At 61.7% G+C, this 57339-nt stretch carries 51 protein-coding genes (1 of these 51 only partly in view); 44 read left to right on the forward strand and 7 right to left on the reverse strand.

Annotated elements, in window-relative coordinates; translation table 11 throughout:
• Positions 1–178: 178 nt before the first annotated feature.
• Positions 179–1951 (reverse strand): sensor domain-containing diguanylate cyclase, encoded by a 1773-nt coding sequence (locus V6M61_RS02575; protein WP_332774996.1) that lies wholly within the window; start codon positions 1949–1951, stop codon positions 179–181.
• Positions 1952–2351: 400 nt separating this feature from the next.
• Between V6M61_RS02575 and V6M61_RS02580 the strand changes: the two genes are divergently transcribed.
• The 5 genes from V6M61_RS02580 to V6M61_RS02600 all read left to right on the forward strand — a co-directional run bounded on the left by V6M61_RS02580 (position 2352) and on the right by V6M61_RS02600 (position 10092).
• The gene (locus tag V6M61_RS02580; protein WP_332774997.1) at positions 2352–3638 is read left to right on the forward strand and encodes a class I SAM-dependent rRNA methyltransferase; all 1287 of its coding nucleotides are present in this window, start codon (positions 2352–2354) and stop codon (positions 3636–3638) included.
• A 250-nt stretch (positions 3639–3888) separates the two neighbouring features.
• The gene (locus tag V6M61_RS02585; protein ID WP_332774998.1) at positions 3889–4938 is read left to right on the forward strand and encodes a CobW family GTP-binding protein; all 1050 of its coding nucleotides are present in this window, start codon (positions 3889–3891) and stop codon (positions 4936–4938) included.
• Between the two features lie 346 nt (positions 4939–5284).
• Positions 5285–6340, forward strand: a complete 1056-nt coding sequence (gene dksA, locus V6M61_RS02590; RefSeq protein WP_332774999.1) for an RNA polymerase-binding protein DksA — start codon at positions 5285–5287, stop codon at positions 6338–6340.
• Positions 6341–6372: 32 nt separating this feature from the next.
• Entirely contained in the window at positions 6373–8247 is a 1875-nt protein-coding gene (locus tag V6M61_RS02595; RefSeq protein WP_332775000.1) for an STAS domain-containing protein, read from the forward strand.
• A 312-nt stretch (positions 8248–8559) separates the two neighbouring features.
• Positions 8560–10092 carry a Fic family protein gene (locus V6M61_RS02600; protein WP_332775001.1) on the forward strand — a complete coding sequence of 511 codons (1533 nt, stop codon included), beginning with the start codon at positions 8560–8562 and terminating at the stop codon, positions 10090–10092.
• A 455-nt stretch (positions 10093–10547) separates the two neighbouring features.
• Here V6M61_RS02600 and metK read toward each other — a convergent pair whose 3' ends face one another.
• Positions 10548–11729 carry a methionine adenosyltransferase gene (gene metK / locus V6M61_RS02605; protein ID WP_332775002.1) on the reverse strand — a complete coding sequence of 394 codons (1182 nt, stop codon included), beginning with the start codon at positions 11727–11729 and terminating at the stop codon, positions 10548–10550.
• A 172-nt stretch (positions 11730–11901) separates the two neighbouring features.
• Between metK and V6M61_RS02610 the strand changes: the two genes are divergently transcribed.
• Both V6M61_RS02610 and V6M61_RS02615 read left to right on the forward strand, forming a co-directional pair.
• The gene (locus V6M61_RS02610; RefSeq protein WP_332775003.1) at positions 11902–12750 is read left to right on the forward strand and encodes a lysophospholipid acyltransferase family protein; all 849 of its coding nucleotides are present in this window, start codon (positions 11902–11904) and stop codon (positions 12748–12750) included.
• A 14-nt stretch (positions 12751–12764) separates the two neighbouring features.
• Complete coding sequence (locus V6M61_RS02615; protein ID WP_332775219.1) at positions 12765–13643, forward strand: lysophospholipid acyltransferase family protein; 879 nt, start codon at positions 12765–12767, stop codon at positions 13641–13643.
• A 126-nt stretch (positions 13644–13769) separates the two neighbouring features.
• On the opposite strand, the gene yihA is transcribed toward V6M61_RS02615, so the two are convergent.
• A complete protein-coding gene (gene yihA, locus V6M61_RS02620) occupies positions 13770–14501 on the reverse strand; it encodes a ribosome biogenesis GTP-binding protein YihA/YsxC (protein WP_332775004.1) in 732 nt (243 codons plus the stop codon).
• A gap of 169 nt (positions 14502–14670) precedes the next feature.
• Between yihA and V6M61_RS02625 the strand changes: the two genes are divergently transcribed.
• From V6M61_RS02625 to V6M61_RS02645, 5 genes are all read left to right on the forward strand, one after another.
• Positions 14671–15306, forward strand: a complete 636-nt coding sequence (locus V6M61_RS02625) for a c-type cytochrome (RefSeq protein ID WP_332775005.1) — start codon at positions 14671–14673, stop codon at positions 15304–15306.
• A gap of 160 nt (positions 15307–15466) precedes the next feature.
• Positions 15467–17737, forward strand: a complete 2271-nt coding sequence (locus V6M61_RS02630) for a cytochrome c biogenesis protein ResB (RefSeq protein ID WP_332775006.1) — start codon at positions 15467–15469, stop codon at positions 17735–17737.
• 11 nt (positions 17738–17748) lie between these two features.
• Entirely contained in the window at positions 17749–19116 is a 1368-nt protein-coding gene (gene ccsB / locus V6M61_RS02635; RefSeq protein WP_442957722.1) for a c-type cytochrome biogenesis protein CcsB, read from the forward strand.
• Between the two features lie 83 nt (positions 19117–19199).
• Positions 19200–20198, forward strand: coding sequence for a protein-methionine-sulfoxide reductase catalytic subunit MsrP (gene msrP / locus V6M61_RS02640; RefSeq protein ID WP_332775008.1), 999 nt, complete (start codon positions 19200–19202; stop codon positions 20196–20198).
• 92 nt (positions 20199–20290) lie between these two features.
• The gene (locus V6M61_RS02645; protein WP_332775220.1) at positions 20291–20932 is read left to right on the forward strand and encodes a sulfite oxidase heme-binding subunit YedZ; all 642 of its coding nucleotides are present in this window, start codon (positions 20291–20293) and stop codon (positions 20930–20932) included.
• Between the two features lie 23 nt (positions 20933–20955).
• Here the strand turns inward: V6M61_RS02645 and lysA are convergent, their stop codons facing one another.
• Together lysA and V6M61_RS02655 are read right to left on the reverse strand one after the other, a co-directional pair.
• Positions 20956–22242: a diaminopimelate decarboxylase gene (gene lysA / locus V6M61_RS02650; RefSeq protein ID WP_332775009.1), complete on the reverse strand. Its 1287-nt coding sequence runs from the start codon at positions 22240–22242 to the stop codon at positions 20956–20958.
• Between the two features lie 171 nt (positions 22243–22413).
• Positions 22414–22635 (reverse strand): lipoprotein, encoded by a 222-nt coding sequence (locus V6M61_RS02655; protein WP_332775010.1) that lies wholly within the window; start codon positions 22633–22635, stop codon positions 22414–22416.
• 12 nt (positions 22636–22647) lie between these two features.
• Here V6M61_RS02655 and cyaY point away from each other — a divergent pair, with 12 nt between their 5' ends.
• The gene (gene cyaY / locus V6M61_RS02660; protein ID WP_332775011.1) at positions 22648–22983 is read left to right on the forward strand and encodes an iron donor protein CyaY; all 336 of its coding nucleotides are present in this window, start codon (positions 22648–22650) and stop codon (positions 22981–22983) included.
• A 48-nt stretch (positions 22984–23031) separates the two neighbouring features.
• On the opposite strand, the gene V6M61_RS02665 is transcribed toward cyaY, so the two are convergent.
• Positions 23032–25464, reverse strand: coding sequence for a penicillin-binding protein 1A (locus V6M61_RS02665; protein WP_332775012.1), 2433 nt, complete (start codon positions 25462–25464; stop codon positions 23032–23034).
• A 268-nt stretch (positions 25465–25732) separates the two neighbouring features.
• Between V6M61_RS02665 and V6M61_RS02670 the strand changes: the two genes are divergently transcribed.
• The 8 genes from V6M61_RS02670 (at position 25733) to V6M61_RS02705 (ending at position 34086) form a co-directional block, all read left to right on the forward strand.
• On the forward strand, positions 25733–26812 hold the full coding sequence (locus tag V6M61_RS02670; protein ID WP_332775013.1) for a pilus assembly protein PilM: 1080 nt from the start codon (positions 25733–25735) through the stop codon (positions 26810–26812).
• Complete coding sequence (locus tag V6M61_RS02675) at positions 26809–27471, forward strand: PilN domain-containing protein (RefSeq protein ID WP_332775014.1); 663 nt, start codon at positions 26809–26811, stop codon at positions 27469–27471. The genes V6M61_RS02670 and V6M61_RS02675 overlap by 4 nt, the downstream gene beginning before the upstream one ends.
• 19 nt (positions 27472–27490) lie before the next feature.
• A complete protein-coding gene (locus tag V6M61_RS02680; RefSeq protein ID WP_332775015.1) occupies positions 27491–28165 on the forward strand; it encodes a type 4a pilus biogenesis protein PilO in 675 nt (224 codons plus the stop codon).
• An 11-nt stretch (positions 28166–28176) separates the two neighbouring features.
• On the forward strand, positions 28177–28725 hold the full coding sequence (locus V6M61_RS02685) for a pilus assembly protein PilP (RefSeq protein ID WP_332775221.1): 549 nt from the start codon (positions 28177–28179) through the stop codon (positions 28723–28725).
• Entirely contained in the window at positions 28722–30869 is a 2148-nt protein-coding gene (pilQ, locus tag V6M61_RS02690; protein WP_332775016.1) for a type IV pilus secretin PilQ, read from the forward strand. The genes V6M61_RS02685 and pilQ overlap by 4 nt, the downstream gene beginning before the upstream one ends.
• A gap of 170 nt (positions 30870–31039) precedes the next feature.
• Entirely contained in the window at positions 31040–31582 is a 543-nt protein-coding gene (locus V6M61_RS02695) for a shikimate kinase (RefSeq protein ID WP_332775017.1), read from the forward strand.
• A gap of 77 nt (positions 31583–31659) precedes the next feature.
• Positions 31660–32775, forward strand: coding sequence for a 3-dehydroquinate synthase (aroB, locus tag V6M61_RS02700; RefSeq protein ID WP_332775018.1), 1116 nt, complete (start codon positions 31660–31662; stop codon positions 32773–32775).
• A 99-nt stretch (positions 32776–32874) separates the two neighbouring features.
• Entirely contained in the window at positions 32875–34086 is a 1212-nt protein-coding gene (locus tag V6M61_RS02705) for a deoxyguanosinetriphosphate triphosphohydrolase (RefSeq protein WP_332775019.1), read from the forward strand.
• Positions 34087–34128: 42 nt separating this feature from the next.
• On the opposite strand, the gene V6M61_RS02710 is transcribed toward V6M61_RS02705, so the two are convergent.
• Complete coding sequence (locus V6M61_RS02710; RefSeq protein ID WP_332775020.1) at positions 34129–34353, reverse strand: hypothetical protein; 225 nt, start codon at positions 34351–34353, stop codon at positions 34129–34131.
• A gap of 11 nt (positions 34354–34364) precedes the next feature.
• Between V6M61_RS02710 and V6M61_RS02715 the strand changes: the two genes are divergently transcribed.
• The 23 genes from V6M61_RS02715 to hisB form a co-directional block, all read left to right on the forward strand.
• Positions 34365–35513 (forward strand): ABC transporter substrate-binding protein, encoded by a 1149-nt coding sequence (locus V6M61_RS02715; protein ID WP_332775021.1) that lies wholly within the window; start codon positions 34365–34367, stop codon positions 35511–35513.
• A gap of 247 nt (positions 35514–35760) precedes the next feature.
• Positions 35761–36939 (forward strand): HlyD family type I secretion periplasmic adaptor subunit, encoded by a 1179-nt coding sequence (locus V6M61_RS02720; RefSeq protein WP_332775022.1) that lies wholly within the window; start codon positions 35761–35763, stop codon positions 36937–36939.
• A 92-nt stretch (positions 36940–37031) separates the two neighbouring features.
• Positions 37032–37544: a hypothetical protein gene (locus V6M61_RS02725; RefSeq protein WP_332775023.1), complete on the forward strand. Its 513-nt coding sequence runs from the start codon at positions 37032–37034 to the stop codon at positions 37542–37544.
• Positions 37544–37702 carry a hypothetical protein gene (locus tag V6M61_RS02730; RefSeq protein ID WP_332775024.1) on the forward strand — a complete coding sequence of 53 codons (159 nt, stop codon included), beginning with the start codon at positions 37544–37546 and terminating at the stop codon, positions 37700–37702. The genes V6M61_RS02725 and V6M61_RS02730 overlap by 1 nt, the downstream gene beginning before the upstream one ends.
• Before the next feature lie 47 nt (positions 37703–37749).
• Positions 37750–38448: an REP-associated tyrosine transposase gene (locus tag V6M61_RS02735; RefSeq protein ID WP_332775025.1), complete on the forward strand. Its 699-nt coding sequence runs from the start codon at positions 37750–37752 to the stop codon at positions 38446–38448.
• A gap of 240 nt (positions 38449–38688) precedes the next feature.
• On the forward strand, positions 38689–43485 hold the full coding sequence (locus V6M61_RS02740) for a glutamate synthase-related protein (RefSeq protein WP_332775026.1): 4797 nt from the start codon (positions 38689–38691) through the stop codon (positions 43483–43485).
• A 24-nt stretch (positions 43486–43509) separates the two neighbouring features.
• The gene (locus V6M61_RS02745) at positions 43510–44976 is read left to right on the forward strand and encodes a glutamate synthase subunit beta (RefSeq protein ID WP_332775027.1); all 1467 of its coding nucleotides are present in this window, start codon (positions 43510–43512) and stop codon (positions 44974–44976) included.
• A 688-nt stretch (positions 44977–45664) separates the two neighbouring features.
• Positions 45665–46519: an ABC transporter ATP-binding protein gene (locus V6M61_RS02750; protein ID WP_332775028.1), complete on the forward strand. Its 855-nt coding sequence runs from the start codon at positions 45665–45667 to the stop codon at positions 46517–46519.
• Positions 46516–47310: a lipid asymmetry maintenance ABC transporter permease subunit MlaE gene (gene mlaE, locus V6M61_RS02755; protein WP_332775029.1), complete on the forward strand. Its 795-nt coding sequence runs from the start codon at positions 46516–46518 to the stop codon at positions 47308–47310. The genes V6M61_RS02750 and mlaE overlap by 4 nt, the downstream gene beginning before the upstream one ends.
• Before the next feature lie 110 nt (positions 47311–47420).
• The gene (gene mlaD / locus V6M61_RS02760; RefSeq protein ID WP_332775030.1) at positions 47421–47930 is read left to right on the forward strand and encodes an outer membrane lipid asymmetry maintenance protein MlaD; all 510 of its coding nucleotides are present in this window, start codon (positions 47421–47423) and stop codon (positions 47928–47930) included.
• On the forward strand, positions 47927–48739 hold the full coding sequence (locus tag V6M61_RS02765; RefSeq protein WP_332775031.1) for an MlaA family lipoprotein: 813 nt from the start codon (positions 47927–47929) through the stop codon (positions 48737–48739). The genes mlaD and V6M61_RS02765 overlap by 4 nt, the downstream gene beginning before the upstream one ends.
• A 94-nt stretch (positions 48740–48833) precedes the next feature.
• Positions 48834–49466: an MlaC/ttg2D family ABC transporter substrate-binding protein gene (locus V6M61_RS02770; RefSeq protein WP_332775032.1), complete on the forward strand. Its 633-nt coding sequence runs from the start codon at positions 48834–48836 to the stop codon at positions 49464–49466.
• A gap of 4 nt (positions 49467–49470) precedes the next feature.
• A complete protein-coding gene (locus V6M61_RS02775) occupies positions 49471–49743 on the forward strand; it encodes an STAS domain-containing protein (protein WP_332775033.1) in 273 nt (90 codons plus the stop codon).
• Between the two features lie 124 nt (positions 49744–49867).
• A complete protein-coding gene (locus V6M61_RS02780) occupies positions 49868–50827 on the forward strand; it encodes an ABC transporter ATP-binding protein (RefSeq protein ID WP_332775034.1) in 960 nt (319 codons plus the stop codon).
• A gap of 115 nt (positions 50828–50942) precedes the next feature.
• The gene (locus tag V6M61_RS02785; protein WP_332775035.1) at positions 50943–51698 is read left to right on the forward strand and encodes an ABC transporter permease; all 756 of its coding nucleotides are present in this window, start codon (positions 50943–50945) and stop codon (positions 51696–51698) included.
• An 18-nt stretch (positions 51699–51716) separates the two neighbouring features.
• Complete coding sequence (locus V6M61_RS02790; RefSeq protein ID WP_332775036.1) at positions 51717–51962, forward strand: BolA family protein; 246 nt, start codon at positions 51717–51719, stop codon at positions 51960–51962.
• Positions 51963–51967: 5 nt separating this feature from the next.
• The gene (gene murA / locus V6M61_RS02795; RefSeq protein ID WP_332775037.1) at positions 51968–53254 is read left to right on the forward strand and encodes a UDP-N-acetylglucosamine 1-carboxyvinyltransferase; all 1287 of its coding nucleotides are present in this window, start codon (positions 51968–51970) and stop codon (positions 53252–53254) included.
• Positions 53255–53336: 82 nt separating this feature from the next.
• Positions 53337–53975 carry an ATP phosphoribosyltransferase gene (gene hisG, locus V6M61_RS02800; RefSeq protein WP_332775038.1) on the forward strand — a complete coding sequence of 213 codons (639 nt, stop codon included), beginning with the start codon at positions 53337–53339 and terminating at the stop codon, positions 53973–53975.
• A gap of 42 nt (positions 53976–54017) precedes the next feature.
• Complete coding sequence (hisD, locus tag V6M61_RS02805; protein WP_332775039.1) at positions 54018–55334, forward strand: histidinol dehydrogenase; 1317 nt, start codon at positions 54018–54020, stop codon at positions 55332–55334.
• Between the two features lie 56 nt (positions 55335–55390).
• Positions 55391–55624, forward strand: a complete 234-nt coding sequence (locus V6M61_RS02810; protein WP_332775040.1) for a CopG family transcriptional regulator — start codon at positions 55391–55393, stop codon at positions 55622–55624.
• Positions 55621–56079, forward strand: a complete 459-nt coding sequence (locus V6M61_RS02815; RefSeq protein WP_332775041.1) for a PIN domain-containing protein — start codon at positions 55621–55623, stop codon at positions 56077–56079. The genes V6M61_RS02810 and V6M61_RS02815 overlap by 4 nt, the downstream gene beginning before the upstream one ends.
• Complete coding sequence (gene hisC, locus V6M61_RS02820; RefSeq protein WP_332775042.1) at positions 56076–57209, forward strand: histidinol-phosphate transaminase; 1134 nt, start codon at positions 56076–56078, stop codon at positions 57207–57209. Before V6M61_RS02815 ends, hisC begins: the two co-directional genes overlap by 4 nt.
• On the forward strand, positions 57206–57339 hold the 5' portion of the coding sequence (gene hisB, locus V6M61_RS02825) for an imidazoleglycerol-phosphate dehydratase HisB (protein ID WP_332775043.1). It continues 493 nt past the right edge of the window; the window shows 134 of its 627 coding nt (coding positions 1–134); the start codon lies at positions 57206–57208; the stop codon falls past the right edge of the window. The genes hisC and hisB overlap by 4 nt, the downstream gene beginning before the upstream one ends.

Genomic DNA, 57339 nt, shown 5'->3' on the forward strand with positions numbered 1-57339 from the left:
GTTCACCTTTGGGGTGACAACGCTACGCACCCGATTGAGCCGCCCTGGCGCGTGCTGGCGGCGTTGCTCCTCCTTGCAGGCATCAGCCTGCTGCCTCGTCACGCCTTGCCAGCCCACCCCATGCCGACCCACTCGGGCGCGTCCAACTGCGGTTTCTAGGTTAAAGGCAAGCCCTGACTCAGTGACTCAACCTGGTCCTGGCGCGCCGGGGCAGTGCTGTCACCTCTCCCAGCATGAACACCGCGCGCCGGCTTTCGGCGGGCGCTGAGGCCAGGCGCTCTTCGAGTTTGGCCAGGATGCCGGCTGCCAGGGTGCCGTGCTGGGGCACCAGCGCGCAAGCCACGCGCACCTGGGCCACGCAGTCGACATGCAGGCCCTTGTAGGGCATGAGGCAGCGCGCCACAATGCGCGGGCCCAGGGTGGCGGCATCCTCGGTGGAGAACGGGCCTTCGATCAGCATGCCAAAACGGCGCTCTGACAGACGCGCCGCGCTGTCGATTTCGCGCGCCGTGGAGAGCAGCCGCGCGGCCACCCGCAAGGGCAGGTCATCGGCGGCCTTGCGCCCGAAATCCCGGTGAATGCTTTCGGTGTTGACGATGTCGATGACCATCACGGCGCTCTGGTGCTTGAGCCGCCCGGAGCGGGCAATCATGCGGCTCAGGCGTTCGGTGAACACCTGTCCGTTGATCAGGCCCGTGGCCGGGTCGACCCGGTCCAGCCCCTGGAGGCGGCGTGTGTTTTCGCGGCGGTGCTGGCTGCGCAGCATCAAGATCACCAAAATGAGGGGCAGCTCCAGCGCCACCCCCAGCTGCAGGCCGTGCTGCGTCAGAAAGCTGATCGGCACCAGTGCGGCATTGCGCGCCAGGATGTAAGCCGATGCGGCCATGACGGGCAAAAACCCGGCCAGCAGCCACGGCGCAAAGCGGTCGCCCCGGCGCCAGGCCCAGACCATGACATAAAGCCCGAGCACCTGGGCCAGCAAAATATAAGCCAGGGTCAGCGTCGAGCGCTGTCCCGGTGACACGACGCTCAGGAGGGCGGCCAGCGCGAGGCCGAACACCGCCACGCCCGCCATCGTGCGGTGCAGGCGCATCGAGCGCTCCGGCAGGGAGACCGCCGCAGCAATGAACAGCAGGGTGACCGCCAGTTCCAGCGTCGGCAGCACCGACGTCGACATGTCGTTCCACCAGGGCGCGTCGGGCCATAAATGCAGTCCGGCAATGCCCGTGACGGTGGCCTGCGTCATGGCCATCAAGCTCACGCAGAGGGCGTAAAAACCGTAGGCCGGGTCGCGCAGGGACAGCGCGCTGAGCGCGGACAGCAGCATGGCCAAACCGGCCAGGCCAAAGAAGATGCCCAGGATCAGCGAGACGCGCTGCTCGCTGCGGCTCAGATGGCTTTCGCTGACGAAATCGAGCGGAGCGCTGAAAGAGTGGCCGTTTTCCAGCCGCAGCAGGTAATGGGTGGGCACTTCGGCCGATACCGCGATGGGCAGCAGGGGGTGGCGGTGCGGTACGGGCCAGCCGCGCACGGGCACCAGGTCGCCGGCATGCTGCCCGTTCCACCGGCCGGCGCTGTCCAGGGTGTAGAGCGAGGCCCGGTTGATGGAGGGGTAGGGCACCTCCAGGTACCAGCGCTCGGCATCGGGAGCGGGCGGCACGGTAAAGCGGATCCACAAGGCCTGGCCGGTGCCCAGCGGGTAAATGGCCTCGGCCTGCGTGGGCTGCCACGTCAGGCCCGCAGCGGTGGTGATCTGTTCGGGGGTGAACCGGCCGCTGCTGTCAATCCAGTAGTCGGCCCAGTCCTTGAGGGCCACCGGTTGGGCGCGGGTGTCCAGGTCCAGCACCGCGCGTGCCGAGGCGGCAGGACTGATCAGTCCCAGCAGCAGTGCTGCCCATAAGGCCGGCAGCAGGGCAGCCCATGCCGCCTGCCAGGAAGCGGTGGCTTTCATTTCAACTTTCAATTTAATCGAGTCCCTGTATTCACTGAGCACATGCCAACAAATGCTTAAAAAGTACTAATTTATGGGCCGAACCATCAAGTACACCACAAATCAGCCGGTTTGACGGCCCTGGCCGGGCCGGAGGTTTCAACCTAGAAACCGCAGTTGACCGCTCATTGCCCGCTGGCAGGGCCGCATGAACACACGCTTATTCGCTCACGCACGAGTTCACCTTTGGGGTGACAGCGCTACGCACCCGATTGAGCCGCCCTAGGGTGCGCTGGCGGCGTTGCTCCTCCTTGCGGGCATGAGCCCGCAGCGTCGTCACGCCTTGCCAGCCCACCCCATGACGGCCCACTCGGGCGCGTCCAACTGCAATTTCTAGGTTCAAACCGCGACAATAGCCGGCATGAAATCAATACGACTCAAGGAAGGCAAAGAGCGCTCTTTGCTGCGGCGCCACCCCTGGATTTTTGACGGTGCGATTGCCAAAGGGGGCGGCGATGCCGGCGAAACGGTGCGCGTGGAGAGCCACGATGGTCAGTTTTTGGCCTGGGCGGCGTTCAGCCCCAGCTCCAAAATTCGCGCCCGGGCCTGGAGCTTCAAGGAGTCCGAGCGCATCGATGCTACATTTTTCGAAGCGCGCATCGCCCGTGCCATCAGGGACAGGGACCTGTTTGACATCCAAAGCGATGGCTGGCGGCTGATTCACGGCGAGTCCGACGGCTTGCCCGGCTTGGTGGTGGACCGCTATGCCGACACGCTGGTCGCGCAGTTTTCCAGCTGCGGCGTGGAACGCTGGAAAAGCGTCATCGCACCGGCTTTGCTGGCCCAAACCGGGCTGAAAAAACTCTACGAGCGCTCCGACGCCAGCGTGCGCTCGCTCGAAGGCTTGCCCGAGGCGACGGGATGGTTGAGTGGTGCCCCCACGCTTGTCGCTTCGCGTGCCTCCGGCGTTGCGCTGCCCCTTTCAGCACAAACAGGGGCTAATTTTCCTGGGGGCGGCCCGGCGGAAAATTGCAAGGGGACGGAAATTATCATTACCGAGCACGACTGGAAGTTGAGCCTGGACATTGCCGAAGGCCATAAAACCGGCTTTTACCTGGACCAGCGCGACAGCCGCCGCAAATTTGCCGAGTACGCGCGCCGGCTGAACTTCCAGCGTGTGCTCAACTGTTATTGCTACACGGGCGGCTTCACCGTCGCGGCGCTGGCCGGCGGAGCGGCGCATGTCACGTCGATTGACTCATCCGGCCCGGCCCTCGAACGGGCCAAGGCCAATGTGGCGCTCAACGGCTTTGACGCCGGCCGAACCACGATGCTGGACGCCGACGTCAATGCTTCGCTGCGGCAGTTCCAGAAAGAAGGGCGCAGCTTCGATGCCATCGTGCTGGATCCGCCGAAGTTTGCACCCACTGCGGCCCACGCGGAGCGCGCCGCCCGGGCCTACAAGGACATCAACCGGCTGGCGCTGAGCCTGCTGGAGCCCGGCGGCGTGCTGTTTACCTACTCGTGCTCCGGGGGCATCAGCGCCGACCTGTTCCACAAAATTGTGGCCTCTGCCGGGACGGACGCCGGGGTGGATGCCTTCATCAGCGAGCGCATGGGCGGCGCGCCCGACCACCCCATGACCATCACCTTTCCGGAAGGCGAATACCTCAAGGGGCTGGTGCTGATCAGGAAAGAGGACGCTTAAAGAAGGCGTTCAAGTAGTCGAACCGGGCTCTTTCCCTTGTGGAATGTGCGCTAACAGCTATTAAAAGTATAGCGAAAATCGTGCCGCCACGGGCCCGGCGACCCGTCCGGGTACTTGACACAAGCTGTAAAGTAACTAGTGGCAAAAGTGGTATTGGCGGCGTACCCTAGAGGGTTTACGGGCCGCTAAACTCCCCAGCTTGGTATTTTGTTCCCAGGTACAGTAGTCCCTCCATTTTTAGGCTGACACCATGAGTTTGATTCCCGTCACCATCCTCACCGGCTTTCTCGGTTCCGGTAAAACCACGCTGCTCAAGCGCATCCTGACCGAAGCCCATGGCCAGAAGATTGCCGTGATCGAAAACGAGTTTGGCGAAGAAAACATCGACAACGAGATTCTGGTCAACGACACCCGGGAAAACATCATCCAGATGAACAACGGCTGCATCTGCTGCTCGATTCGCGAAGACCTGCGCGAAACGCTGCAGCTGCTGGGGGCCAAAAAACGCAAGGGCCTGCTCGACTTTGATCGCGTGGTGATCGAAACCACGGGCCTGGCCGACCCGGGTCCGGTGGCGCAGACCTTCTTCATGGATGAAGAGATTGCCGAGCAGTACCTGCTCGACTCGATTTTGACGCTGGTCGATGCCAAGCACGCCAGCGCCCAGCTCAATGACCGCCAGGAAGCGCGCCGCCAAGTCGGTTTTGCCGACCAGATCTTCATCAGCAAGGCCGATCTGGTGGCCGACGACGAGGTCAAGGCGCTGATGCATCGCCTGACGCACATGAATCCGCGCGCACCGCAGAAAGCCGTGCATTTCGGCGAGGTGGCGATTTCGGAGGTGTTTGACCTGCGTGGTTTCAACCTCAATGCCAAGCTCGACATAGACCCCGACTTCCTCAAGGCAGACGACCACGCTGACCACGACCATGAGCATGGCGAGCACTGCAACCATCCGTCACACGCGCATGACGACGACCACGGCCACCATCACCACCATGATGACGATGTCAAAAGCTTTGTGTTCCGCTCCGACCAGCCTTTCAGCCCGGCCAAGCTGGAGGACTTCCTCGGTGCGGTTGTGAATATCTACGGCCCGCGCATGTTGCGCTACAAGGGCGTGCTCAATATGGAGGGTACTGAGCGCAAGGTGATTTTCCAGGGCGTGCACCAGTTGATGGGCAGCGATCTGGGCCCGGCCTGGGGCGCTGACGAGAAGAAAAACAGCAAGATGGTGTTCATCGGCATTGACCTGCCCAAAGATATTTTTGTGCAAGGGCTGGAGCAGTGCCTGGTTTGAGGTAGGCTGTCCGAACATTGCGCACAAAGCGCAGGAGGGCTACATGATTGTCTCGATTCTCCAACGTTTTGGTTTCCGGGTGTCACAGCGCCCCGGTGAGCCGCTACAATCGCGCGCCGACCAAAATACCCGGAAAGCCAAATCGGGAAGCCAGCAGGAAAGCCGGGAAAGCCGGGGAAGCCGGGCAATGGGGCAGGAGGGGCAGAAAAAAAGCAGCGTGACAAAAACAAGCATGAGGGCTGCCTTGAATGCTGCCGCTGCCAGCGTGGCGGCAGACAAACCAGGCAGCCAGGCCGGGAATCAGTCCGAGGTTCATCCACAGGCGGATTCCCAGAGGAGACAAACCATGAAAGCCCAAGCGAAGAAAACCAAGGCACCCGCCAAGGTCGCGGCCAAACCGGCCGCCAAAGCCAAACCTGCTGCCAAGGCAGCCGCCAAAGTGGTCGCCAAAAAGCCGGCCAAGCCTGCTGTCAAGCCAGTAGCCAAACCGGTTGCGAAAAAAGCGGTCAAGGTCGCAGCCAAACCCGCACCGAAGGCCAAACCGGTGGCCAGCACCGTGAAGAAAGCCGCCAAGCCCGCCACCACCAGCAAGAAAGCAGCGCCCGCCAAAGTGGCGGCCAAACCGGTCGCCAAGGCCGCCGCGAAACCTGTGACCAAGCTGGAGGCCCCCAAAGCCACCGCCAAGCCCACGCCTGTGGTGGCCAAGGTGGTGAAAGCCGCCAAAGTCACGCCGCCGGCCATCGCGCCGGCACCCGCCCCGGCTCCCAGGCCCGCGCTCATTGCGCCGCCACCGGTTTCCAGGCCGGGCCGCAGGGGCGCGCTCCGAAGTGCCCTCCAAACGACTCCTCCCGCACCTATGGTGCCTACCCATGCGCCTGACGCAGCCAAAGCCAGCTACACCATAATGACTGAACGTGTGATCGTGCCGCCACCCCATGTGGCCGCCAAAAAAGACCCCAAACTCACCAATAACTGGAAAACCAAAATGGCCGAGCAGTTGACTGACGAAGAAGTCAAGGCGATGCCGGATGCCGAGTACATGAACGAGAAGCAGCTGGCCTTTTTCCGCTTCAAGCTCTCCACGCTCAAACAGGACATCCACAACAGCGCCGGCGAAACCACCGAGCACCTGCGCGAAGACACCGTCGTGGTGCCCGATCCCGCCGATCGGGCCACCATTGAAGAAGAGCATGCGCTGGAGCTGCGCACGCGCGACCGGGAGCGCAAGCTGCTGAAAAAAATCGAGCAGTCGATTGCCCGTATTGACTCCGGTGACTATGGTTACTGCGACGAGACCGGCGAGCCGATTGGCGTGGGCCGCCTGATTGCGCGCCCCACCGCCAACCTGTCGCTTGAAGCCCAGCAGCGGCGCGAGCTCAAGCAGAAAATGTTTGGCGATTGAATTCAAGCGGCTAGCGCTCATACTGTCACGTCATGGCCAAAGAAGACACCGCATCGGGCTTGCTGTCCAAGGTAGTGAAGTTCGTCCGCAATCCGGCGACGAGCTGGTCCGACCTGGATGAGAAGGAGACGGACCGTGAGGAGGCCATGAGCAAGCAATTGCTCAAGGAAATGATAGAGCGCAAGCGGCGCAATGACTTCGTGCGCAAGCGTGAATTTGACATGCTGCGCAAGATGCGCAAGCGCGAAGCCATGGTCGGGCACGATCCGGGCGGGCGGCCCTCCTTTTTTCAGAGCAGCATGCCCTCCAAACCGGACGACCGCGCTTCGACGCTCAAGAAAATTGACGAGATCGAAGCCCAGATGTCCATGCAGTGGTGGAAAAACAAGCAGGGCAATGCACCGGCCAATGCGGCCAATCCTGTCAATCCGGCCAGTCCGCCAGGCCCGTCAGGTGGCCCCAGGCTCAGCACCCACAGCCCGCTGCTCGACAACGCGCTGCCCGCCAGTTACCTGAAGACGGCGCCTGCGCCACTGCCCCGCACGGTAGACACCGCTCCTCAGGCGCTGGCACCGGCTCCGCAGCCCGGCTCTGTTTCCCTGTCAGCGCCAACACCGCCGACAACAATGGCTCCCGTCCAAACGCAAGAACCCACGCCTGTGCCTGCTGCGGCGGCGTCCAGGCCAGCCAGCCCGCCTGCCTCCAAGGCACCGGCCGCTGTTGCAGGCAGTGGCTACGACAGCGGCAGCTCGGGATTCTCTTCATCCAAGATCACGGTGATGGACGTGCTGAACGAGGTGGCGCATGACCCCGAACTCGAAGAAGCCTCCATTCGGTTTGCCAATGGCGACGATGCGGGCGCAGAAGCAGGTTTGCTTGAAACGCTGGGCCCCAATGGCCCCCGCGCCGGCCACCCGGAAACCTGGCTGGCGCTGTTCGACCTGTACCGCGCCACCGCCCAGCAGGACAAATTCGAAACAGCCGCCATCCAGTTTGTCGAGCGCTTCGATCGATCGGCCCCGCAGTGGTTTTCCATGCCGGCGATGGTGCAGCAGCTAAGCACGCCTGCTGCGGGCAAACCGGCCGGCAATGGACCGGCGGCCGACTGGATTTGCCCCTCCGCGATGGGCATCCAGACGGTGGCGGCGCTCAAGGTGGCGCTGGGCAAGGCTCCCATGCCCTGGCGTCTTGACTGGCGCAACCTCAAAACCATTGACGCTGCTGCTGTTGGGCCTTTGTGCAAGGTGTTTGGCAGCTGGTCTGCCCAGCCGGTGCAGTTGCGTTTCATGGGCGAAGCCCAGCTTCAACAAGTCTTGCAGGCCGCAACGCCTTCCGGCCAGCGCGACACCTCCCAGGACTGGTGGCAGCTGCGCATGGAGGCCTTGCGCGTGATGCGCCGGCCCGACGATTTCGAACTTGCCGCACTCGATTTCTGTGTGACCTACGAAGTCTCGCCGCCCGCCTGGGACAGTGCGCGCTGCGAGTACAAGTCATTGGGACTGCAAGGCGACCCGGCTCCCGGGCAAGCCATCATTGGCGATGTGTACCGGGACTCGGTTCCATCGAGCATCAGCAGCGCCATGGAGGGCGATACGCTGATGGAGGGGCAGAGCTCGCAGATGAGCAACCTCCTGACGGTGGAGTTGTCCGGGCAAATCCAGGGAGACGCCATTGCCGTGCTTGACAAGCTGGAAGCCAAGCTGATGGGCGCCGACATGATGGTGATCTCCTGCGCCAAGCTGATCCGGGTGGATTTTTCTGCGGCGGGCACCTTGCTCAATTGGGTGTCCGCCCGCGAAAGCGAGGACCGGTCCGTGCAGTTTTCCGACGTCAACCGTCTGGTGGCCGCGTTCTTCAACGTCATCGGCATCACGGAACATGCCCGGGTGATCACCCGCACAGACTGAGTGCGAGTGAGTGAGTACCGCCGGCCCGTTTCGTGCGGGTTGCCGGATATAAGTCAGCAGCCGACTTCTTCACAACGCAACACAAATTGCCCTTGCCATCCGGCAGGCATCCATATAAGTCCGGGATGACAAACCGGGGGCAAGGGTTTAACTGAACGGTATTGGTTCTAGGCGTGATTCTGGACCGCTCTCCCTCTCGCCAAGGCCATAGGGAGGTTGTTTCGATGTAGATATTTTTTTGTAAAATAGATAAAAAGTAGATGTTTTTGAAGGTCTGTAGACGTTTTTCCAATAACCAGGGCCTTTCCGTCCATGACCGCTGCCACCGCTCGCACCTATCTGGGTTATGAGGCGCTCATCCGTCGGTTCAACCTGCGGGTGCCTCCTTTGCGCCGGGTTTTCATGGCTACTGAGCGCACGATAGAGACTCATGCCCGCACGTCGGATGGCGATGAGCGCATCGAACTGCCCCTGCAGCGCTTGTCGGACACTGAGTCCTTGGTGGGCCAGCTGACGTTTGCCCTCAAGCGCGAACACCTGAACCTGACGGTCCTCGGAGCACTTTTTGAGCGGGATGAGGCCTTGACGACCGTCCAAGAATGGCTCCGTGAAAAACCGAGCTCGCGCTACTCGCGCACTGCCGGCCATCTGGCGACGTGGCTCACCGGGCACCAGTTCGACTACACCCTGCCGCCGGGCAGCCCGCGGGTTTCCTTGTTGGATGAGGATGAGTACGTCACGGGCCCGGGCGTGTCCGACCCCAAGTTCGGCGTCATCAATAACGTCTTGGGCAATCAGGCGTTCAGCCCCCTGGTGCGGCGCACGGACAAGCTCACCACCTTGCTCAACGAAGGCCTTGCTGACAAGGTTAAGGCTGCGCTGAGCACCATCGAGCCGGAGATGCTCTCGCGAGCGGCGGACTACCTCTACCTGTCGGAGACGCGCTCGACCTACAACATCGAGAACGAAATTCCGGACAACAACCGGGCGGCAAAGTTTCGACGGTTGCTGGAGTCGGCAGGGGAGCCTGGGGCGCTGAGTGAAGAGCAGCTGTGCCAGTGGCAGAACCAAATTGTCAGCCCCCTGGTTGCCGAGCACCAATACCGCTCAGTCCAGAACTGGCTTTCTCGCTCAGGGCGGCCTCGCAACATCGCCGACTTCATCCCGCCGGCCCCTGACCAGGTGGGCCTCATGATGGAAGGTGTTGCTGCGGTCGCGGCTTCTGGGTCGACGGGCGAGTTCGACCCAGTCCTGGCGGCCGCTTGTGCTTCGTTCGGCCTGGTCTACGTTCACCCGTTCCTGGACGGCAACGGGCGGCTCCATCGCTTCTTGCTGCACCACCTGCTGCGGCAGTCCGGGTTCACGCCGGCCGGCGTCGTGTTGCCCTTGTCATCCCGCATGCTCAAGCAGCTGGAGCGATACTCGACCTTGCTCAAGAGCTACTCGCGCCCTCGCACCGCGCAGCTGGAGTACCTGCTCGACAGCGACAGCGGCACCATCCTGGTCAAATCTGCACAGCCTCGCTGGCTCTATGCTTACTTCGACGCGACCGAAGTCTGCGAATTCATTCTGGATTGCTGCAAGCTCTGTGTGGAGGAGGACCTCCTGTCAGAAGTCCTTTACCTGCGCGCCCATGACGAGACTGTCAAAGCGCTGGAGTCCTGGCTGGACATGCGCCAGTCACAGCTCAACACGCTCATCGACGTTATCGTGCAAGGCAATGGCACCCTGTCCAACCGCAAGCGAAAGTTGGCAGAAGGACTCACCGACGAGCAGTTGCTTAAGGTCGAAGCCACAGTGAGTGAGCACTTCGCTGCGTACATCGACAGCCGGGCCCTGACGTAGACGTTTTTTGCGACCACGGGAGAAAAGTAGAAGAATCCGGGGCGTGGAAGATGTTTTCGCAAGGGCAGGCGTCTCAACTAGGCGTTTTGTGAACGATGCGGGCCCCGTTTTCCAGGAAGGGTTTCCTCTGTAACCCTGCTGGCGACCAAAGGTACGGAGATACCCACGTGAAGTGAGCAGTCCACGCCGATGCTGCTCAGAAATTCTGCAAGAGCAGCCCGCGTGAGGAAGTGGCGCCTTTGGCCATCAGCTTGTTAACACCCGACCCCCCATAAAAAAAACCACCCGAAGGTGGTTTTTTTTATGATCGTTTGCAAAGCCCCAGCGGACCTGCCTTATTTGAGGCCCGCCGCAGCGCGAAGCGCAGCGGCCTTGTCTGTTTTTTGGTCGCCACTAACATCGCTGCGCGATATGAGTGTCGCCCACGTACCGATACCGGGCCTGGCCCGGCGGCCTTACAGGCCGGCTGCCGCGCGAAGCGCAGCAGCTTTATCGGTACGTTCCCAGCTGAACTCGGGCTCGTCACGGCCGAAGTGGCCGTAGGCGGCGGTTTTCTCGTAGATCGGGCGCAGCAGGTCCAGCATCTGGACGATGCCTTTCGGACGCAGGTCGAAGTGCTGATTGACCAGTGCGGCGATCTTGTCGTCGGGGATCACGCCGGTGCCTTCGGTGTACACGGTCACGTTCATCGGCTGCGCCACTCCGATGGCGTAGGCCACCTGAATCTGGCACTGCTTGGCCAGGCCCGCCGCCACGATGTTTTTGGCCACATAGCGCGCGGCGTAGGCGGCCGAGCGGTCCACTTTCGTGGGGTCTTTGCCGGAGAACGCCCCGCCACCGTGCGGGCAGGCGCCGCCGTAGGTGTCGACGATGATCTTGCGGCCGGTCAGGCCGCAGTCGCCCTGCGGGCCGCCAATGACGAAGCGGCCGGTCGGATTGATCAGGTACTTGGTGTCTTTCAGCCACTCTTTGGGCAGCACCGGCTTGATGATCTCTTCAATGATGGCTTCGGTAAACGAGGCCTTCATCTTGGTTTGCGTTTCGCTCTGGTCGGGGCTGTGCTGGGTGGAGAGCACCACGGTGTCTATGCTGTGCGGCTTGCCGTCGACATAGCGCATGGTCACCTGGCTTTTGGCGTCAGGGCGCAGAAAGGGCAGGCGGCCGTCCTTGCGCAGTTGGGCCTGGCGCTCCACCAGGCGGTGCGCGTAGTAGATCGGCGCGGGCATCAGCTCGGGCGTTTCGTCGCAGGCATAGCCGAACATCAGGCCCTGGTCGCCGGCGCCGGTGTTGAGGTGGTCGTCGCTGGCGTGGTCCACGCCCTGGGCGATGTCGTTGGACTGCTTGTCGTAGCAGACCATGACGGCGCAGCCCTTGTAGTCGATGCCGTAGTCGGTGTTGTCGTAGCCGATGCGCTTGATGGTGTCGCGCGCGACCTGGATGTAGTCGACGTGCGCGTTGGTGGTGATCTCGCCTGCCAACACCACCAGGCCGGTGTTGGTCAGGGTTTCGGCGGCCACACGGCTGCGCGGGTCCTGCTTGAAGATCGCATCCAGAATCGCATCGGAAATCTGGTCGGCGACCTTGTCGGGATGGCCTTCGGAGACGGATTCGGATGTAAAGAGAAAATCGTTCGCCATTGCGTACACTCCATGAAGTTTGTCGGCGCGTTGCCGGCTGGGGTGCTTCGGCGAACGCTTTAGCAGTTTGGTTTAATGTCGCCCTGCAAGTTGTTCAGTAACTCGGCGACTGGCAAATTATAGTGGCTTCTGCATTTCGCCCCCGGCGCCCGTCATTTTCATTGCTCCCTACATGCTCTGGTTATTCCGATTTTTCTCCCGCTGGCCGCTGCCGGTCCTGCACGCACTGGGCGGCGCGCTGGGCTGGCTGGTCTGGGGCTTGAGTCCGCGCTACCGGGCGCAGTTTCGTGCCAATGTGGCGCAGGCCGGCCTGGCGTTTGACGCGGTTCGCCCTGCGATTGCCGAAGCCGGACGCTTTGTGGCCGAGCTGCCGCCGTTGTGGATGCGGCCACAGACCGAATCGTGCCTGGGCAATGTGACCCTCGAGGGGCAAGCCCATGCCGAGCAGGCGTTTGCGCAGGGCAAAGGAGTGATTTTTTTCGGCCCGCATTGCGGCAGCTTTGAACTGGGGCCGCAGGCGCTGGCCGAGCTGTACGGGCCCATCACCGCCATTTACCGGCCGGCGCGCCAGGCTTGGCTGGCCGCACTGCTGCAGACTGCACGCCATCGACCGAACCTGACGGTGGTGCCCGCCTCCTTGAGCGGCATCCGTCTGATGCACAAAACCCTCAAGGCCAACCAGGCCGTGGCACTGCTGACCGACCAGGTGCCGCCCGAAGGCCTGGGCATCTGGGCGCCGTTTTTTGGCAAACCGGCCTACACCATGACCCTGGCGGCACGGCTGGCGCTGCAAAGCGGGGCGGTGATGCTGCCGGTCAGCTGCGAACGCCTGCCGCACGGACGCGGCTATTTCCTCAAAATCTGGCCGGCGCTGGCCGGACTGGACGCCGCGCCCAAATCCGACCTGCTGCCCACGGTCACGCAGATCAATCAGGCGATTGAGGCCATCGTGCTCAGTCAGCCCGGTCAATATTTGTGGGGCTATGCGCGCTACAAGACACCACGCAAGGAAGCCCTTTGAAGACGCCCCACCAGATGGCCAGTGAGTTCACGACCCGGGCCGGTATCGCATTCATGCGGGTGCTTGCCATCTTGCCGCTGTCCTGGGTCCGGGCCCTGGGCGCGCTGCTGGGCTGGCTGCTGTATGTGCTGGTCGGGTCGCGCCGGCGGGTGGTTCAGGCCAATTTTTCCCTGTGTTTCCCCGAGCGCTCCGAGGCAGAGCGGCGCCAGCTCACGCAACAGACTTTCATCTATTTCGCGCAAGCCTGGCTGGACCGCAGCTGGCTGTGGCATGCGCCGCAGGCCTGGGTCCAGCGGCGGGTGCAACTGACCGGCGCCGTGCAGGAGCTGGCAGGCACCGAGCCGACGGTGATTTTTTTGCCGCATTTTGTGGGCCTGGATGCTGCGTGGGCGGGCGTGGCTTTGCAGGTCCCGAGGCCATCAACCACGATTTACACGGACCAGTCGAACAAACTGGTTGATCAATGGATACTGCGTGGCCGCCAGCGCTTTGGGAACCTGCGCCTGTTTGGACGGGCCGATGGCGTCAAGCCGATTGTTGCCGCGCTGCGCGAAGGGCAGCCGCTGTATCTGTTGCCCGACATGGATTTCGGGCCTGACGATTCCGTGATGGTGCCTTTTTACGGCCTGCCGACGGCGACCGTGCCCTCGCTGTCGCGCTTTGCGCGGCTGGGCCGGGCCAAGGTGCTGCCCTTGTTGCCGCGCATCACGGCCAGCGGCTACGAGGTCGAGGTGCTGCCTGCATGGGCGGATTTCCCGACCGATGACCCGGTGGCCGACGCGGCCCGCATGAATGCCCGGCTGCAGGATTACATCGCCACCATGCCGGCGCAGTACTTTTGGGTACACAAGCGCTTCAAAACTCGGCCCGAGGGTGAACCGTCGCTGTATTGAGTCTGCGGTGGTTTTTAAGCCTTATTGGTCTCAAACCCAGCAGGTTTCAATCACGTAGCTATGTTTTTGATAGCAAAATGCGCTCGTTATTACTGGACTGCAGGCCTGTTTCATGCATAAAAATGTTCAGGCGTCGGGGCTGGCGGGCGCAGCGGCCGGTGCCGCAGGGGCCACCTTGTCTGCCGGGTGGACCCAGTCCCACAAATGCTGGGCCACCTCTTCAACGCCATGCCGTTTGAGCGCAGAAAAGAGTTTGACCTCTCCGCCACCGGCCTGCAGCCGCACCACCGACAGCACCTTGGCCGCCTCGGTCTTGTTGAGCTTGTCGGACTTGGTCAGCAGCACCAGAAACTTCAGGCCGTCTACCACCCGGGGCCGGATCACGTCGAGCAGGATTTCGTCGAGCTCGGTCAGGCCCAGGCGCGGATCGCACAGCAGCACGATGCCCTTGAGGTTGTCGCGCGTCTGCAGGTAATTGGCCATGACCTGCTGCCAGCGCTGCTTGGCGCTTTTGGGCACGGCCGCGTAGCCGTAACCCGGCAAATCGGCCAGCACGGCATCGGTCACCCCCTGCTTGCCGAGGGAAAACAGGTTGATGCTTTGCGTGCGTCCTGGGGTTTTGGAGGCGAACGCCAGCCGGTGCTGCTGCGTCAGGGTGTTGATGCAGGTGGATTTGCCGGCGTTGGAGCGGCCCACAAAGGCAATTTCGGGCACTTCCACGGTGGGCAGGTGGCGCAGCTCGGGTGCGGTGGTCAAAAATTTGGCTGTGTGCAGCCAGCCCATGGCGATCTTGGGATCGGGCACCGTGGTGGCGGAGGCGGGCGGGGCAGTGGAGGCGGCAGGGGGCGTGGTGGTCATGGTCGGGAGTCTGTGCGGTCAGGGCGCAAGCGGTGCGCGGTCGGCCCGTTGGGTGGAGGGCACCGACAGGCCAGAAAAAGGGGCGGCCTGAATAAACAGCCGTGTCTTCAAGCCATTGTAAAATCAGAAGGTTGCAAGTTTTGTTGCGCCAACTAATTAAAACCCCAATATGAAGCCGTTTGTTAACTTTTTACTGGCCGCCCTGCTGGCTGCATCTGCTGTTTCGTCTTTTGCCGCCGGCGAAGCCGCACCGGCCAAGGTCGCCAAGCCCGATCTGGTCAAGGGCGAGGCCAGCTTCACGGCCGTGTGCGCCAGCTGCCACGGGGCCGACGGCAATTCCGGCACACCGGGCAACCCCAAGCTGTCGCAGCAGCACCCTGAATACCTGGTCAAGCAGTTGCAGGAGTTCAAATCCGGCAAGCGCAACAACGCCGTCATGAAAGGCTTCGCCAGCGCCCTGAGCGATGACGACATGAAAAACATCGCCTGGTGGGTCACGTCCAAAAAGGCCAAACCCGGTTTTGCCAAGGACAAGGAGCTGGTCTCCATTGGCGAGCGCATTTACCGCGGCGGCGTCAGTGACCGCCAGATTCCCGCTTGTGCCGGCTGCCACAACCCCACCGGTGCCGGTATTCCTTCGCAGTACCCGCGCCTGGGTGGCCAGCATGCCGACTACACGGCCACGCAGTTGACGGCTTTCCGTGACGGCGGCCGCAAAAACAGCCCGCCCATGAGCCAGGTGGCGGCCAAGCTCAATGACAAGGAAATCCGGGCGCTGGCCGATTACATTGCCGGACTGCGCTGAACGCGGTTTATTTTTGCTGAAAATGCACGCCGCGCAGCGGCAGTATTGAACCCAAGCCTCGAAAAACAATCACACCAAGGCGGGTCTTTCTGATGAAAGCCCGCCTTTTGTCTTTTTTGCCCGCCCTCCCACGCTACTCCCACGTTAATCCACGCCACGCATGACAGTTTCCACCCAGGGTCTCAGGCTCAGTTCCGGTTCGCGCACCTGGCGCGCCACCGTGGAGTTGCTGTCGTCGATGCGGTTTGCCATCTCGCTGCTGACCGTCATCTGCATTGCGTCGGTGATAGGCACCGTGCTCAAGCAGCAGGAGCCGCTGGGCAACTATGTCAACCAGTTCGGCCCGTTCTGGGCGCAGGTGTTTGGGCTGGTCGGCCTCAACACGGTGTACAGCGCCTGGTGGTTCTTGCTGATCCTGGCGTTTTTGGTGACCAGCACCAGCCTGTGCATTGCCCGCAACACGCCCAAAATCCTGGCCGACCTGAGCCACCTCAAGGAAAACGTCCGCGAGCAAAGCCTCAAGGCCTTTGGCCACCGCGCTGAAGGCAGCCTGGCTGAATCGCCCGAACAGGCGGCCACGCGCATCGGGCAAACGCTGGTGCACAGCGGCTGGAAGGTCAAGCTGCAGCAGCGCCCCACGTCGCAGGGCGTCGGCTGGATGGTGGCCGCCAAAAAGGGCGCGGCCAACAAACTGGGCTACATCGCCGCCCACAGCGCGATTGTGCTGGTGTGTGTCGGCGGCCTGCTCGATGGCGACCTGATCGTGCGCGCGCAGATGTGGATGGGGGGCAAATCGACCTACACCGGCGGCGGCCTGATTGCCGACGTGCCCGCCAAGCACCGCCTGGCCGACAGCAACCCGACCTTTCGCGGCAACCTGCTGGTGGCCGAGGGCACCCAGTCCAGCACGGCCCTGCTGAACCAGCCCGGCGGCGTGCTGCTGCAGGACTTGCCGTTTGCGATCGAGCTGAAGAAATTCATTGTCGAGTACTACTCCACCGGCATGCCCAAGCTGTTTGCCAGCGACATCGTGATCCACGACAAGGAAACCGGCGAAAAAATCCCGGCGCGCGTGGAGGTCAATCATCCGGCGCGCCACAAGGGTGTCGAGATTTACCAGTCCAGCTTTGACGATGGCGGCTCCAGCGTCACGCTCAAGGCGGTTCCGATGAACGCCGCCGGCAAGTCCTTTGAAATCCAGGGCACGATTGGCGGCACCAGCAGCCTGACGAACGGGCAAGGGGACGGCGCTGAAAAAATGACCCTGGAATACACGGCGCTGCGGGTCATCAACGTTGAAAATTTCGCGTCGGACAACAGCCTGGGTGCTACTTCCGGGGCGGACGTGCGCAAGGTGGACTTGCGCCAGGCCATCGATTCGCGCCTGGGTTCGGCCAACAAGACCGTGACACAGAAAGAGCTGCGCAACGTCGGCCCCAGCGTGAGCTACAAGCTGCGCGACGCGGCCGGTCAGGCGCGCGAGTTCCACAACTACATGCTGCCCGTGAAGATGGACAGCCAGCCGGACAGTCCGGCGGTCTTTTTGCTGGGCGTGCGCGAAACACCGGCTGAGCCCTTTCAGTACCTGCGCATTCCGGTCGATGAGCAGGGCAGCATGGACGGCTTTTTGCGCCTGCGCGCGGCGCTGGCCAACCCGGCGCAGCGGGAGCAGGCCGTCCAGCGCTATGTGCGCCAGGTCATTGCGCCGGACCGGCCCGAACTGGCCCAGCAGCTGGCCGCATCGGCATCCCGCGCCCTGAGCCTGTTTGCCGGCGCCGGAACTGCCAATGCCGGGAGTGCCGGGAACGCGGCCGATGGCAGCCCGCCCAAGACCGTGGCCGGGCTGCAGGCGATCTCCGACTTCATGGAGGCCAATGTGCCCGAAGCCGAGCGCAACCGCGCCAGCGAGGTGCTGGTGCGCATTCTCAATGGCGTGCTGTTCGAGCTGGCGCAGATGACGCGCGAGCAAAACGGCCTCAAACCTTTGCCGCGCGATGAAAAAACCCAGGCCTTCATGGCGCAGGCCGTGCTCAGCCTGTCGGATGCCCACCATTACCCGGCGCCGATGGCGTTCGAGCTGAAAGACTTCACACAGCTCCAGGCCAGCGTGTTCCAGGTGGCGCGTGCGCCGGGCAAGACCATTGTCTACCTGGGCTGTGCGCTGCTGATTCTGGGGGTGTTTGCCATGCTGTACGTGCGCGAGCGCCGCGTCTGGGTTTGGCTGACGCCCGGTGGGGCTGCTGCTTTCGGCGCGGGCCAAACAATGCCAGAATCTCTGAATACCTTCCCCTTGGGCTCTCCCCCAGGCTCCCCCCAGAACTCCCTTCCGGGCAGCCACGCCACGATGGCTTTGTCCGCCAACCGCAAGACCATGGACGGCGACAAGGAGTTTGAGATGTTGAAAACAAAACTGTTGCAGGCACCCTTATGAGTTCCACGAGCATGATTCCCGGCGCCACCACCACGACGCTCAGCGCCAGTGGTAGCACCCCCTTCAGTCTGAGCCCGGGCTACTTCGCCCGGCGCAATCCGCTGGACTGGGTGTTTGCCGTACTGGTCGCGGTGGGCTGTGTTTACGCCTTTGTCCGTTACAGCGCTTACATGGACGTGTACGAGAAGGGCATCTTGCTGGGCGCCATTCCGGCGGCGATTGCCATGGGCTGGTTCTGGCGGCCTTTACGGGTGCTGATGATGGTGGTCACCGGCTTTGCCCTGCTCGGTATCGCGTCCTACCAGGGCGAGCTGGCGCGGGCCGAGCAGGTGTTCTGGCTCAAGTACTTCCTGTCCAGCCAGTCGGCCATTCTGTGGATGAGCGTGCTGTTTTTCATGAGCACCATTTTTTACGGGCTAGGCATGTTCGTGGGGCGTGATGGTTCAGGCCAGAGCAGCGCCCTGGAGTCGCTGGGCTCGAAAATCGCCTGGGTGGCCGTGGGCATGGCCCTGATCGGCACCATGGTGCGCTGGTACGAAAGCTACCTGATGGGCGCCGACGTGGGCCATATCCCAGTCAGCAACCTGTACGAGGTGTTCGTGCTGTTTTGCTGGATGACGGCGGCGTTTTACCTCTACTTCGAAGCGCAGTACAAGACCCGCGCACTGGGCGCGTTTGTCATGCTGGTGGTCAGTGCAGCGGTCGGTTTTCTGCTTTGGTACACCGTGGTGCGCGAGGCGCATGAAATCCAGCCGCTGGTGCCGGCCCTCAAAAGCTGGTGGATGAAGCTGCATGTGCCGGCCAACTTCATTGGCTACGGCATGTTTTCGCTGTCGGCCATGGTGTCGCTGTCCTACCTGATCAAGCAGCAGGCGGATGAAACCCGCTGGTACAAGCTCACGCCTCTGTGGCTGCTGGGCGTGGTGCTGTGCTTCGTGCCGATTGTGTTCCGCAAATCGCCTGCGGATGTGGGCGGCAGCAATTACTGGGCGGGCTACCTGCTGGTCTCCGGCCTGATTGCCGCCGGCATTTTGCTGGGCCGCCGACGCATCGCCGCGCGGCTGCCGAGCTTTGAGGTGCTGGACGATGTGATGTACAAGGCGATCGCGGTCGGCTTTGCCTTTTTCACGATTGCGACCGTGCTTGGCGCGCTGTGGGCGGCCGAAGCCTGGGGCGGCTACTGGAGCTGGGACCCGAAAGAAACCTGGGCGCTGATTGTCTGGCTCAATTACGCGGCCTGGCTGCACATGCGGCTCATGAAGGGCCTGCGCGGCACGGTGGCCGCCTGGTGGACACTGGTCGGCCTGGCGGTGACCACGTTTGCCTTTCTGGGCGTGAACATGTTCCTGTCAGGACTGCACAGTTACGGAACCTTGTAGCGGCGTACTGAATCCTTGTAAGAAGTGGCTGCGTATTAAGACCAATCATTAATTCTCACCGACAACGACTGCAAGGAAACAGCATGCTGATCAAAACCAGTGCCAGCGGGTTTATTCACCCGGTCTCCAGCGAGATCACGCCCCAGGGCATTTACCGGAGCCGCCGCGAGCTCATCAAACTGATGGCCGGTGGCGCGGCCGGTGCTGCGCTGGCCAGCTGGGCCGGGCGCGAGGCGTTGGCGCAAACCGTGGCCAAACCCGGCAAACTGGCAGCCTTGGCGGGCGCCAGGTCCGCTGTGGCTGGCGCGGTGACCATGGAAAAAATCACCGACTACAAGGACGCCAGCAGTTACAACAATTTTTACGAATTCGGCACTGACAAGTCGGATCCCGCCAGAAATGCGCATACGCTGAAGACCACGCCGTGGACGGTCGAGGTCGAAGGCCTGGTCAAGAAGCCTGCGAAGTACACGCTGGAAGACCTGCTCAAGCTCAGCGCCCAGGAAGAACGCATTTACCGCCTGCGTTGTGTCGAGGGCTGGTCCATGGTGATTCCGTGGGTCGGCTATTCGCTGGCCGAACTGATCAACAAGGTCGAGCCGCTGGGCAATGCCAGGTACATCGAGTTCATCACCCAGGCCGATCCCAAGACCATGCCTTATGTCGGCTCGCGCGTGCTCGACTGGCCCTATGTCGAAGCGCTGCGGCTGGACGAAGCCATGCACCCGCTGACCCTGCTGGCCTTTGGCATGTACGGCGAGGTGCTGCCGAATCAGAACGGCGCGCCGGTGCGCCTGGTGGTGCCGTGGAAATATGGCTTCAAGAGCGGCAAGAGCATCGTGAAGATCCGCTTTACCGACAGGGAGCCGAAGACGGCCTGGAACAAGGCGGCCGCCAACGAATACGGCTTTTATTCCAATGTGAATCCCAACGTCGATCACCCGCGCTGGAGCCAGGCCACCGAGCGCCGCATTGGCGAAGACGGCCTGTTCGCCAAAAAGCGCAAAACCCTGATGTTCAACGGCTATGAGGCGCAGGTCGGGCAGCTCTACGCCGGCATGGACCTCAAGAAATACTACTGAAAATGGTTGCCCCCACACTCGGCACCGACGTGTCCTCGCTGCCCCCCGAGGGGGCGCAATCCGCCTTGGGGCGGCCCGGCGGCGGCTTCGCCGTGCAGAAGCTGTTGTTGCACCCTGCGGCGAAACCGCTGGTTTTCATCGCTTGCCTGCTGCCGTTTACCTGGCTCATTTACGGCGCGCTCACCAACAACCTGGGTGCCAACCCGGCGGAGTACCTGATCCGCGCGGCCGGCGACTGGACCCTGCGCTTCCTCTGTCTCACCCTGGCCGTCACGCCCTTGCGCGTGATCACCGGCATGTCCGCGCTGGCACGCTTTCGGCGCATGCTGGGCTTGTTCGTCTATTTCTACGTCGTCGTCCACTTGCTGAGCTACAGCTGGTTTGACATGGGTTTTGACGTGCCCGAGATCGCCAAGGACATCGCCAAGCGACCCTTCATCCTGGTGGGCTTTTCCGGTTTCGTGCTCTTGAGCCCCTTGGCGGCGACTTCGTTCAACCGCGCCGTCAAGGCGGTGGGCGCCAAGCGCTGGCAAGTGCTGCACAAGCTGGTTTACGTGATTGCGGGCCTGGGCATCCTGCATTTTTTCTGGATGCGTGCCGGTAAAAACGACTTTGCCGAAGTCTTTGTCTACGCCGCCATCATTGCCGTGCTGCTGGGGTGGCGCTTGCAGCAGTTCATCAAGAAAAATAGGCCTTTCCCCTTGATGAATTTGCGTAGTCAGCTATCAAAATAATAGCAAATTTCAACCCGGTCGGATCAGCCCGCCACCAGCTTTTCGTGGCGCATCTGGTCTTGCGCGTTCTCGCGCTGGCGAATCACATGCACCGCCGAGCCATCCACCAGTACTTCGGCGGCACGGCCCCGGGTGTTGTAGTTGCTGGCCATGCTCATGCAGTAAGCGCCCGCTGACAACACGGCCAGCAGGTCGCCAGACTGGACCGCCAGCGCCCGGTCGCGGCCAATCCAGTCGCCGCTTTCGCAGACCGGGCCCACCACGTCGTAGGTAGTGGCCGGCACATCCGAAGCGGCTGGGCTAACGGGAACGATGGCGTGAAAGGCCTGGTACATGGCCGGGCGCGGCAAGTCGTTCATGGCGGCGTCAATGATGCAGAAGTTCTTGTGCTCGCCGGGCTTGAGGTAAATCACCTCCGTCAGGCAGGCCCCGGCGTTGCCCACCAGCGAGCGGCCCGGTTCGATCATCAGCTTCCTGCCGCCGTAGCCGCGCGCGTCCAGCTTGGCCAGCAATTGCTGCCACAGCGCGTCGGCCTCGGGCGGGGCGTCGTTGTTGTAGTTGATGCCCAGCCCGCCGCCAAAGTCGATGTGTGCCAGCGGGATGCCGGCCGCTTCAATCGCCGCCACCAGGTCCAGCACCCGGTCCATGGCATCCAGGTAAGGCGTGGCGTCGGTGATCTGCGAGCCAATGTGGCAATCGATGCCCACGACCTGCAGACCCTTGAGCGATGCCGCATGCCGATAGACACGCAGCGCCTCTTCGTGGGCGACGCCAAATTTGTTGTCTTTGAGGCCGGTCGAAATGTAAGGATGGGTTTTCGGGTCGACGTTGGGATTGACCCTGATGCTGACCGGTGCCCGAAGGCCCATCGCCAGCGCCACCTCAGACAGCACCTCCAGCTCGGCCTCGCTCTCGACATTGAAGCAGCCAATGCCTGCGGCCAGTGCCTGGCGCATTTCGGTGCGGGTTTTACCCACGCCCGAAAAAATGACCTTGCGCATATCACCGCCGGCCGCGCGCACGCGCTCGAGTTCGCCGCCCGAGACGATGTCAAAGCCGCAGCCGGCCTGGGCGAACACCTGCAGCACCCCGAGCGAGGAATTGGCCTTCATGGCGTAGCAAATCTGCGCGTCGCGCCTGGCAAACCCGCGCTGGTAAGCGGCCAGGGCCGCCAGCATGGCGGCTTTGGAGTAGACGAACAAAGGCGTGCCGTGTTCGCGTGCCAGATCGCTGACGCGCACGTTTTCAGCGAACAGCTCGTTGCCGCGGTACGCAAAATGGGGGTGGCCGGGAAGGGTAGGGGTTGTCATGGACGGACGGGTTGTAAAAACGTGCTGTTTATTTCTATTGATTGCTAGGGATCTTAAGCAGTGCTTGGCCTGCAAGCCATGTCCGATTCAAGGTGGAAAGCTGCCCCGACCTTTGTTTTCAAGCTTTAAGCAAGCGGTAGCCTGCGTCCTGGCAAGGCGAGACCACGGGCTTCATCGGGCGGCCGAGGTCGGTGGGGCGGGCGCGATGGCGGCCGGGGCGGCGGTGCCTGTCTGGGCGGTCGGGGCTGGCTTGGGCACTGGCAGGAACAGCGGGCCTTTCTGGCCGCAACCCGGCAAAATGGCGAGGGCGCCCAGGCTGACCACGACAGCAGCAAGGCCATGACCGGCAACGAAAGCGCGCAAGCGGCCTAGAATTTGAAGCAATGCAAACATGATGGAATTGTAATGACCGACCTCCAATACCAGGACCTGGCTGAAACCGCGCTCAAGGCGGTTGAGTTGGCGTGCGACCGGATCAACGAAGAAACCGACGCCGATATTGATAACCAGCGGACCGGCGGCATGATCACGCTGACGTTTCGCAATCGCAGCCAGATCGTCATCAACCTGCAAAAACCCCTGCAGGAAATCTGGATGGCGGCCAGGGCCGGCGGGTTTCACTATAAATGCAATAGCAACCAGTGGATGGACACCAAGGGCGGCGGCGAGTTTTTTGCCAACCTGTCGCGCTATGCCAGCGAGCAGGCGGGGCAGGTGCTGGTTTTCAGGGCACCGGCCTGAATCGGGCAGGGTGGTTGCTTGACGCCCGCTGCGCGTCAGGCCATGCCCTTAATTCTTGAACAGATCCAGAATCCGTTTTTTCTCGTCGGCCGGTGGCAAGACCTGGATGGCCTGGCCGGTGGGACTCATGGGGCCCGGGGGCTCCCCGGCACTGGCGGCTCTCGCGGCCGGATCCTGCAGGCCCAGGCTGCTCACACCCGCGCCCTTGGCGTACTCGTCGTAGTACCACTCGCCGCCCGCGTTATGCACCCCTTCAGGGGCTGCCGGCTCCGAGACCGGCACGCCCTTGAGGGCTGACTCCATGAAGGTGATCCAGACCGGCAGGCTGAGCCGGCCGCCGGTTTCGCTTTCGCCCAGCGAGCGCGGTGCGTCGTAACCCATCCAGACCACGGCCGCCAGTGTGGGCTGGAAGCCGGCGAACCAGTTGTCAATCGAGTCGTTGGTGGTGCCGGTTTTGCCATACAAGTCAGGCCGCTTGAGCATGGCTTGGGCTCGGGCGGCCGTCCCTGAGCGGGTGACCTCCTGCAGCAGGCTGGACATGACAAAGGCATTGCGTGCCGGAATCCCGCGTGCGGACTCGTCGAGCGCCGGGGCTTTGGTTTCCACCAGGACCTTGCCCTTTTGGTCCGTGATTTTGCTGACGAGGTAGGGATTGATGCGGTAGCCGCCATTGGCAAACACAGAGTAGGCGGTGGCCATCTGCATGGGCGTGACCGAACCGGCACCCAGCGCCATGGTCAGGTAGGCCGGGTGTTTGTCGGCGTCAAAGCCAAAATTCGTCACCCACTCCTGGGCGTTTTGCGCGCCGACAGCTTGCAGGACGCGGATGGAAACCATGTTCTTCGACTTTTTCAGGCCGTTGCGCAAACTCATGGGTCCTTCGTACTTTTGGTCGTAATTTTTGGGCTCCCAGGGCTGGCCACCGGTTACGCCGGCATCGAAAAACAGCGGTGAGTCGTTGACCACGGTGGCCGGGGTAAAGCCTTTTTCCAGGGCTGCCGAGTAGATAAAAGGTTTGAAGCTGGAACCCGGCTGGCGCCAGGCCTGGGTCACGTGGTTGAACTTGTTTTTCCCGAAATCAAATCCGCCCACCAGCGCCCTGATGGAGCCATCACGCGGATCCAGAGCCACAAAAGCACCTTCCACTTCAGGCAACTGGGTGATCTCCCAGGTGTTTTTGGGCGTTTTGACAACGCGGATCAGGGCGCCGCGGCGGATCTTGATGTTGGGTGCGGCCTTGTCGGCCAGGCCGGACTGTGCGGGCTTGAGGCCTTCCCCGGTGATTTCAACCGTTTCGCTGTTCTGGCGCATCGCGAGAATCCGTTTGGGATTGGCTTCCAGCACCACGGCCGACATCACGTCGCCGTTGTCGGGGTTATCGGTCAGTGCCTCATCAATCGCATCTTCCGCCTCCTTGGGATTGGCCGGCAGGTCGATGAATTTCTCGGGACCCCGGTAGATTTGCCGGCGTTCGTAGTCCATGATGCCCTTGCGCAGGGCCTTGTAAGCCACCACCTGCTGGTCTGCATGGAGGGTGGTGTAGACGTTGAGGCCGCGGGTGTAGGTCTCATCGCCGTACTGGCTATAGACCAGCTGGCGCACGGTCTCGGCCACGTACTCGGCATGAACCCGTTCGGCATCGAGCCCGGTTTTGACCTTGAGCTCCTCGTTTTTCGCGGCGACAGCCTGTTCTGGCGTGATGAAGCCGTTTTCCTCCATGCGCTCAATGATGTAGAGCTGGCGGGCCCGGGCGCGTTTGGGATTGATGATGGGGTTGTAGGCCGAGGGGGCTTTGGGCAGGCCGGCCAGCATGGCGGCTTCGGCGATGGAAATGTTTTTGAGCGGTTTGCCAAAATAAGCTTCCGAGGCGGCCGCAAACCCGTAGGACCGGTTGCCCAGGAAGATCTGGTTCATATAGATCTCCAGGATCTGGTCCTTGCTCAGCAGATGTTCGAGCTTGAAGGTCAGCAGGATCTCGTAGATCTTGCGGGTGTAGCTTTTTTCGGCGGAAAGGTAGACATTGCGGGCCACCTGCATGGTGATGGTGGAGGCCCCCTGGCTTTTGGCACGGCCCACGTTGGCCAGGCCGGCGCGAATCACGCCCAGGTAGTCCACCCCGCCATGTGAAAAGAAGCGGGCATCCTCAATCGCCAGCACGGCGTCTTTCATGACCTTGGGGATGTCCTGGATGGGCGTGAGGTTGCGACGCTCCTCGCCAAACTCGCCAATCAGGACGTTGTCCGCCGAGTAGATGCGCATGGGCAGCTTGGGGCGGTAGTCCGACAAATCGGAAATGTCGGGCAAATTGGGATAGGCCACCGACAGGGCGACTGCCACAACCAGCAGGATACCGGCCAGCCCCGCCAGGGTCAGGCCCAGACCCCAGGCCACCAGCTTGAGCAGCCAGTACTGCCAAAGGGGGCGGCTGGGACGGGTCGAGGAACGGGGACTGGATTCAGGAGAGGAAGGTGTGGAGGGCATGTAGACAATCGTGAAGTCACATAAACATTATAAAAATCAGCAGTTTGGGATGGTTTTCCAGTTGCACAAAACGCCACATCTTGACGGTTATAGGCCACACATCCGTCCGTCAGGGCCCCACTCAAGCCGCAAGAATCGTCTGCTTTTGACAACGGTCATATTACGCTAAACAGGAAAAATCCTTTACGGCACAAAGAGCTTACTGATAGCATTCAAGTGATTTCTTAAGTATGCAGGGCTACACATTAGCCATCATTTGGGGACTGTCTTGATCTCTTTGGGATCGTTATTCAAACGTCAAGAATCTTCGTTACTGGGGCTTGACATCAGCTCATCCAGCGTCAAGCTGGTGGAGTTGAGCCGGGACAAGGCAGGCAATCTGGTGCTCGATCACTGTGCGATTGAGCCGCTGGAGCGCGGCTGGATCACCGATGGCAATGTCGAGAAATTCGACGAAGTCGCCGAGGCGGTGCGCCGTCTGGTGAAAAAGAGCGGGACGCGCACCAAAAATGTGGCGATGGCCTTGCCTGCTTCCGCGGTGATTACCAAAAAAATCATTTTGCCTGGCGGTTTGAGCGAGGCCGAGCTTGAGCTTCAGGTGGAGGCCGAGGCCAATCAATACATTCCTTTTTCGCTGGACGAGGTCAGTCTGGACTTTTGCGTCGTGGGCCCCAGTGCCACCTCCAGCGGCGATGTCGAAGTGCTGATTGCCGCTTCGCGCAAGGAAAAAGTGCAGGACCGGCAAGGGCTTGCGGAAGCTGCGGGCCTCAAGCCCATCGTCGTGGATGTGGAGTCTTACGCCTCCCGTCTGGCGACTGCCCGGCTCATCGAGGGTTTGCCCAACAAGGGGGTGGACACCATGGTGGCCCTGTTTGAGGTGGGGGCCCTGACGACCAGCATGCAGGTCATCAAGAATGACGAGGTGCTGTACGAGCGGGACCAGGCATTTGGCGGTGCCCAGTTGACGCAGCTCATTGTTCGCCAGTATGGATTTTCTCCGGAAGAGGCCGAGAGCAAAAAACGCAGCGGTGATTTGCCCGACGACTACGAGTCTGGCGTCTTGAGGCCTTTCGTGGATAGCATGGCCCAGGAGATTGGCCGCGCCCTGCAGTTCTTCTTTACCAGTACGCCCCACAACAAGGTGGACTATGTGATGCTGGCCGGTGGCTCGTCCGCCCTGCCGGGGCTGACCGATTCCGTGACCCAGCAAACTTCGTTTGCCTGCCTGCTGGTCAATCCGTTTGAGGGCATGGAGATCGGTGAAAACGTGCGTGAGAAGAAAATGCGGCGCGAGGCTGCGTCGTACCTGACCTCTTGCGGCCTGGCTTTGCGGAGGTTTGCGCAGTGATTCTCATCAACCTGCTTCCCCACCGCGAGGCGGCCCGCAAACGCAAGCGTGAAGCATTTTTTGCCGCATTGGGCGTGGCGGCGCTGGTGGGCGGTCTGATGGGCGGTGCTGTGTACTCCTGGTATCAGGCCCAGATCGCCGCGCAGCAGTCGAAAAACACCTTTTTGAAGACTGAAATTACCCGTCTGGAAGGCCAGATCAAGGAAATTGCCACCTTGCAGGCAGAAATTGCCGCTTTGCGCGCCCGTCAAAATGCCGTGGAAGACCTGCAGGGCAATCGCAACCTGCCGGTCTATCTGCTCGACGAGCTGGTCAAGCAATTGCCTGATGGCGTGTATGTCAACAGCATGAAGCAGGAGAACCAGACGGTCTTGCTGACCGGCGTGGCGCAATCGAATGAGCGGGTCTCTGAATTGCTGCGCAACCTGGCCAACAACAGCCGCTGGCTGACCAAACCCGAGTTGGTGGAAATCACGGCCGGCAGCATTACCCTGAGCTCGCGTGATCAGCGGCGGGTCTCCAATTTTTCGATGCGTGTGGCGCTCAAGCGTGCCAGTGAGCAAAAGAAAGCCACTGATCCCGCTGCTGCAAGTTCGGCGGCGACCTCTGCAAGCGCCCCCAAGCCCGTGCCGGCAGTTTCTGCGCCGGCCAAAGTTTGATGCAGGGCTGGAACTGACTATGGCAAAAACTCCCAAACTCAACGTCAACCTCGCGGGCATTCAGGAGAGCTTCAAGGCGCAATTCACGGGGCTCAATCCAAATGATCCTCCCTCCTGGCCGGCCCTGCCGCGCTACCTTTTGTGCGTGGCGGTCACGGTGCTGGTGGTGGTGGCGCTCTGGTTTGTCTGGCTGAGCGCTTCTGACGAGGAGTTGACGGCAGAGCAGGCCAAGGAAGTACAGCTCAGGGAAGACTACAAGAAAAAGCTGGTGCAGGCGGTGAACCTGGAGGCCCTGAAGAAGCAGCGCGAGCAGGTTCAGCAGTACGTGACGCAGCTTGAGAAACAGCTGCCCAGCAAGGCCGAAATGGATGCGCTCCTGTCAGATATCAATCAGGCCGGCTTGGGCCGCAGCCTGCAATTTGAGCTTTTCCGTCCAGGGCAGGTCAGCGTCAAGGACTACTACGCTGAATTGCCCATTGCCGTGCGGGTAACCGGCCGCTATCACGACCTGGGCGCGTTTGCGGCGGACATTGCCAATCTTTCGAGGATTGTGACCTTGAACAACCTGGCTATTGCGCCCATCAAGGACGGCATGTTGACGATGGATACCACGGCCAAAACCTTCCGTTACCTGGACAGTGAGGAGGTTGCATTGCAACGCAAGGCAGCACCTGCCGCAGGGGCCAAGAAATGAGCTTGACCTCCATGATCTCCATGCCATGGGTGAAAAGCGCGTGTCTGCTTTCTTTATTGGTGGTTGCCGGTTGTGGCTCGTCGGATCAGGAAGAGTTGCAGCAGTGGATGACCGAACAGCGCAACCTGACCAAGCCGAAGGTCGAGCCTATTGCGGAGCCTACCAAGTTTTCCCCCCAGGCCTACACCTCCGAGAACGCTGTCGAGCCCTTTAGCAACCAGAAACTGGCGCAGGCGCTCAAGCGCGACTCGAACAAGGCCACGGCCAATGCGGCCTTGATCGCGCCTGAGCTCAGTCGACGCAAGGAGCCTCTGGAGGCCACCCCGCTCGATGCCGCCAAGATGGTGGGCAGCCTGATCAAGCTTGGGCAACCGGTGGCATTGGTACGTGTTGACAACCTGCTTTACCAGGTTCGCGTAGGCAATTACCTGGGTCAAAACTATGGCCGCATCACAAAAATTTCCGAGACAGAAGTCGCACTGCGTGAAATCGTGCAGGACGCTGCAGGGGAATGGATAGAGCGAACGGCGACTTTACAGCTTCAAGAGGGATCAAAATGAACAAGCAAGCATGGACGTTACCGGCAGGTGCAATGCGAGGCGCCCTGCGAAACATGCTGGGCTGCGCCTCTTTCTGCGTTGCTTTATTGGCAGTTTCAATACCCGCGCTGTCACAGGCGCAAACCCCAAATGTGATTCAGGCGGTCACCGGCTCCGTGCAAGGCGGTGCCGAAGTGATCCGCATTGATCTGGCGGAGCCTCTGTCCGCGCTTCCGACCGGGTTCAGCATCCAGTCGCCCGCGCGCATTGCGCTTGACTTTCCAGGTATCGGCAATTCCATGGGGCGCTCGGCCGTGGACATGAATTTGGGGAATTTGCGTTCAGCCAATGTGATTCAGGCTGGGGAGAGAACCCGTGTGGTCCTCAATCTCAAATCGGCCACGGCCTACAAGGCGGAGATTCAAGGGAAGTCCCTGTTGATCACGCTGGAGCCAGTGGCCGTTGCAACTGCTGCAGCCCCCGCAGCCCCGGTTTTTGCCGAAAACCGCAACCGTGATACCTTGCCGCTCAAGGACATCGATTTTCGCCGTGGTGTCGACAGTTCCGGGCGCATCGTGGTGGATCTGGCGAACAACCAGGTGGGCGTCGATATCCGTCAGCAGGGCCAGACCCTGGTGGTGGAGTTCCTGAAAACAGCCTTGCCCGAGGGTTTGCGCCGCCGCCTGGATGTTTCTGATTTTGGTACGCCGGTGCAGACTGTGACCACCTTTCAGACGGGCGACAAAGTGCGCATGGTGGTCGAGCCCAAGGGTTTGTGGGAGCACAGCGCCTACCAGAGCGATAACCAGTTTGTCCTGGAAGTGCGTCAGCAGAAGGTAGACCCTTCCAAACTGACGCAAGGCCCTGGCTATAGCGGGGAAAAGCTCTCCCTGAATTTTCAGAACATCGAGACGCGCGCATTGCTGCAGGTGATCGCTGACTTCACCAACTTCAATATCGTGACTTCCGATACCGTGACTGGCTCGGTGACTTTGCGCCTGAAAGACGTGCCTTGGGATCAGGCCCTCGATATCATCTTGCAGGCCAGGGGCCTGGGTATGCGCAAGACTGGCAACGTGCTGCTGATTGCACCGAAAGATGAACTGGCAGCTAAAGACAAGCTGGACCTGGAATCGCGCAATGCTGTTCAAAGTTTGGAGCAGGTTCGGACGCAGGACTTCAAACTGAACTATGCCAAAGCGGCTGATATTGCCGGACAGATTACCGCCGGCGGCAGTGGGCCGGCCAGCGCCCGCATTTTGTCCAATCGTGGAAGCGTGATTGCTGAACCACGTACCAATCAGCTGTTTGTCACGGACATTCCCTCCAAGCTTGAGCAGGTGCAAAGCCTGATCGCCAAGCTGGATATTCCCGTGCGCCAGGTCCTGATTGAAGCGCGTATCGTGGAAGCCGCAGATTCCTTCGGGAAATCCTTGGGCGTCAGACTGGGTGGTAGGCCTTTCACGCTGAATGGAGGTCGCAATGCAACGTTTGGCGCTACCTATATAGATCCACCGACCACCCCAGCAGCACCGGCGCTTGGGGTCAACTTCGGCACCACGACGGGGGATTTCTTCAGACTGCCTGGGGTGGGTCAAAACGGCTTCCCGGCTGCTACCTTTGCCGTATCGCTGTTCAATTCGAATGTCAGCCGGCTGCTTAATCTGGAGATTTCGGCGATGGAGGCCGATGGCCGGGGGAAAATCGTTTCCAGCCCAAGGATCGTCACGGCCGACCAGGTCAAAGCGCTGATTGAACAGGGGACGGAATTGCCTTACCAGCAAGCCACGTCCAGTGGCGCGACGTCCATTGCCTTTCGCAAGGCCAATCTGAAACTTGAGGTGACCCCGCAGATCACGCCGGAAGGCAACATCATCCTGAACGTGGATGTGAACAAGGACAGCGTGGGCCGTGCGACTGCCAATGGCTTTGCCATTGACACCAAGCACATCCAGACGCAGGTGCTGGTCGAGAACGGGGGCACGGTTGTGATCGGCGGGATTTACGAGCAAAACGAGCGTGAGGATGAAACCAAGGTGCCACTGCTGGGCGACTTGCCCGCCATTGGCAATCTGTTCAAGACCAGAACACGCTCGGCCAACAAGTCCGAGTTGCTGGTCTTCATCACGCCTAAAATGCTCTCGAGCGGAGCTGCTCTGCGTTAATTCGGCGGATGGCGCCGGGTTTTTGGCCCGGTACCAGTTAAGGACGGCTATAACGATAAAGTTTTCCAGCTGCCTTAATCTTGCCTGAGCTGTGGTGGCTGGCCGTAGCTGCCATGGCCGCAGAACACCCGTCACGCCCTCCCTGGAACCGACTGCACTGTAGATTCAAATTGAATGCGAACCTGACGCGAATCGCGTGTGTCGGCTTACCTGGCTCCGGAAAGTCCACGGTTGGCAGGCAACTGGCCCGGCGGCTGGACATCAGTTTTATCGACTCCGACCAGGTGATCGAGCAGCGCATTGGCTGCTCGATCCGCGAGTTTTTCGAGCGCGAAGGCGAGGCGTCTTTTCGCGATCTCGAGCAGTCGGTGATTGAGGAGTTGACGCAGGGTGACGTTTGCGTGCTTTCCACGGGCGGGGGCGCTGTACTGCGCCCCATCAACCGCCAGCATTTGCATCAGCGGACCAAGGTGGTGTACCTGCATTCGGCACCTGAAGAGGTGTTTCGCCGTCTGCGGCATGACCAGAACCGCCCCTTGCTCCAGGTGGCCGATCCGCTGGCCCGGCTCCGTGACCTGTATGTTGCCCGGGATCCGCTGTACCGCGAGACCGCGCATTTCACCATCGAAACCGGGCGCCCTTCGGTGTCGACCCTGGTCAACATGATTCTGATGCAGCTGGAACTGGCGGGCGTCGTCGTTCCCGGCCCATAGTCTTGGGCTGGCAGGGCAGGAAAACTGTCAAATCGCGTTACTGTGGCCCTGTTCGCAGTGCCCCTACACTTGAGGCTATGCAAGCAAATTCTTCCTCCGGCACAGCGCAGGTTCATATCAACCTGGCCGAGCGCAGCTACCCGATTGTCATAGGCGCCAGCCTTTTGGGGCAGCCCGCCACTTACCGGGATTTACCCGCGGCCAGCACGGCGCTGATCGTGTCCAACAGCACGGTGGCGCCTTTGTACGCCGCGCAACTTCAGGCCGCCCTGCAATCGCATTACAAGACCGTGCTGCTGGTGACCTTGCCGGATGGCGAGGCCCATAAAGACTGGCCGACCCTGCAACTGATCTTTGACGCCTTGCTGAAAAACGGCTGCGACCGGAAAACCGTGCTGTTTGCGCTGGGCGGTGGCGTGGTCGGTGACATGACCGGGTTTGCCGCGGCCAGCTACATGCGCGGGGTGCCTTTTGTGCAGGTGCCGACGACCTTGCTGGCGCAGGTGGACTCGTCGGTGGGAGGCAAAACAGCCATCAACCACCCGCTGGGCAAAAACATGATTGGCGCGTTCTACCAGCCGCAGCAGGTGGTGTGCGATCTGGACGTGCTCAAAACCCTGCCTGCCCGCGAACTCAGTGCGGGCCTGGCCGAAGTCATCAAGTACGGCCCGATTGCCGACATGGCGTTCCTGGACTGGATTGAGACGAACCTCAATGCGCTGCTGGCGCGGGAGCCGGCCGCACTGGCCCACGCCATCAGGCGCAGCTGCGAGATCAAGGCCTCGGTGGTGGGGCAGGACGAGCGCGAATCGGGCTTGCGGGCCATCCTGAATTTTGGCCACACCTTTGGCCATGCGATAGAGGCCGGGCTGGGCTACGGTGCATGGCTGCATGGCGAAGGTGTGGGCTGCGGCATGGTGATGGCGGCGCATCTGTCACAGCGGCTGGGTCTGGTGGATGCGGCTTTTGTGCAGCGCTTGAGCACGCTGATCCAGCGGGCGGGTTTGCCCGTCGTGGGCGCCAGGCTCTCCCCTACAGACAATGCAGGGCGCTACCTGGAGCTGATGCGGGTGGACAAAAAAGCCGAGGCCGGGGAGATCCGGTTTGTGGTGATCGATGGTCCTGGCCGGGCCGCGGTGCGCAGCGCACCCGATGCGCTGGTGCGCGAGGTGATTGATTCGTGCTGCGATTGAGCGCCTGATCCGGGGCCGGTTTCTCGCTAAATTGCTATAGAAATAATAGCTGTTTATGCATGTTCAACAAGGGTTGAGGCCCGATTTTATGTGAGAACCATGACGATGCTGGCGCCCTACGCTTGTCACCCTGCCTTGTCACGCGGCCGTCGCTACCCCGAGCCGGCGGCGCCCACGCGCTCCGACTTCCAGCGCGACCGCGACCGGATTGTGCATTCCACGGCATTTCGCCGTCTGGTGTACAAAACCCAGGTGTTCCTGAATCACGAGGGCGACCTGTTCCGCACGCGGCTGACGCACTCGCTGGAGGTCGCTCAGCTGGGCCGCTCCATCGCCCGGGCCCTGCATCTCAATGAAGACCTGGTCGAGGCCATTGCGCTGGCCCACGACCTGGGCCACACGCCGTTCGGCCATGCCGGGCAGGATGCGCTGAACGCCTGCCTGAAGCAGCACAACCCGGACAGCGCCGGTTTCGAGCACAACCTGCAAAGCCTGCGCGTGGTCGATTCGCTGGAAGAGCGTTACCCGGCCTACGATGGGCTGAACCTGACGTTTGAAACCCGCGAAGGGATTCTCAAGCACTGCTCCCGGCGCAATGCCAGGCACATCGAGGCGCGTGAGCCGGGCGGGGTGGCGCTGCGGTTCCTGGAGCCGTCCGCGGCCGCCGACGCTGCCGGCCCCCGGCTGCAGCCCAGCCTGGAGGCCCAGCTGGCGAATCTGGCGGACGAGATTGCCTACAACGCCCACGACATTGACGACGGCGTGCGCTCGGGCCTGCTGAGCCTGGCGCAGTTGCAGGACGTGGAGCTGTTCAGTCAGTACCAGCGCGAAACCCTACTGGCGCATCCCGGCCTGCAGGGGCGCCGGCTGCTGTTTGAAACCATACGCCGCATGCTCAGCGCGCAGGTGTACAACGTGATCGACGCGACCCACGCCGCATTGCATCAGGCCGCGCCTGGCAGCGCAGACGCGGTGCGCCGGCATGCGCCGCTGGTGTGCTTTACGCCCGAAATGGCTTTGCAGTCCAGCGCCCTCAAGCGTTTCCTGTTCCAGAATTTATACCGCCACCCGCAGGTGGTCGACACCACGCAGACCGCGCAGCAGGTGGTGCGCGAGCTGTTTGCCGCTTACATGGCCGACCCGGCGCAGATGCCGCAGGCGCATATCAGCCGCTTTGACGGGCTGGATGTATCGCATTCGCCCAGTGCCAAGCCCGAGCGCGTGGTGGCCGACTACATTGCCGGCATGACCGACCGCTTCGCCGCCAAGGAGCATGAGCGGCTTTATGGGCGGGTGGCTTTTGCTGTTTGATGCCGCCGGCTTGAAACCCCTGGTTCTTCCGATGCTTCGGCTTCAACCTGCCAGCCCTGACGCTGCCACGCAGCGGGTGCCGCGCATGGCCTTATGACGTGTTGGCATTTCCGGGCGTATCTTTTCACCACGCCAGGGAGTACGCTGCAGCTTGCGCACAATTTGTGACAGATTGCAGGTTTTCTTTCCTTCTTTTTTATCTTGACTGGATTGAACGCGAGTCAGCGTTTCAGGCATCAAATCTGCTTGGTAGGTCTTATTTTTCAAAAGGTATTGCCATGAGTTTGAACCGGCGTGAACTGATTTTGGGTGGTGTTGCCGCCAGCGCGGTGGTTGCCAGCCCGGGTGTCTGGGCGCAAGCGGCCAAGGGCCGCAAACTGGTGGTGGGGCAGTCCGTGCCGCTGACCGGGGCAGCCGACCAGATCGGTCTGGCCTACTTGAACGGGGCCAAGCTGTACTTCGATGCCATCAACGCCAAAAACGGGGCGGGTGGCTACAAGATTGAAGTCAAGGCGATGGACGATGGCTACAACCCGGCCAAGGCGGCGGCCAACGCCAAGCAGCTGATCGACGAAGAGGTGGATGCCCTGTTTGGCTTTGTCGGCACCGCCAGCTGCGATGCCGCTTTTGCCGTGGCCAAGCCTGCCAACGCCCTGTTTTTCGCACCCTTTGCCGCCTCGGACACCCTGCGCGACGCCGCCTTGAGCAATGTGTTTCACGTGCGTCCCGGTCTGGCCGACGAGGCCTACAAAGTAGCCCGCCACTGCGCCACGCTCAACCAGGACCGCATTGCCGTGTTTGCCGAGGACGACGCCATGGGCCGCGCCGGGCTGGCCGCCGTCAACCAGGCCCTGGTTGACCTCAAGCGCCCGCCCATCGTGGCCAGCGCCCTGTCGCCGGTCAACAGCGACAAGGTGGATGCCGCCGTGGCGCTGCTGGCCAAGGCCCAGCCGCAAGCCATCATCCAGGTCAGTCTGTTCAACTCGTCGGCGGCCTTCATCCGCAAAATGCGCCGTGCCGGCTTCGGCGGGCAGTTCCTGAATTTCTCGGTGGTCGGGATAGACCCGCTGTTCAGTGCCTTGGGCAAGGAGATTGGCGGCGTCGTGATCTCGCAAGTGGTTCCCTCGCCGCGCAGCGCTGGCACGCCCATCATCAAGGAATACCTGGGCGTGCTCAATGAGACCGACCAGACCCCCAGCTACGAAAGTGTGGAGGGTTATATTGCCGCCCGCACCTTTGCCGAAGGCGTGCGCCGCAGCGCATCGGGCGGCGGCAAGCCGGACCGGGCCGGACTGCAAAAGGCCTTTGAGTCCATGACCGATTACGACGCGGGCGGTTTTCGCGTCAATTTGCGGGCCAAAAAATACGAATCACTGCGCGCGATTGACCTGGTGACCATCACCCCCGAGGGCAAGGTGGTGCGATAGGGCTGCCGGTTTGGAGCAGGCTGTGCCTTTTGTCTGGGCGTGCTCAAATCAGGTCTAAAAGTGCTGTAAAGCCAAGTAAATAAAACGCAGACAGCTATTAAAATAATAGCATTTTAATGGGGGTCAGATTCCAATTATCATGAGGGAAAACCCATCAACCGCATCCTCATGCCCCGTCTTCCCCGCCCACTATTCCCGGCTACCCGCACCACAATACGGTGCAGAGGCTGTCGCAACTGATGAACTGATGCAGGCCATCTTCGGAAAAATCGACATTGTGGCCGCTGCGCCGGGGCGCGTGCTGGTGAGCGACGGCGACCATGTGCAAGCCGGCCAGCCCCTGGTAGAGCTGGACCCAACAGCCGCCAGCGCCGACAAAACCACCGCGCAAGACCAGCTCAAATCAGCCCTGTCAGAAGTGCTGCGCGCCCGCGCCATCCAGCAGGCGCTACAAAATTTGCAGCATGCTATGCCCATTAATGGCGGGCTGGCGGCCAAATATGTTCCCGAATTTCCGGCGGAATGGTCTGCAGCCGAAAAAGCCGCCGCCCAGGCGCAGCTGCAAGGCGAATGGGCCGACGTGACGGCCAAGCTGGCCAAGCTCGCCTCAGAAATCAGCCGCCACCAAGCCGAGATCGTCACGGCGCAGGCCGTCGTTGCCAAGCTCGAAACCACGGTGCCCATGGCCCAGGCGCGTGAGACCGATTTCAAGAAACTCGTTGATCAGGGCTACATCTCCGGCCACGCCACGCAAGACAAAACCCGCGAACGCGTCGAGCTGGAGCGCGACCTCGCCACCCAGCGCGCCAACCTGCTGCAAACCCAGGCCACCCTGCGCGAAAGCGAACACGCCCGCGCCGCCTACCTGGCCGAAGTGCGCCGCACGCTGTACGAGCGCGAAGCCCAGGCCGACCTCAAACGCCAGCAAGCCACGCAAGAACAAGCCAAAGCCACCCAGCGCGAAAACCTCACTACCCTGAAAGCACCCGTCGCCGGCGTGGTGCAGCAGCTCGCCATCCACACCACGGGTGGCGTGGTCACCGAAGCGCAAGCCCTGATGATCATCGTGCCCGAGGGCGCGCAGGTCACCGCCGAAGTCACGCTGGAGAACAAGGACATCGGCTTTGTGAGCGTAGGCAATGGCGCAGAAATCAAGCTCGAAACCTTTCCCTACACCCGCTACGGCACGGTGCAGGCCCAGGTCGACCGGGTCACGGCCGACGCGGTGAATGATGAGAAGCGCGGCGCGATTTTCCCCGTGACCTTGGCCTTGAAGACCAGGCAGATTGACGTGGACGGAAAAATGATCCAGTTGGTGCCGGGGATGAACCTGACCGCAGAGATCAAGACCGGGCAGCGGCGGGTGATTGAGTATTTGCTCAGTCCAATCCAGCGGGCGGGTAGTGAGAGTTTGAGGGAGAGGTGATTTATGTTTTTGCAGGATTACATGTATTTCCGATGGTTTGATGTGACTTCCAGGTTCATTGAAATTTCGTTTATGGAACCGGAGCTCTCACTATGACGCAGCCATTCTGGAGTCCTGCCTATAAAAAGCCTCTGGTTTACGGTTTCGGATCTGGTTTCCTTGTACTTGGGGGACTTCTCATGGGAGTGAAGCATATTGCTCTTGCGGAAGATGCCAAGCTTTCACGAGGGTGGCCGGTGTCGGGGAGGTATGTCAGCGACACCTCTCTTGGCCGTCGAAATAGCTGGGCGACGAAGATTGGCGAGAAATATGTGGTCTGCGCCGGAAGTGCGTTCGGGGGTAAAACGGATTGCCCGAATACTTTCGAGGGGAAACAGGTGACAGCAACGCGGGTCGCAATGCCAAGCTTTGTCGATGATCAATTGGTTATTGCTGAACTAAAGGAAGGACCCACAGTCCTTTATAGCCTTTCCGATTCCGAATTAATAGAGACCTGGGAATGGCGGTCATTCAAGCTTTCGCTTTTTTATTCTTTTTTTGTCGGCTTGGTAGTTGGGGTCGCGTTCGCAATTCTTAGCACGCTTAAATCATCTGAGAACAAATAATGGCAACTCCAAAACCACCCGCGTTAATGGCACCGATCGTTCTGAATACACTTGGATCGGATGCAATTGCATTAGGTAAAGCAATTAGAAAACTGTACGACTCTTTCTACGCCGGCGCACCTTTACAGCAGATCAAGTCAGATGTGACAGAAGGGTAATTAGGGTCAGATTCCAATTATCATGAGGAAAAATCCACCGCACCCTCATGGCCCGCCTCCCCCGCCTCACCATTCCCGGCTACCCCCATCACATCATCCAGCGGGGCAACAACCGCCAGGCTATTTTTGCCGCCTCGGCTGATTACCAGATGCTGCTGGACCTGCTCGACGACAACGCCCGCAAGTTCGGCGTGGCACTGCACGCCTATGTGTTGATGAGCAATCACTTTCATCTGCTGGCCACGCCCGAAACGGCGGAGGGGCTGCCGCAGTTGATGCAGGCCGTCGGCCGGCGCTATGTGCGTTATTTCAATGACAGTCAGGGGCGCTCTGGTACCTTGTGGGAAGGGCGCTACCGCTCCACCGTGATCCAGACCGAGCGTTACCTGCTGGCCTGCATGGCTTATATCGACTTGAATCCGGTGCGCGCGGGCCTGGTTGCCGAGGCGCGCGACTACCCCTGGTCCAGCCACGGCCACTACACCGGGCTGCGCACCGACAAACTCGTCACGCCGCACCCGCTGTTCTGGACGCTGGGCAACACGCCGTTTGCCCGCGAAGCAGCCTATGCCGACATGGTGCGCTCAGGTCTGAGCCAGCAGCAGCAGCGTGCGCTGACCGAGTCGGTGCTCAGCGGCTGGGCGCTGGGCGAGCCTGATTTTGTCGCGGATTTGCAAAAGCGTACGCAGCGCCGGCTCAGTAAAACCCAAGCCGGACGGCCCGTGAGCAAACCTGAATCAGGCTGAAAATTGGGTTATCCCAATTGTTTACATGGGTTTATTGCTATCAAATTTGATATGTCCCTAATTTAATTCTGATTGAATCAATCAAGAATTAATTGGAATCTGACCCCAATTATTTTGCTTGGCATTGTTGTTGCAGTGCACTATGCTTTCAATCCCGCGACAGATTTATTGAAACCTTGCGGGACAGGCTGGTGCGCATCTGCTGCGTTGGCCCTGTCCTCAATTGACCAGGAAAACGCCATGACGACGGCAGCTGAGCTCGAGCATTTTGAACAACACGGTTTGTATTCCCCGGCCAACGAACACGACGCCTGCGGCGTGGGTTTCGTGGCGCATATCAAGGGTTACAAAAGCCATGCCATCGTCCAGCAGGGTCTGAAGATTCTGGAAAACCTGGACCACCGGGGTGCGGTCGGTGCCGACAAGCTCATGGGCGACGGCGCCGGCATTTTGATCCAGTTGCCCGATGCGCTGTACCGTGAAGAAATGGCCAGGCAGGGCGTGACGCTGCCGCCGCCCGGCGAATACGGCGTGGGCATGGTGTTTTTGCCCAAGGAGCATGCCTCGCGGCTGGCCTGCGAACAGGCGCTGGAGCGTGCCGTGCGCGTGGAAGGCCAGGTGCTGCTGGGTTGGCGCGATGTGCCGGTCAACAAGGACATGCCGATGTCGCCCACCGTGCGCGCCAAAGAGCCCATCCTGCGCCAGATTTTCATCGGCCGCGGCAACGACGTGATCGTGCAGGACGCGCTGGAGCGCAAGCTGTACGTCATCCGCAAAACCGCCAGCGCGGCCATCCAGAACCTGAAGCTGACGCACAGCAAAGAGTATTACGTGCCCAGCATGTCCAGCCGCACCGTGGTCTACAAAGGCCTGCTGCTGGCCGACCAGGTGGGCACTTACTTCCGTGACCTGACCGACCCCCGCTGCGTCTCGGCATTGGGCCTGGTGCACCAGCGGTTTTCGACCAACACCTTCCCCGAGTGGCCGCTGGCGCACCCTTACCGCTATGTGGCGCACAACGGCGAGATCAACACCGTCAAGGGCAACTACAACTGGATGAAGGCGCGCGAAGGCGTGATGAGCTCGCCTGTGCTCGGCGCTGACCTGCAAAAACTCTACCCCATCAGCTTTGCCGACCAGTCGGACACCGCCACGTTTGACAACTGCCTGGAGCTGCTGACCATGGCCGGCTACCCGATCAGCCAGGCGGTGATGATGATGATTCCCGAGCCTTGGGAGCAGCACACCACGATGGACGAGCGCCGCAAGGCCTTTTATGAATACCACGCAGCCATGCTGGAGCCGTGGGACGGCCCGGCTTCTATCGTGTTCACCGATGGCCGCCAGATCGGCGCCACGCTGGACCGTAACGGCCTGCGCCCCTCGCGCTACTGCGTGACGGATGATGACCTGGTCATCATGGCGTCCGAGTCCGGCGTGCTGCCCGTGCCCGAGAACAAAATCGTGCGCAAGTGGCGGCTGCAGCCCGGCAAGATGTTCCTGATCGATCTGGAGCAGGGCCGCATGATTGACGACGAGGAAATCAAGGCCACGCTGGCCCACAGCAAGCCCTACAAGCAGTGGATTGAAAACCTGCGCATCCGCCTGGATGACGTGCAAGCCACTCCCTCCATCCTGACCGAGCCGACCGACGGCATGCGCATGGGCTCCGACGAAGCCAGCGCCACCTCGGCCAGCAGTTCGGGCCTGGGCGAATCCCAGAGCCTGCTGGATCGCCAGCAGGCCTTTGGCTACACCCAGGAAGACATCAAGTTCCTGATGTCGCCCATGGCTGTCAATGGCGAGGAAGGCACCGGCTCCATGGGCAACGACAGCCCGCTGGCCGTGCTGTCCAACAAGAACAAGCCGCTGTACAACTACTTCAAGCAGCTGTTCGCGCAGGTGACCAACCCGCCGATCGATCCGATCCGCGAAGCCATCGTGATGTCGCTCAACAGCTTCATCGGCCCCAAGCCCAACCTGCTGGACATCAACCAGGTCAACCCGCCGATGCGGCTGGAAGTCAGCCAGCCGGTGCTCAACAACGCCGACATGCAAAAGCTGCGCGACATCGAAGCGCACACGCAGGGCAAGTTCAAGAGCTACACGCTGGACATCACCTACCCGCTGGCCTGGGGCCATGAAGGGGTGGAAGCCAAGCTGGCGTCGCTGTGCGCTGAAAGCGTGGATGCGATCAAGGTTGGCAAAAACATCCTGATCATCAGCGACCGCGCCATCAGCGCGACGCAGGTGGCCATCCCTGCGCTGCTGGCCCTGTCGGCCATTCACCAGCATCTGGTGAGGGTTGGCCTGCGCACGATGGCGGGCCTGGTGGTGGAAACCGGCTCGGCCAGAGAGGTGCATCACTTCGCCGTGCTGGCCGGTTATGGCGCCGAAGCCGTCCATCCCTACCTCGCGATTGAAACGCTGGCCGAGCTGTCCAAGGGCCTGCCCGGCGATCTGAGCGCCGACAAGGCGGTCTACAACTACACCAAGGCGGTTGGCAAGGGCCTGTCCAAGATCATGTCCAAGATGGGCGTGTCGACCTACATGAGCTACTGCGGTGCGCAGTTGTTCGAGGCGATTGGCCTGAACCGCGACACCGTCGCCAAGTTCTTCACCGGCACCGCCAGCCAGGTCGAAGGCATGGGCGTGTTTGAAATCGCCGAAGAAGCCCTGCGCATGCACAGGGCCGCGTTCAGCGACGACCCGGTGCTGGCCCACATGCTGGACGCCGGTGGCGAATACGCCTGGCGCGTGCGCGGCGAAGACCACATGTGGACGCCCGACGCGATTGCCAAGCTGCAGCACAGCACGCGCGCCAACAACTGGAATACCTACAAGGAATACGCCCAGCTCATCAACGACCAGAACCGCCGCCACATGACGCTGCGCGGGCTGTTCGAGTTCAAGATAGACCCGGCCAGGGCCATTCCGATCGAAGAGGTCGAGCCGGCCAAGGAAATCGTCAAGCGTTTTGCCACCGGCGCGATGTCGCTGGGCTCCATCAGCACCGAAGCCCACGCCACGCTGGCGCTGGCCATGAACCGCATGGGCGGCAAGAGCAACACGGGCGAGGGCGGTGAAGATCCGGCCCGCTACCGCCAGGAGCTCAAGGGCATTCCGATCAAGCAGGGCGAGACGCTCAAGAGTGTGATTGGCGAGGGCGTGGTTGAAGTCGACCTGCCGCTGCAAGACGGCGACTCGCTGCGCTCGCGCATCAAGCAGGTGGCGTCGGGCCGTTTTGGCGTGACCGCCGAATACCTGGTGTCGGCCGACCAGATCCAGATCAAGATGGCCCAGGGTGCCAAGCCCGGCGAGGGCGGCCAGCTGCCGGGCGGCAAGGTCAGCGACTACATCGGCCAACTGCGTTACTCGGTGCCCGGCGTCGGCCTGATTTCGCCGCCGCCGCACCATGACATTTACTCGATCGAAGATCTGGCACAGCTGATCCACGACCTGAAAAACGTCAACCCGCGCGCCAGCATCAGCGTCAAGCTGGTCAGCGAAGTCGGTGTGGGCACCATTGCGGCCGGCGTGGCCAAGGCCAAGTCCGACCATGTGGTGATTGCAGGGCATGACGGCGGCACCGGCGCTTCGCCCTGGTCATCCATCAAGCATGCCGGCTCGCCCTGGGAAATCGGCCTGGCCGAAACCCAGCAGACGCTGGTGCTCAACCGCCTGCGCGGCCGCATTCGCGTGCAGGCCGACGGCCAGATGAAGACGGGGCGCGACGTGGTGATCGGCGCGCTGCTGGGCGCCGACGAATTCGGCTTTGCCACCGCACCGCTGGTGGTCGAGGGTTGCATCATGATGCGCAAGTGCCACCTCAACACCTGCCCGGTGGGCGTGGCCACGCAAGACCCGGTCTTGCGCCAGAAGTTCTCGGGCAAACCCGAGCATGTGGTCAACTACTTCTTCTTCGTCGCCGAAGAGGCGCGCCAACTGATGGCGCAGCTGGGCGTGCGCAAGTTCGACGACCTGATTGGCCGCGCCGACCTGCTCGATACCCAGAAGGGCATTGAGCACTGGAAGGCCCGCGGGCTTGATTTCTCGCGCCTGTTCTACCAGCCCAACGTGCCCGCCGATGTGCCGCGTCTGCATGTGATGGAGCAGGACCACGCGCTGGACAAGGCGCTGGACATCCGCCTGATTGAAAAATCAAAAGCGGCGCTTGAAAAAGGCGAAAAAGTCCAGTTCATCGAGGTGGCCCGCAACGTCAACCGCACGGTGGGCGCCATGCTGTCGGGCGAGTTGACACGCCGCCATCCGCAAGGCCTGCCCGATGACACGCTGCGCATCCAGCTCGAAGGCACGGGCGGCCAGTCGTTTGGCGCTTTCCTGGCCAAGGGCATCACCCTGTACCTGATTGGCGACGCCAACGACTACACCGGCAAGGGCCTGTCGGGGGGCCGCGTGGTGGTGCGCCCCAGCATCGATTTCCGCGGCGAGGCGGTCAAAAACACCATCGTCGGCAACACCGTGCTGTACGGCGCGACCACCGGCGAGGCCTTCTTCAGCGGCGTGGCCGGCGAACGTTTTGCCGTGCGCCTGTCAGGTGCGACCGCTGTGGTGGAAGGCACGGGCGACCATGGATGCGAGTACATGACCGGCGGCACCGTGGCCGTGCTGGGCAAAACCGGGCGCAACTTTGCGGCCGGCATGAGCGGCGGCGTGGCCTATGTGTACGACGAAGACGGCCACTTTGCCAAGCGCTGCAACACCGCCATGGTGTCGCTGGAAAAAGTCATGCCATCGGCCGAGCAGGAGGCCAGCACCGACAAGGCCATGTGGCACGGCGGCAAGACCGACGAAGCCCAGCTCAAGAGGCTGCTGGAAGACCACAACCGCTGGACCGGCAGCAAGCGCGCCCGCGAGCTGCTGGACAACTGGTCCGAGGCGCGCGGCAAGTTCGTCAAGGTGTTCCCGCTGGAATACAAGCGCGCGCTGGGCGAGATGGCTGCCAAGAAGGCCGCTGCCGGCGCCCCCGCCAAAGCCGCCGGCAAGGTGGCATCGGCTGCCAAAGTCGCAGCGTAAACAAGAAGTATCTGGAGTAGCCACATGGGAAAAGTGACCGGTTTCATGGAATACGAGCGCGTCGAGGAGGGCTACAAGCCCGTGCCCGAGCGCCTGAAGAATTACAAGGAGTTTGTGATCGGCCTGGACGATGCGCAGGCCAACAAGCAGGCGGCGCGCTGCATGGACTGCGGCACGCCGTTTTGCAACAGCGGCTGCCCGGTCAACAACATCATTCCGGACTTCAACGACATGGTGTTTCGCGCCGACTGGAAAAGCGCGATCGACACGCTGCACAGCACCAACAATTTTCCGGAGTTCACCGGCCGCATCTGCCCCGCGCCATGCGAGGCCGCCTGTGTGCTGAACGTCAACAACAATCCGGTGGGCATCAAGTCCATCGAGCACGCCATCATCGACCGCGCCTGGGCCGAAGGCTGGGTCAAGCCGCAACTGCCCAAGCACAAAACCGGCAAAAAAGTGGCAGTGATCGGCTCCGGTCCGGCCGGCATGGCGGCGGCCCAGCAACTGGCGCGCGCCGGTCATGACGTGACCCTGTTTGAGAAAAACGACCGCATCGGCGGCCTGCTGCGTTACGGCATTCCCGACTTCAAGATGGAAAAGAGCCACATCGACCTGCGTGTCGGGCAGATGCAGGCCGAAGGCGTGACTTTCCGCACCGGCGTGATGGTGGGCGCTCTGCCCAAAGACTCCAAAGTCACCAACTGGGCCAAGGAAACCATTGCGCCTGAGCAATTGCAAAAAGACTTCGATGCGGTGGTCTTGACCGGCGGCGCCGAGCAGTCGCGTGATTTGCCGGTGCCGGGCCGTGACCTGGACGGCATTCATTTCGCGATGGAGTTCCTGCCGCAGCAGAACAAGGTCAACGCCGGTGACAAGGTCAAAGGCCAGATCCGTGCCGACGGCAAGCATGTCATCGTGATTGGCGGCGGCGATACCGGCTCCGACTGTGTCGGCACCAGCAACCGCCACGGTGCGGCGAGCGTCACGCAGTTTGAGTTGATGCCCCAGCCGCCTGAAGAGGAAAACCGGCCGATGACCTGGCCTTACTGGCCGATCAAGCTGCGCACCAGCTCCAGTCACGAAGAGGGCTGCGAGCGCGAGTTCGCCATCTCGACCAAGGAGTTCCTGGGCGAAAAAGGCAAGGTGACGGGTCTGAAAACCGTTCGTGTCGAGTGGAAAGACGGCAAGATGCAGGAAGTGCCCGGCTCCGAGCAGACGCTCAAGGCCGACCTGGTGCTGCTGGCCATGGGCTTTGTCAGTCCGGTGGCCACCATCCTCGAAGGTTTCGGCGTCGAGAAAGATGCCCGCGGAAACGCCAAGGCGAGCACTGACTTCACCGGTGGCTATGCGACCAACGTGCCCAAGGTGTTTGCTGCCGGCGACATCCGGCGCGGCCAGTCTTTGGTGGTCTGGGCGATTCGCGAGGGCCGGCAGGCGGCGCGCGCTGTTGACGAATTTCTCATGGGTTACAGCGATCTGCCGCGTTGAAAGCTGCGCCTGGCCCTCACAAATCGCCCCTTGGGGCGTTTAACAAACGTGCAGGCTGCCGCCTGCACGGCGCGCGGGCCGGCAGGCGGCGCGCGCTGTTGACGAATTTCTCATGGGCTACAGCGATCTGCCGCGTTGAAAGCTGCGCCTGGCCCTCACAAATCGCCCTTTGGGGCGTTTAACAAACGTGCAGGCTGCCGCCTGCACGGCGCGAGGGCCGGCAGGCAGCGCGTGCTGTCGACGAATTCCTCATGGGTTACAGCGATTTGTCGCGTTGAGAGTTACGCCTGGCCCTCACAAATCGCCCTTTGGGGCGTTTAACAAACGTACAGGCTGCCGCCTGTACGGCGTGAGGGCCGGCAGGCGGCGCACGCTGTTGACGAATTCCTCATGGGCTACAGCGACTTGCCGCGCTGAACGCATTTTTGCTATTAAAAGAGTAGCTGCTTACGCACTATTCATAAGGGCTGGAGCCTCATTTGTCATGGATTCCCGTGGCGAATGAGGCTTTTTCGGTGCCTGCGCCCGTGATTTCGGGGATGCCGTCGCAGCGGCCCGCTTAAATGATGCTTGCACGCCACGTGAATATCCCCCAAACGGCGGATCCGGCAGCTTCGCTGGGGTAAACCCCGTATCATGGAGGCCTCGCAACCAAAGCCGGTCAGACAGTCGGCTTTTCCCATCCTTAATGGCCGATAGTTCTCCTTCATCACTGATCGAATTCAAGCAGGTGCGCTTTGCCTACCCGGGCTCTGCGGGGGAGCGCGTCATCCTCGATGACGTGACCCTGTCGGTGCCGCGCGGCAAGGTGACGGCCCTGATGGGCGCTTCGGGCGGCGGCAAAACCACGGTGCTGCGCCTGATTGGCGGCCAGCAACGCGCGGACAGTGGCGAGGTGCTGTTTGACGGCAAAGACGTCGGCAGCCTGGTTCAGGCCGAGCTGTATGCCGCCCGGCGCCGCATGGGCATGCTGTTCCAATTCGGCGCGCTGTTCACCGATTTGAGCGTGTTTGACAACGTCGCCTTTCCGCTGCGCGAGCACACCACGCTGAGCGAAGACCTGGTCCGCGACATCGTGCTGATGAAGCTCAATGCGGTCGGCCTGCGCGGGGCGCGCGACCTGATGCCCAGCGAAGTTTCAGGCGGCATGGCCCGGCGCGTGGCGCTGGCGCGCGCCATCGTGCTCGACCCTGAACTGATCATGTACGACGAGCCCTTTGCCGGGCTGGATCCGATCTCGCTGGGGACGGCCGCGCAGCTGATTCGCCAGCTCAACGACACGCTGGGCATTACCAGCATCGTGGTCTCGCACGATCTCGAAGAAACCTTTCTCATCGCCGACAAGGTCATCATTCTGGCCAATGGTGGCATTGCCGCACAGGGCACGCCCGACGAAGTGCGGCATTCCAGCGACCCGCTGGTGCACCAGTTTGTCAATGCGCTCAGCGAAGGGCCGGTCCAGTTCCATTACCCGGGCCCGGATGTGGCGGCTGATTTTGGCAAGCCGTCTGCCGCAGCGCATGACGCGGAGCTTACGCAATGAGCCGCTTTCAACCTGCCCGCTTGCTGTCGGACCTGGGCTTTGCCACCCGCAGCCAGCTCCTTGCCATGGGCTACGCGGCCCGCTTGATGTCGCGCCTGCTGGCGCTGACCGGGCCCGCGCTGGCCCGCTTTGGCCTGGTGCGCGACCAGATTTTCTTTTTGGGCAACTACTCGCTGGCCATCATCACGGTGTCGGGCCTGTTCGTCGGTTTTGTGCTCGGCCTGCAGGGCTACTACACCCTGCAGCGCTACGGCTCTTCCGAGGCCTTGGGCCTGCTGGTGGCCTTGAGCCTGGTGCGAGAGCTCGGGCCGGTGGTCACGGCGCTGCTGTTTGCCGGGCGGGCGGGCACGGCGCTGACCGCAGAAATCGGCCTGATGAAAGCCGGCGAGCAACTGTCGGCCATGGAGATGATGGCGGTGGACCCGGTGCGGCGGATTTTGGCCCCGCGCTTTTGGGGCGGCGTGATCGCCATGCCCCTGCTGGCTGCCGTGTTCAGCGCCGTGGGCATCATTGGCGGCTGGATGGTGGGCGTGCTGATGATTGGCGTCGATGCCGGCTCGTTCTGGAGCCAGATGCAGTCCGGGGTGGATGTCTGGCGCGACGTGGGCAACGGCATTGTCAAAAGTTTTGTCTTTGGCGTGGCCGTGACCTTTGTGGCGCTGCATCAGGGTTTTGAGGCGCAGCCCACGCCCGAGGGCGTGTCGCGCGCCACCACCCGCACCGTGGTCGTGGCTTCGCTGGCGGTGTTGGGGCTGGACTTTGTGCTGACTGCCTGGATGTTCAGTCTTTGAAGTGGCGTTGGCCTCCTGCCTGTTCATCAGCCCATGAGAAAATTGATGTCACACAAGTCACAAAAGGAAACCGGCCTGCCCATGGCCGGGACCGTGTAAGGAAAAAAATAATGCAACGCTCTAAAAACGACCTGTGGGTTGGCCTGTTTGTCCTGGTGGGCGCGGCCGCCATCCTGTTTCTGGCGCTCAAATCGGCCAATCTGCTCAGCATGAATTTCAACGATGCCTACCATGTCACGGCCAAATTCGACAATATTGGGGGCTTGAAACCACGCGCGGCGGTCAAAAGTGCGGGCGTCGTGGTCGGGCGGGTCGAGCGCATTACATTCGATGACAAGTCCTTCCAGGCCAGTGTTAATCTGGCGATGGACAGCCGCTATGCTTTTCCCAAAGACAGCTCCCTGAAGATTCTGACGAGCGGTTTGCTGGGCGAGCAATACATCGGCATGGAGGCCGGTGCTGACGAGAAAAACCTGGCCGCCGGGGATGTGATCAAGCAGACACAATCTGCCGTGGTGCTGGAAAACCTCATCAGCCAGTTTTTGTACAGCAAGGCGGCGGACAGCAGCAATCCCGGCTCCAACACGGCCCCGCCATCAGGAACCCCAGAAAAAAAATGACAACACGAATGACGACAATGCACCGGCCCCGTTTGTGGGGCGCCGCACTGATGCTGGTACTGCTGCAGGCCTGTGCCACGGGTCCCAATGCCAACCCTCACGACCCGCTGGAGCCGTTCAACCGGGGCATGACCCGTTTCAATGATGGCCTGGATAAGGCGGTCCTCAAGCCGGCGGCGCAGCTCTACCAGGGTGTGACGCCTGCACCGGTGCGCACCGGCGTGGGCAATTTCTTTGGCAACCTTTCCGACGTCTGGTCGATGGTGAACAACGCCCTGCAGCTCAAACCCAAGGAAACGGTGGAAACGCTCATGCGTGTGGGGGTCAATACCCTGTTTGGCTTCGGCGGCGTGCTGGATGTGGCCAGCGAAATGCGGCTTGAAAAGCACCGCGAAGATTTTGGGCTGACGCTGGGACATTGGGGAGTGGGGCCCGGCCCCTATATCGTGCTGCCGGTATTGGGCCCTTCAACATTGCGTGACTCAGTCGCGCTGGTGGCGGCCGACAGCCGCGGCGACCTGGTGCAGCGTGTTGATAATGTGCCGACGCGTAATTCCCTGATTGTCCTGCGCGCGGTGGATCTGCGCGCCAGTCTGCTGGGCGCCGGCGATGTGATCGACCAGGCCGCGCTGGACAAATACAGTTTTGTGCGTGACGCCTATCTGCAGCGCCGCCGCAACCACATTGGCGGCAAGCCCGAGCCCGAAGAGCGTTACGATTTGCCGGAAGCTGCGCCTGGCTCGACCGGTCCAGCTGGTAAAGAAAACTTACAAAACGGCAACAAAACTTCACCGAACACCCAGAACTAAGGCGGAAAACCGCCTGTCAAATCAACGGACTGGCAAGCAAGGCGGATAAGGCCCTGTCATGTCAGCCCATGTTTCCGCTGAGGAAAGGAAAACCATGAACCGTAGAGTCTTTAGTCATTTTTTTGCTGCATTCCTGAGCCTGGCCGCGTTGCTGGCCAGCCCCGCTGGCCGCGCTGCCGAAGAAGCGCCCGACGCCCTGATCAAGCGTGTCTCGACCGAGGTGCTGGACAGCATCAAGGCAGACAAGGCGATTCAGGGGGGAGACGTCACGAAAATCATCTCGCTCGTGGACGGCAAGATCATGCCCAATGTGAACTTCACGCGCATGACGGCATCGGCGGTGGGCCGCACTTGGCGGCAGGCCACGCCCGAGCAGCAAAAGCGCCTGCAGGACGAGTTCAAGACCCTGCTGGTTCGCACTTATTCGGGCGCCTTGTCCCAGGTCAAGGACCAGGGCGTGAACGTCAAACCTTTGCGTGCGGCGCCGACCGACACCGAGGTGGTCGTGCGTACCGAGGTGACGGGGCGGGGTGATCCCATCCAGCTGGACTACCGCATGGAAAAAGTCGCCACGGGCTGGAAGATTTACGACCTCAATGTGCTGGGCGTCTGGATGGTGGAAACCTACCGCACCCAGTTTGCCCAGGAAATCTCTGCCAAGGGCATTGACGGCCTGATTGCCTCGCTCGCGCAGCGCAACCAGTCCAATGCGGCCAAGAAGTCCTGAGCCTGTGTTGAAGCTGCCCGCAGTCATGACGCACGCCGTCGCCGTCGGGTGCACCCAGGACCTGAAGAAGGTGGTGCACGCCGAGGCGGGTCCCGTCGTGGTGACGGACGCCAGCGCACTGCGGGAGTTTGACTCCTCCGCGCTCGCCGTGTTGCTGGCGTGCCGGCGCGAGGCCCTGGCGCTGGGCAAAACCCTGGCCGTGCAAGGCTTGCCGGAACGCCTGCGCCAGCTCGCACAGCTGTATGGCGTGGCCGAACTGATGCCCGCCCCTGCCTAAGAGCCTGTTCACGCTTTATTTGGCGACCCCAAATAAAGCGTGAACAGGCTCTAACAAGCCCGCGCTTTCGCCGAATGGCCCGGCGGCAGATAAAAAAAGCGCCAGCCCTTAAAATGGCCGGCTCATGCCCGCTATTTCATTCCAATCCGTCTCCAAGATCTACCCCCCCACGCGAAGCCAGTCCGGCCCGGCCGTCCGGGCGCTCGATGATGTGAGTTTTGACATCCGGCAAGGCGAGTTTTTCGGCTTGCTGGGCCCCAATGGAGCGGGTAAAACCACCTTGATCAGCATTCTGGCGGGCCTGTCACGGGCGACCCACGGCAGCGTGTTGGTCCATGGCAGCGATGTCCTGGCGGACTACGCCGATGCCCGCCGAAAGCTCGGCATCGTGCCGCAGGAGTTGGTGTTCGATCCGTTTTTCACCGTGCGCGAGGCGCTTCGCATCCAGTCCGGCTACTTCGGCGTGAAAAACAACGACGCCTGGATTGACGAGCTGCTGGACAGCCTGGGCTTGGCCGACAAGGCCCATGCCAACATGCGTCAGCTCTCGGGCGGCATGAAACGCCGCGTGCTGGTGGCGCAGGCGCTGGTCCACAAGCCGCCGGTGATTGTGCTGGACGAGCCCACGGCCGGCGTCGATGTGGAGCTGCGCCAGACCCTGTGGCAGTTTGTCGCCCGGCTCAACAAGCAGGGCAGCACGGTGCTGCTGACCACCCATTACCTGGAAGAGGCCGAAGCGCTGTGCAGCCGCATCGCCATGCTCAAGCAGGGCAAGGTCGTGGCGCTGGCGACGACCTCGGACCTGCTCAAGAACGCGTCGTCCAATGTGCTTCGCTTCAAAATTGACAGTGAACTGCCCAAGGCACTGGCCGACAAGGCCAGGATTACCGGCCGGATTGTGCAGTTTCCGGCGAACAGCGCCTATGAAATCGAGCAGTACCTGGCCGCCATCCGTGAGGCCGGGCTGATCGCCGAAGATGTGGAAATCCGCAAGGCGGATCTCGAAGACGTGTTCCTCGATGTGATGACCGAAAAAGTCGTGGAAGAACCCGTGGAAATCAACCTGGCAGGAGTCACGGTATGAACACCGGCGCAGTAACAGCAAACGCAGGGGTCCATTTCACCGCCGGGCCGCCCCAAGGTGAAATAGCCCCCCCGGGGGGCAGCGCAGTACGCGAAGCGACAAGCGTGGGGGCCCTATGAACGGCTGGCAAACCCTGTTGTACAAAGAGGTGCTGCGGTTCTGGAAGGTGAGCTTCCAGACGGTGGGGGCGCCGGTGCTGACGGCTGTCTTGTACATGCTGATTTTCGGCCATGTGCTGCAGGACCAGGTCAAGGTTTACGACCAGATCAGCTACACCGCCTTCCTGGTGCCCGGCCTCGTGATGATGAGCGTGCTGCAAAACGCCTTTGCCAACAGCTCCTCTTCTCTGATCCAGAGCAAGATCATGGGCAGCCTGGTGTTTGTGCTGCTCACGCCGCTGTCGCACTGGCACTGGTTTGTTGCCTATGTGGGCTCGTCGATTGCACGCGGCCTGCTGGTCGGCGCGGGCGTGTTTGCGGTCACCGTGTTTTTTGGCCAACCGGGTTTTGTGGCGCCGCTGTGGATTGCGGTGTTTGCGCTTCTGGGTGCCGCCATGCTGGGGGCCCTGGGTGTGATCGCCGGCCTGTGGTCTGAAAAATTCGACCAGATGGCCGCTTTCCAGAACTTCGTCATCATGCCCATGACTTTTCTGAGCGGCGTGTTTTACTCGATTCATTCGCTGCCGCCCTTCTGGCAAAAGGTCAGCCACCTGAATCCGTTCTTCTACATGATTGACGGCTTTCGCTACGGATTTTTCGGCGTCAGCGATGTGTCGCCCTGGCTGAGCCTGGGCATTGTGCTGGCCGCCCTGGCGGTGGTTAGCGCGGTGGCCATCAACATGCTGCGCACCGGCTACAAAATCAGACACTGAACAGAATTAAACAGCACCATGACCAGCGAAGAACTCCAAGCCATCATTGCCGCCGGCCTGGCCTGCGAGCATATTGAGCTGTCCGGCGACGGCCGGCACTGGTATGCCACCATCGTTTCCAGCGCCTTCGAAGGCCAGCGCCTGATCCAGCGCCACCAGCGTGTTTACGCCACGCTGGGCGGGCGCCTGCAGACCGACGAGGTGCACGCCCTGTCAATGAAAACCTACACGCCCGCCGAGTGGGCAGCCAACAACCAATCCTGAACAACATGGACAAACTACTGATCAAGGGCGGCAAATCGCTGGCCGGCACCGTGGAGATTTCCGGCGCCAAGAACGCGGCCCTGCCCGAGCTGTGTGCCGCCTTGCTGACGGCCGACACGGTGACGCTCGAGAATGTTCCGCACCTGCAGGACGTGGCCACCATGCTCAAGCTGATCCGCAACATGGGGGTTCAGGCCGAGCGCGGTCCGCAGGCCGCTAGCACGGTCACCATCAATGCGGGCGCTTTGAGCTCGCCCGAGGCCCCTTATGAACTGGTCAAGACCATGCGGGCTTCGGTGTTGGCGCTCGGGCCGCTGCTCGCCCGCTTCGGCGAAGCCACGGTCTCGCTGCCCGGCGGTTGCGCCATCGGCTCGCGGCCGGTGGACCAGCACATCAAGGGCCTGCAGGCCATGGGGGCCGAGATCCTGGTGGAGCACGGCTACATGATCGCCAAGCTGCCTGCCGGGCCCAATGGAGTGCGCGGGCGCCTGAAGGGCTGCCACATCACGACCGACATGGTGACGGTGACCGGCACTGAAAACTTCCTGATGGCGGCCAGCCTGGCCGAAGGCGAAACCATCCTGGAAAACGCCGCGCAGGAGCCCGAGATTGGCGACTTGGCGGAAATGCTGATCAAGATGGGCGCGAAGATTGAAGGCCACGGCAGCCGCCGTATCCGCATCCAGGGCGTGGAGCGCCTGCATGGCTGCACCCACCAGGTGGTGGCCGACCGCATCGAAACCGGCACCTTTCTGTGCGCGGTGGCCGCCGCGGGCGGTGACGTGGTGCTCAAGCACGGCCGGGCGGACCACCTGGACGCCGTGATCGACAAACTGCGTGAGGCCGGCGCGGCCGTGACGGCCGGCGACGGCTTCATCCGCATCCAGTCGCAGGGCCGCATGAAAGCCCAGTCTTTCCGCACCACCGAGTACCCGGGCTTTCCGACCGACATGCAGGCGCAGTTCATGGCGCTCAACGCCATTGCGCAGGGCGCCAGCACGGTGACCGAAACGATTTTTGAAAACCGCTTCATGCATGTCAACGAGATGGTGCGCCTGGGCGCAAAAATCCAGACCGATGGCAAGGTCGCCGTGATCGAGGGCGTGGAAAAGCTCTCCGGGGCCACGGTGATGGCCACGGACCTGCGCGCTTCGGCCAGCCTGGTGATCGCAGGCCTGGTGGCCGACGGCGAGACCCTGGTGGATCGCATCTACCACCTGGACCGCGGCTACGACCAGATGGAAGCCAAGCTGCGCGGCATTGGTGCCGATATCGAAAGAGTGAAATCATGACCCCCACGCTTGTCGCTTCGCGTACTTCGCTGCCCCCCGAGGGGGCGCGTGCCTCCTTTGAGGCGGCTCGGCAGGAGGCACGATGATTACCCTCGCCCTCTCCAAAGGCCGCATCTTCGACGAAACCCTGCCGCTGCTCAAGGCCGCCGGCATCGAGGTGCTGGAAGACCCGGAAAAATCGCGCAAGCTCATTTTGGCCACCAACCGGCCTGATGTGCGTGTGGTGCTGGTGCGGGCGACGGACGTGCCCACCTATGTTCAGCACGGTGGCGCCGACCTCGGCGTGGTCGGCAAGGACACCCTGCTTGAATCTGGCAGCGAGGGGCTGTACCAGCCGCTGGACCTGCAGATTGCCCAATGCCGCATCAGTGTGGCGGTGCGCGACGGTTTTGACTACGCGGCGGCGGTCAAGCAGGGCTCGCGCCTGAAGGTCGCCACCAAGTATGTGGCGATCGCCCGCGATTTCTTCGCCAGCAAGGGCGTGCACGTGGACCTGATCAAGCTCTACGGCAGCATGGAGCTGGCGCCGCTGACCGGCCTGGCCGACGCCATCGTCGACCTGGTCTCGACCGGCAGCACGCTCAAGGCCAACCATCTGGTCGAGGTCGAGCGCATCATGGACATCAGCTCGCGGCTGGTGGTGAACCAGGCGGCGCTCAAGCTCAAGCAGGCGCCGATCCGCAGCATCATTGATGCCTTTGCTTCCGCCATTGCCAAGTAAGCGACATCAATCACTGATCACTGATCACACACTGAATTTGCTATGAATTTGATAGCTTCTCCCGCCCGTCTTTCAACGACTACAGCCACATTTGAGGCTGAGTTCAAGGCGCGCCTGCACTGGTCGGCCGATACCGATGCCGCCATTGAGCAGCGCGTGGCGGAGATTCTGGCCGACGTGCAGCAGCGTGGCGACGCCGCCGTGCTGGCGTACACGCAACGCTTTGACGGCCTGGCGGCCGGCGCGATGCGTGAGCTTGAACTCACGCAGGCAGAGCTCAAAGCCGCTTTTGATGCGATCCCGTCGGCCCAGCGCGATGCCTTGCAAGCCGCCGCCAGCCGCGTGCGCAGCTACCACGAGGCCCAGAAAAAAGCCAATGGCGAGAGCTGGAGCTACCGCGATGCCGATGGCACGCTGCTGGGTCAGAAGGTCACGCCGCTGGACCGCGTCGGCATCTATGTACCCGGTGGCAAGGCAGCTTATCCTTCGTCGGTGCTGATGAACGCCATTCCGGCGCATGTGGCCGGTGTCGGTGAAATCATCATGGTCGTGCCTACACCGAAAGGGGAGAAGAACGCCCTGGTACTGGCCGCCGCCTATGTGGCTGGCGTCAGCCGCGCTTTCACCATTGGCGGCGCGCAGGCCGTGGCCGCACTGGCCTACGGCACACAGACCGTGCCCAAGGTCGACAAGATCACCGGCCCCGGCAACGCCTATGTGGCCAGCGCCAAGAAGCGTGTTTTTGGCGCCGTGGGCATCGACATGATCGCCGGCCCCTCCGAGATTCTGGTGCTGGCCGATGGCAGCACGCCGGCCGACTGGGTGGCCATGGACTTGTTCAGCCAGGCCGAGCACGACGAGCTGGCGCAAAGCATTTTGCTATGCCCTGATGCGGCCTACATCGACGCCGTGCTGGAAGCCATCAACCGCCTGCTGCCCACCATGCCGCGCGCCGAGATCATCGCCAAGTCACTCAATGGCCGGGGGGCGCTGATCCACACGCGCAGCATGGAAGAAGCCTGCGCCATCAGCAACCGCATTGCGCCCGAGCATCTGGAGGTCTCCAGCGCTGAGCCGCACCGCTGGGAGCCCTTGCTCAGGCACGCTGGTGCGATCTTCCTGGGCGCCTATACCAGCGAATCGCTGGGCGACTACTGCGCCGGCCCCAACCATGTGTTGCCCACCAGCGGTACGGCGCGCTTTTCCAGTCCGCTGGGCGTCTACGACTTTCAAAAGCGCTCCAGCCTGATCGAGGTCAGTGAAGCTGGTGCGCAGACGCTCGGCAAGATTGCCGCCGAACTGGCCTACGGCGAAGGCCTGCAGGCGCATGCGCGGGCGGCAGAGATGCGGCTGAAGTAGCGGCTAAAAATTAACACGAATTTCGTGTTGCACGATTTTCGTGTAATATTCAGTCTATGAAAAACGTCACCATCACCGTGGATGATGCCGCCCTGGAATGGACGCGCATTGAAGCGGCCAGGCGCAACACCAGCGTGTCGCGGCTGGTGGGGGAGATGCTGGCCGAGAAGATGCAGCGAACGGACGCCTACCAGCGCGCCATGCATGACTGGCAAAACAAGGAACGGCTTTGGGTGTCCGACGGGCAGCCCTATCCGAAGCGCGTCGATCTTGATGAGCGCGGCGCATGAGCGATGCTGCTACGGGCGTTTTTGTGGACGCCAACATTCTGATCCACAGCGAAGACGGCGCTGACCCGGCCAAGCAAAAGGCCGCTTTGGCCTGGCTGACCTTGCTGTGGCAGCGCGGGATTGGCCGCATCAGCAGGCAGGTGCTCAATGAGTTTTACCTGCTGGCCACCCGCAAGATCAAGCCGCCCATGCCCCCGGGCGATGCCCGTGCCGAAGTGCGCCGCTACGAACTCTGGCAGCCCTGGCAAACCGACCACGCCACCGTCGAATCCGCCTGGGCGGTGGAAAGCCGCTATGGCCTGCACTACCGGGACAGCCTTGTCGTCGCGGCGGCCCAGCACCTGGGCTGCCGCTACCTGCTGAGCGAAGACCTGAAGCATGAGCAGCACTATGGCGGCGTTCAGGTGATCAATCCTTTCAAGGCCAGCATCGAGCTGCTGGAGCAATTCAAATGACCCTGCCTGAATCAACATTGGCCCCGAACCTCAAACAACGGATCCGCCAGGACATCCAGTCCATGCATGCCTACGCCATCCAGGACTCCGCCGGCATGCTCAAGCTCGACGCCATGGAGAACCCGCACCGCCTGCCGGCCGAGCTGCAGGCCCAGCTGGGTGAACGGCTGGGCGCGCTGGCGCTGAACCGCTACCCCGATGGCCGTGTCAACGACCTGCGCCGCGCGCTGGCGGCCCATGCGGGCATGCCCGAGGGCTTTGACATCATGCTGGGCAATGGCTCGGACGAGCTGATCTCGCTGCTGGCCATGGCCTGCGACGTGCCACCGAGCGCAGCAAGTCATGACAAACCGGCCGCCATCCTCGCGCCCCTGCCGGGTTTTGTGATGTACGGCATCAGCGCGCAGTTGCAGGGCCTGAAATTCATCGGCGTGCCTCTGACGCCAGATTTTGAGCTTGACGAGGCCGCCATGCTGGCCGCCATTGCTGAACACCGGCCGTCCATCACCTACCTGGCCTACCCCAACAACCCCACCGCCAACCTGTGGGACGACGCGGTGATCGAGAAAATCATCGAAGCCGTGGGCGCGCAGGGCGGCCTAGTGGTCATGGACGAGGCCTACCAGCCGTTTTCCAGCAAAAGCTACATCGACCGCATCACCCGGCACGAGCATGTGCTTTTGATGCGCACCATGAGCAAATTCGGCCTGGCCGGCGTGCGCATCGGCTACATGATGGGCCCCAAGGCCCTGATTGCCGAGATCGACAAGGTGCGCCCGCCCTACAACATCAGCGTGCTCAACTACGAGTGCGCCCTGTTTGCGCTCGCCCACCAGGAGGTGTTTGCGGCTCAGGCCCAGGATTTGCGGGCGCAGCGTGCTATTGTTTTTGAAGCGCTGAAGGCGCTACCCGGCGTCAAGGCCTGGAAAAGCGACGCCAACATGATCCTGGTGCGCGTGCTGGGCGAGGGTGACAGAGCCACCAAAACCTTTGAGGGCATGAAATCGCGCAAGGTGCTGGTCAAAAACGTTTCTAAAATGTATCCATTGCTCGCCAATTGTTTGCGCGTGACCATAGGCACGGCAAGCGAGAACGTGCAAATGCTGGCTGCCCTTAAAGAATCACTATGACGACCCCCACCCCGGCCGCTTCGGCCTTTCCGGCCCCCCGCACCGCCCAGGTCTCGCGCAACACCGCCGAGACCAGGATCACCGTCAAGGTCAACCTCGACGGCACGGGCCAGGCCAAGCTGGCCACGGG

Origin of the sequence: Polaromonas sp. (genome assembly GCF_036676035.1) — a bacterium.
Taxonomy (GTDB): Bacteria; Pseudomonadota; Gammaproteobacteria; order Burkholderiales; family Burkholderiaceae_C; genus Polaromonas.

Excerpts from the sequence above, each read along its gene's own strand:
- V6M61_RS02810 (WP_332775040.1), top strand. The coding sequence starts at position 55,391 with ATGAAAAACGTCACCATCACCGTGGATGATGCCGCCCTGGAATGGACG.
- yihA (WP_332775004.1), bottom strand. The coding sequence starts at position 14,501 with ATGACCACCACGCCCCCTGCCGCCTCCACTGCCCCGCCCGCCTCCGCC.
- V6M61_RS02580 (WP_332774997.1), top strand. The coding sequence starts at position 2,352 with ATGAAATCAATACGACTCAAGGAAGGCAAAGAGCGCTCTTTGCTGCGG.
- dksA (WP_332774999.1), top strand. The coding sequence starts at position 5,285 with ATGAAAGCCCAAGCGAAGAAAACCAAGGCACCCGCCAAGGTCGCGGCC.
- V6M61_RS02750 (WP_332775028.1), top strand. The coding sequence starts at position 45,665 with ATGGCCGATAGTTCTCCTTCATCACTGATCGAATTCAAGCAGGTGCGC.
- V6M61_RS02630 (WP_332775006.1), top strand. The coding sequence starts at position 15,467 with ATGACAGTTTCCACCCAGGGTCTCAGGCTCAGTTCCGGTTCGCGCACC.
- V6M61_RS02685 (WP_332775221.1), top strand. The coding sequence starts at position 28,177 with ATGATCTCCATGCCATGGGTGAAAAGCGCGTGTCTGCTTTCTTTATTG.
- mlaE (WP_332775029.1), top strand. The coding sequence starts at position 46,516 with ATGAGCCGCTTTCAACCTGCCCGCTTGCTGTCGGACCTGGGCTTTGCC.
- V6M61_RS02785 (WP_332775035.1), top strand. The coding sequence starts at position 50,943 with ATGAACGGCTGGCAAACCCTGTTGTACAAAGAGGTGCTGCGGTTCTGG.
- pilQ (WP_332775016.1), top strand. The coding sequence starts at position 28,722 with ATGAACAAGCAAGCATGGACGTTACCGGCAGGTGCAATGCGAGGCGCC.
- murA (WP_332775037.1), top strand. The coding sequence starts at position 51,968 with ATGGACAAACTACTGATCAAGGGCGGCAAATCGCTGGCCGGCACCGTG.
- V6M61_RS02715 (WP_332775021.1), top strand. The coding sequence starts at position 34,365 with ATGAGTTTGAACCGGCGTGAACTGATTTTGGGTGGTGTTGCCGCCAGC.
- V6M61_RS02730 (WP_332775024.1), top strand. The coding sequence starts at position 37,544 with ATGGCAACTCCAAAACCACCCGCGTTAATGGCACCGATCGTTCTGAAT.
- V6M61_RS02780 (WP_332775034.1), top strand. The coding sequence starts at position 49,868 with ATGCCCGCTATTTCATTCCAATCCGTCTCCAAGATCTACCCCCCCACG.
- V6M61_RS02705 (WP_332775019.1), top strand. The coding sequence starts at position 32,875 with ATGACGATGCTGGCGCCCTACGCTTGTCACCCTGCCTTGTCACGCGGC.
- V6M61_RS02585 (WP_332774998.1), top strand. The coding sequence starts at position 3,889 with ATGAGTTTGATTCCCGTCACCATCCTCACCGGCTTTCTCGGTTCCGGT.
- ccsB (WP_442957722.1), top strand. The coding sequence starts at position 17,749 with ATGATTCCCGGCGCCACCACCACGACGCTCAGCGCCAGTGGTAGCACC.
- V6M61_RS02575 (WP_332774996.1), bottom strand. The coding sequence starts at position 1,951 with ATGAAAGCCACCGCTTCCTGGCAGGCGGCATGGGCTGCCCTGCTGCCG.
- V6M61_RS02790 (WP_332775036.1), top strand. The coding sequence starts at position 51,717 with ATGACCAGCGAAGAACTCCAAGCCATCATTGCCGCCGGCCTGGCCTGC.
- msrP (WP_332775008.1), top strand. The coding sequence starts at position 19,200 with ATGCTGATCAAAACCAGTGCCAGCGGGTTTATTCACCCGGTCTCCAGC.
- V6M61_RS02615 (WP_332775219.1), top strand. The coding sequence starts at position 12,765 with ATGGCCAGTGAGTTCACGACCCGGGCCGGTATCGCATTCATGCGGGTG.
- mlaD (WP_332775030.1), top strand. The coding sequence starts at position 47,421 with ATGCAACGCTCTAAAAACGACCTGTGGGTTGGCCTGTTTGTCCTGGTG.
- V6M61_RS02765 (WP_332775031.1), top strand. The coding sequence starts at position 47,927 with ATGACAACACGAATGACGACAATGCACCGGCCCCGTTTGTGGGGCGCC.
- lysA (WP_332775009.1), bottom strand. The coding sequence starts at position 22,242 with ATGACAACCCCTACCCTTCCCGGCCACCCCCATTTTGCGTACCGCGGC.
- V6M61_RS02740 (WP_332775026.1), top strand. The coding sequence starts at position 38,689 with ATGACGACGGCAGCTGAGCTCGAGCATTTTGAACAACACGGTTTGTAT.
- aroB (WP_332775018.1), top strand. The coding sequence starts at position 31,660 with ATGCAAGCAAATTCTTCCTCCGGCACAGCGCAGGTTCATATCAACCTG.
- V6M61_RS02610 (WP_332775003.1), top strand. The coding sequence starts at position 11,902 with ATGCTCTGGTTATTCCGATTTTTCTCCCGCTGGCCGCTGCCGGTCCTG.
- V6M61_RS02595 (WP_332775000.1), top strand. The coding sequence starts at position 6,373 with ATGGCCAAAGAAGACACCGCATCGGGCTTGCTGTCCAAGGTAGTGAAG.
- V6M61_RS02665 (WP_332775012.1), bottom strand. The coding sequence starts at position 25,464 with ATGCCCTCCACACCTTCCTCTCCTGAATCCAGTCCCCGTTCCTCGACC.
- V6M61_RS02680 (WP_332775015.1), top strand. The coding sequence starts at position 27,491 with ATGGCAAAAACTCCCAAACTCAACGTCAACCTCGCGGGCATTCAGGAG.
- V6M61_RS02745 (WP_332775027.1), top strand. The coding sequence starts at position 43,510 with ATGGGAAAAGTGACCGGTTTCATGGAATACGAGCGCGTCGAGGAGGGC.
- V6M61_RS02725 (WP_332775023.1), top strand. The coding sequence starts at position 37,032 with ATGACGCAGCCATTCTGGAGTCCTGCCTATAAAAAGCCTCTGGTTTAC.
- hisG (WP_332775038.1), top strand. The coding sequence starts at position 53,337 with ATGATTACCCTCGCCCTCTCCAAAGGCCGCATCTTCGACGAAACCCTG.
- hisD (WP_332775039.1), top strand. The coding sequence starts at position 54,018 with ATGAATTTGATAGCTTCTCCCGCCCGTCTTTCAACGACTACAGCCACA.
- cyaY (WP_332775011.1), top strand. The coding sequence starts at position 22,648 with ATGACCGACCTCCAATACCAGGACCTGGCTGAAACCGCGCTCAAGGCG.
- hisC (WP_332775042.1), top strand. The coding sequence starts at position 56,076 with ATGACCCTGCCTGAATCAACATTGGCCCCGAACCTCAAACAACGGATC.
- V6M61_RS02815 (WP_332775041.1), top strand. The coding sequence starts at position 55,621 with ATGAGCGATGCTGCTACGGGCGTTTTTGTGGACGCCAACATTCTGATC.
- V6M61_RS02770 (WP_332775032.1), top strand. The coding sequence starts at position 48,834 with ATGAACCGTAGAGTCTTTAGTCATTTTTTTGCTGCATTCCTGAGCCTG.
- V6M61_RS02600 (WP_332775001.1), top strand. The coding sequence starts at position 8,560 with ATGACCGCTGCCACCGCTCGCACCTATCTGGGTTATGAGGCGCTCATC.
- metK (WP_332775002.1), bottom strand. The coding sequence starts at position 11,729 with ATGGCGAACGATTTTCTCTTTACATCCGAATCCGTCTCCGAAGGCCAT.
- V6M61_RS02625 (WP_332775005.1), top strand. The coding sequence starts at position 14,671 with ATGAAGCCGTTTGTTAACTTTTTACTGGCCGCCCTGCTGGCTGCATCT.
- V6M61_RS02720 (WP_332775022.1), top strand. The coding sequence starts at position 35,761 with ATGCAGGCCATCTTCGGAAAAATCGACATTGTGGCCGCTGCGCCGGGG.
- V6M61_RS02735 (WP_332775025.1), top strand. The coding sequence starts at position 37,750 with ATGGCCCGCCTCCCCCGCCTCACCATTCCCGGCTACCCCCATCACATC.
- V6M61_RS02655 (WP_332775010.1), bottom strand. The coding sequence starts at position 22,635 with ATGTTTGCATTGCTTCAAATTCTAGGCCGCTTGCGCGCTTTCGTTGCC.